Genomic DNA, 55,239 nt, shown 5'->3' with positions numbered 1-55,239 from the left:
TGGGGCGGTGGAACTGGTAACGCTGGAGGGGCTTTGCCATCGCATCGTCCCGGGCGCGATCGCCGCGCTGGCGTTGCGTGCGCCTCGGGTGAGTATCGGGGTCGATATCCTGGCGACCGAGGAAATCCCCAACGCCGTGGCCAATGGTGACGCGCATCTGGGGCTGGCTTTTGAGGTTCGGCCTCGGCCTGACCTGCGGCGCATCGCGGTGGCGCGGTATCGGCTGGGCGCGGTGGTCACGCCGGCGTCGCCGCTGGCGACGAAGGCGTGGGTGACGCTGAACGACTGCCGGGATTTCCCGGCGGTGCTGCCGAAGCGGAATTTCGCCAATCGAAACCAATTGCATCCGATCATGTTCGAGGCGGGGTTGAGCAGCAGCGGGCGGTATGAGGCTGGCTCGATCGAGCTGATGAAGGAGTTGGCGCTGCGTGGTCTTGGCGTGGCGTTCATGACCCGGGTCGGGTTGGAGACGGAGCTGGATTCGGGGCGGCTGATCCACGTGCCACTACGGCGCGGCCGGGGGCCGATTTATAGCGAGCTGGGCCTGTATGCTCGGGCGGATACCGCGCTGTCGCTCGCGGCGGAGCTGTTTGCCGAGAGTATCCGGGACACGATGATCGCGAGCAGCGACCCGGATGGTGCCGTGGCTCCGGTGTAACGTGCGGGTCGACTGCTTCGGGTTGTTGCCCGGTGCCCTCGGGTTGAAGCAAGGGACGTTAATCGCCTGCCGCCACCTTCGCGGCGGCCCAGGCGAGCCGGGAGGACCGGTGATGCGCGTGGCAGATCGCCACCGCCAGCGCGTCCGACGCGTCGGCTCGGCGCAGCGTGGCGCCGGGGAGAAGCCGGCGCACCATCATGGCGACCTGCTCCTTCTCGGCGCCGCCGGTGCCGACGACCGCCAGTTTCACCGTTTTGGCGGCATACTCGGTGACCGCGACGCCGGCGAGGGCCGGGGTCAGCAGCGCCACGCCGCGGGCATAACCGAGCTTCAGGGTCGCTGCGCCGTTGCGGTTCACGTAGGTTTCCTCAACGGCGGCCTCGGCGGGGCGGTGCAGGGTCAGCAATGCCATCAGCGCATCGTGCAGGACCTTCAGCCTGGCGGGTACGGAGCAGGTGCTGTCGGTGGCGATCACGCCGTCGGCGACGTGCTTCAGGCGGTTACCATCAACGTCGATCAGGCCCCAGCCGGTGAAGCGCAGGCCAGGATCGATGCCCAGCAGTCTGATCATTGGCGAATCGCATTCCTCAATGGGCGAATGCATGCTTATACAGGTGCGGCGGGACACGCCATGCTATCCTTGTTTATTGCCGAAAGCCGCCACGCATGAAAATCCACGTCGTAACGCCCTATTTTGAGACCGAAGAATCCTGGCTGCGGCAGGGGCACGCCAGCGTGCGCGGCCAAACCGTTGCGGCGCATCACATCATGGTCTGCGATGGGTCGGCGCCCGCCCAGATCGAGGCGTTTCAGGGCACGCACATCATCCTGCAACGCAACTACAAGGATTACGGCAACACGCCTCGGCTGATCGGCTGCTATAGCGCGATCGCCCGGGACGCCGATGCGATCGCATTCCTGGACGGCGACAACTGGTTCCAGCCCGATCACCTGGAGAACCTGGAGCGTTTCGCGCGGGATAACCGGCTTGATGCGTGTTCGTCCGCTCGTACGCTGCATCGGCCGGACGGGTCGTACATGACTAAATGCCCGACGGTGAACGGCCGGCCTTATATCGATACGAGTTCCCTGCTGGTGATGAAGTCGGCGTTCCACCATCTGCTTGCCTGGGTGCTGCTCGGCCAGGACCAGGCGGCGGTCATGGACCAGCATGTGTGGACCCACATGAAGAACGCCGGTGCTCGGCTTGGCTTCCTGGACAAGGCCACGATTTGCTACCGGACGCGGCATGCCTCGCATTACCGGCTGATCGGCGAGACGCCGCCGCCGGGTGCGATCGACCGGGTCGATCTGCACGGGGAGCATTATCAGTAGGCGGGCGCGAAGCGGTATGCGCGTTGAGATCGGCGAGTAAGGGGGGCGATGGCGGGTTGGTGTGTTCTTTGGTTTTAGCGGGTGTTGTTCAACGGGACCGCTGTTTGCCGGTTAAGGTGCATCACCTGCGTCTCCGTATTTCACGCATGGCAAAGGACGGTATCATGCATAAGAATCGCGGTGTCGGGGGGGTGCCTTCACCGACACGACTTAAGCCATTAGTGTTCCGCTCGATCACTGAGTTGAACATGATATCAGGGCCGCCGTCCCGACTCTAGCCTTGCCACCGGACAGATCTCGGCCCGCTCCGGCGTGATGCCTGCACGACGGTGAATGGTTGGTAGCGTAAACGAATGCATTCTCCTAAAGGAAGGAATTCTGCCGTGACTTATCTGCGAAATTCCACTAGGCGCTCACGACTGATCGCCATGCTGATGGTCGGTGGTTTTCTGTCTGCTTGGTCAACTGGCGCTCATGCCCAGATAAACCCCTTTCGTGGATACAAAGGGCCTACGCTTAGTAAAGAGGATTTGGCCTCCGGCCGAGCGGCGGCCGGCAAACTTTTGAACGACGATCAGGGTCAGGTCGGTAAGTCAGAGGATTGGGCCGGACCCACGTCCGGCAACACGGGCAGCATTTCTGTTCAGAAGACATTTCAACGGCAGGGAATGGACTGTCGCGGGCTGCGGTCAGAAATCCGTTATAAAAAGGATTCTACCTCTCACCCAAGGGTGCTCAATCTAAATGTTTGCCGCACTAAAACTGGCGAATGGAAGCTTATGTAATCGCACTGGGTAGACGCGATGGTTTTCGAGTAGCGAAAAGATTTGCGGCTTCAATGTGGCCTGAGGAGAAGCAAAATGTTCGTTTGCTCGCCCGATAGGAACGATATCCAAACCGCCACCGGATGCCTCTGCCATAGTCCGGCCTTTGCTCGGCTAAACGCCTTCATCACCCAAAAGATCTCCCGCCGCTCCGTTCTTACGGGCGCGGCGGCCGGATTTGGAGCCGCCGCGTTTGGCTCATCCAAGGCTTCCGCGCGCATCCCCGACGCGCCAAAATCGCCGATCGCTTTCACGAATGCCCGTGTGTTCGACGGTGTCTCGGCGAGTGCGCGTACCGGCCTGACGGTGATTGTCGACGGTAATAAGATCAAATCGATCGATACCGCCAATAATCCGCCTGGCACGGGCTTCGAGGTCATCGATTGCGGCGGCAGAACGCTGATGCCGGGACTGATCGACGCGCATGTGCATACGATGATGTCGGTGATTAGCGTCCAGGGTTTGATCACAGCAGATATTGGATACATCAACTTCGTCGCTGCCGATGAAGCGGAAAAGACCCTTATGCGTGGTTTCACGAGCGTTCGTGACATGGCCGGACCAGCTTTCGGCATGAAAAGGGCGATTGACAGCGGTGTTATTCCCGGCCCGCGCATTTGGCCATCGGGAGCCATGATTTCGCAGACATCCGGACATGGCGATTTCCGTATGCCGAGCGACGTGCCTGCCCAATCCGATGCGCCGTTAACGCATCCTGAGATTATGGGTGTTGGAATGATCGCCGACGGTGTTCCTGAAGTTCTCAAGCGTGTGCGCGAGCAACTGATGCTGGGTGCGAGCCAGGTCAAACTGGCAGCCGGCGGGGGCATCGCCTCCAATTACGATCCTCTGGACTCCTCGCAATATACCGAGGCCGAGTTCCGAGCGGCGTCCGATGCGGCTGATAATTGGGGCACCTATGTAGCGGTTCACGCCTATATGCCGCGCGCGATTCAAACGGCGGTGCGCGGCGGCGTCCGCTGTATCGAGCACGGGCAATTGATGGATGAGGACACGGCGAAACTGCTCGCTGACAAGGGCATCTGGCTTAGCTCACAGCCCTTCCTCGGCGACGAGGACGCCAATCCGTATCCCGACGGCACGCCGAACCGTGCCAAGCAATTGGAGATGTCGGCGGGCACGGACGCGGCCTACAATTTCGCGAAAAAATACAAGCTGAAGACCGCGTGGGGCACGGATACTCTGCACAGTGCGAGCTTGGCGGCGCGGCAAGGAAAACAGCTCGCGAAAATGAAACGTTGGTACTCGAATGCCGAAGTGCTCAAGATGGGCACAAGCGTCAACGCGGAACTGCTTGCGATGTCCGGGCCACGCAATCCCTACCCGGGCAAGCTCGGCGTCATCGAACCCGGTGCATACGCCGATATGATCTTGGTCGACGGTGACCCCTTAGCGAACATTGATCTTATCATCGATGCCGGGCGCAATTTTTCGATCATCATGAAAGATGGACGCATCTACAAGAACATGTTGCAGTCAATCTAATGGTCGGATCCCGACAAAAGCATCCCATTCGCCTATACAGTCTGATGACCAGACCCACTCCAAAGACTGCCGTCAGTTCGACAGTTTCTGCATAACGGCGTCGGGGATGTCGAAGTTGGCATAGACGTTCTGCACGTCGTCGTTTTCTTCCAGAGCATCCAGCAGCTTTAGCAGACCGGCGGCGCGATCTTCGTCCAGGGTAACCGATGTGGTGGGCCGCCAGTCCAGCCTGGCGCTTTCCGGGGCGCCGAAGCGGGTTTCCAGGGCATCGCGGACGGCGAAGAAATCCTCGATCGGGCAGGTGATCTCGTGCGCCTCGTCATCGCTTTCGGCGTTTTCGGCGCCGGCCTCGATCGCGGCTTCCAGCATGTCGTCGGCGCTGGCGACCGACGCAGGATAGCGGATGGCGCCCAGCCGGTTGAACAGGAAGCTGACCGAGTTCGTCTCGCCCAGCGCGCCGCCATGTTTGTTGAAGGCGGTGCGCACGTCGGAGGCGGTGCGGTTGCGGTTGTCGGTCAGGGCCTCGACGATGACGGCGACGCCGGCGGGGCCGTAGCCCTCATAGCGGACGTCCACGTAGTCGTCGCCGCTGCCGGCGCCGGCAGCCTTCTTGATGGCGCGATCGACGGTGTCCTTCGGCATGTTCGCCTGGCGCGCCGCGGTGACGGCCGCGCGCAGGCGTGGGTTGGAGGCGGGATCGGGCAGGCCGTGGCGGGCGGAGACGGTGATCTCTCGGATCAGGCGCGCGAACTGGCGGGCGCGACGGGCGTCCTGGGCACCCTTGCGGTGCATGATGTTCTTGAACTGGGAATGGCCTGCCATGGGTCGACGATCAGTTTCATGTGGATGGACGAGCGCTTCATACCGCGCAATGCGTCAACGGCAAAACGCTCAACCCAGTCAGGTCGGCGCGGTGTCGTTTTACACCGCCGGCATGGTCTGGGACAGGCGGCCGCCCACGCGGATCGGTTCGATGCGGCGTGCGAGGCCCGTGGTGTCGTCGGTTTCGACGAACACGCCGCAGACGGTTGCCTCGCCTTCCGCCGGTCCCAATTTTTCGCCGGGCATCTTGCGCCAGAAGCGCAGGGTCGCGCCGTCCTTCACCATGCCGATGACGCTGTCGTAGTCGCCGCACATCCCGGCATCGGACTGGAATGCGGTGCCACCGGGCAGGATCTGCGCGTCGGCGGTCGGGCAATGGGTGTGGGTGCCGACGACGAACGACACCTGGCCGTCAAAGATATGCCCGTAGGCCATTTTCTCGCTGGTGGCCTCCGCATGGAAATCAGCGACGATCGCCTGCACAGAGGCACCCAGCCGGTATTTCGACAGCACCTCGGCGGTGCCGCGGAACGGGCAGTCCAGCGGGTCCATATAGAGACGTCCCATCGCCTGAAGCACCAGCGCCTTGCGGCCGTCCTGCAAGGCGACCAGGACGGAGCCGTTGCCGGGTGTGCCGGGCGGGAAGTTCAGCGGGCGCAGCAGGCGGGGGGTCTCGGCGATGTAGGGGATGATTTCCTTGCGGTCCCAGGCGTGGTTGCCCAGGGTGATGACGTCGGCCCCGGCGGCGAACAGCGCGCGCGCCATGTCGGGCGCCAGGCCGAAGCCGTGCGAGGCGTTCTCCGCATTCACCACCGCGAGGTCGATCCGCAGGTCCTGGCGCAGGCCCGGTAGCCTGGCGGCGACCGCATCCCTGCCGGATCGGCCTAGAACGTCGCCCAGAAACAGTATCCTCACATCAGCCCCCGCAGCGGATGATGCCGTTCTCGGTCGCGACGGCATCGAGCCTTATGTCGTAGGGGCCAACCGGCACCGAGTCCACTTGTTGTGCGGCGAAGGCGCAGCCTAGGCGGAACCGGTTCGGCAGGGCGGCGAGGGTCCGGTCGTAGAAACCGCCACCGTAGCCGAGGCGTGCGCCCGTGGCATCGAACGCCAGCAGCGGGATCAGCAGGATATCGGGGACCAGGACCTCGCCGATCGGGCGCATCGTCCCGAAGCGTTCTGGGATCAGCACTTCACCAGGGTGCCAGCCCCGGAAAGTGAGGGCTTCGCCGCGCCTGGGCGTGACGGGAAGGGCGATGGGGTGGCCTCGGGCGTGCAGGGCGAGCAACAGTGGGCGGATGTCGATTTCCTCGCCCAGCGGCCAGAAGCCGGAGACGACGGCGGCTGGCGGCGGGGGGCAGTCACGCAGGACGTTTTGGGCGAGCGCGCTGCCGGCGGCGGTTGCGTCCAGCCCGTGCCGGCGTGCGGATGCCGCGTCGCGCGCGGAACGTTTGGTGTCGTCGAGGGTGGGAAAGGTCATTGCGGAGCCGCCCTGGCCGTTGGCGTTAGCATCCTCCCAGAGCCTGCGTATGCAGGTGGGCACCAGATATCGAGACCAGGATCCCGACAGCGCCAGCGCCCGAGGAAGTTGCTTACGGCCCAGGGGATGGCTTGCCTGACGAACCGGGCAGCCCCGCCGAATGAACTTAGTGCGCTGAGTGGAATAAGCAAGGCAAGTTCGCTGCCCTTGACCCGCAAAGGGGCATTGCCCCTTTGATCCCCCCATAACCGAGTTCCGAGGGCACGGCCCTTGGCGGGGTTGAGGGGCGGAGCGCTTGCCTTGCTTACTTTGTCTCCAACCCCTCGGCGATCTCTTCGGCGCGTTTTGCCATGCGGCTGAGTTTTCGGCCCAGCTTCGGGTCGGGTTTCTGGGGGCCGGCTACCGCTTCCAGGCGGCCGCGCATCTCAAAAATATCATCGGCCATCAGCAGCGCCGCCATCACCAGCATCCTGGCTTCACCGCTTGGTCCGGCGGCAAGGCGGACGCCGTCGATGCGACGGCTGACTTCCTCCCCCATCGCCTCCAGGTGCCGTTCCTCACCGTCCTGGCATCCGATTGTGTAGGCGTAACCGTTGATGCGAAGCGTCACCTGCGCCATCGCGCCATTCTCCCGTGGTTCATTCTGGTTTATCGAGGGCCGCCCGCAGGCGGCCGATCAGCGCGTCAAGGCGTTCGGCGATCTCGGGCACCGACAGGTCGGAGTCCGACGGCGCCGGCTGCACGGCCGCCGGCTGCACGGCCGCGAGGCGCGCGATCCGTTCTAGCGCGGCCTCCAGCCGATCTGCCGCCGCATCCGGATCCTCGGGCTCGTCCGCCATATCCGCCTCTGTTCCCCCATGCCGTGGCATACGTGCTGCTGATGCCGTGTGAACTGAACGCGGTCAACAGGTTGAACGTCACGATGGCATCCGCCATTAAGATCGATATGATTGTTCATCCGGCGGTGATCGTCCATGGGGTGGCGGACGCGAAAGCGGCACTCGCCCCTGGCCTGCCGGTCACGCTGCTGTCAGCACCCGGGGCGGCGCTGTTCGCCGGATGCCTGTGGTGGCGGGAAATCGTCGCTGCCGCTCGGATGGCGCATCCGGAAACCGAGGCGACCGACATTTTGGATTGTGCCGATGCGTCCGGCATGGCGATGGGGGCGCTGCGCAGTGGCGTGTGCCGGCTGGTGCTGTGGCCGGATGCGCCCGGATGGGCCGGCGTGGCCGCGATCGCCGAGCGGCAGGGTGGGTTTGTCCTGGGAGGGGCGCCGCCGGCGTTGGACATGGCGCAGCGCAATGCGATCCGTCGGCTGCATGCCTGGTTGTGCGCATCCGGCGGTGGGTGACAGGCATTATTCCCTGCGCTAGTGGATATCATTTGAGGGGTCGGACCATGGTACGGCTCGATCGAGTTTCGTCCAGGGAAGAGGCAGTTTCAATGCGCGTGCGCCTGATGTTCGGTATCTCCCGCGGCGGGGCGTGAGAGTCATGTCTTCGGCGAGCAGCAACGAGCCCCAGGGTTGCCGCGTCTACCTGATCACGCCGCCGGCGCTGGATCCTGTGCCGTTTGCCGGTCTGTTGGCGGCGGCGCTGGACGCGGGCAATGTGGCGGCGGTGCAGCTTCGGCTGAAAGATGTTGGCGACGATGCCTGGCGGCGGGCGATCGATGCGCTGCGGCCGGTCTGCCAGTCTCGCGGGGTGGCGTTCCTGCTGAACGACCGAGCCGATCTGGTACGGGGGACGGGTTGCGACGGTGCCCATGTCGGCCAGGATGACATGCCGGCCCGTGAGGCCAGGAAGCTGATGGGGCCAGACCTGACGCTGGGGGTGACCTGCAAGGGCAGCCGCGACCTGGCGATGCAGGCTGGCGAGGACGGGGCGGATTATGTAGCATTCGGGGCGTTTTATCCGTCGACGACCAAGGTGGTGACGGGGATGCTGGATCCCGAGATCCTTCGGTGGTGGTCGGAAATGATGGAGCTGCCGAGTTGCGCGATCGGTGGGATCACGCCGGAGAATTGTGCGCCGCTGGTGCGGGCGGGGACGGATTTCCTGGCTGTTGTGGGGTGTGTCTGGAACCATCCGGACGGGCCGGGGGCTGGGGTGAAGGCGTTGAACGAGGCGATCGGGGACGCCAACGCCGGTTTGGCGTAACGACGGCCCGAAGTGGTTCTCACCGGGCGTCGTGTCAGGGGTAGCGGTTGACAGGGGGCGGGGCGCGACCTTTACAGACGGTCATGTCTCATCGCTCGACCCCGCCGATCCCGCCGCATCCGGATGTCGTTATCGAATCCGAACGACGGGTGTGGTCCGGCCGATTTCCACTGGACGTCGTCGAATTCCGGCATCGGCGGTTCGATGGCGCAATGTCCGGCCTGCGTACGTGGGAACTTTGGCGGCGGGGACAGGCGTCCGCGCTGCTGCCGTATGATCCCGTCGCCGATGCGGTGGTGCTGATCGAGCAGTTCCGGTTCCCGGCATTGGCGGCTGGCGTCGATCCGGTGCTGGTCGAGTTGCCGGCTGGCCTGTGTGAGGACAATGAGGATCCAGCCGACACCATCCGGCGCGAGATGCGCGAGGAAATGGCGATGGACGCCGATCGTGTCGAACGGATCGGCGGGTTCATGCTGACCGCGGGCGGCGCGGACGAGTTCTGCCATTTGTATGTTGGGCGCGTGGTGGCGCCGCCGAGTGATGGTGAGGGGATCGTGGGCCTGGGCGGCGAGGTGTCTGAGAATGAGGATATCCGCGTGCGGGTCTGGGATGCCGAGGAGGCGATCGCGGCTGCTTTCGCCGGGTACTTTACCAACTCGATTACCGCGATCGGCCTGTTCTGGTTGGCTTCGAAACGTGACGGGCTTCGACAGAAGTGGATGACGATATGACCCAGCGGCTTTTCCTCGATGATCCGACCCTGGCCAGCGTGTCGGCGACGGTGATTGCCAACGGGCCGGATGGCGTCGTGCTGGATCGCACCGTGTTTTACGCGCGCGGCGGTGGGCAGCCTGGCGACAGCGGCATGCTGCGCTGGGATGGCGGGGAGACCGCGATCACTGAGGCGGTGAAGGGCGAGGGCGAGGCGATCCGGCACCTGGTTGCCGCCGATGCGCCGCTGCCGCCGGTGGGTGCAACGGTGGAGGCGGCGATCGATTGGCAGCGCCGCCATGCTCATATGCGTATGCACACCGCGATGCATTTGCTGTGCAGCCTGATCAAGGGCGCCGCGGTGACCGGCGGGGCGGTCGGCGCGGACAAGTCTCGGCTGGATTTCGACCTGCCCAATCCGCCGCCGAAGGAGGAGATCGAGGCCGGGTTGAACGCTCTGATCGCTGCCGATCACCCAGTGCGGATCGAATGGGTGGACGAGTCCGTGCTGGATACCGATCCGGGCCTGGTGCGCACCATGTCGGTGCAGCCGCCGCGTGGCACCGGGCGGTTGCGGCTGATGCGCATCGGCGAGGGCGAGACTCTGGTCGATCTGCAGCCTTGCGGCGGGACGCATGTCGCACGAACCGGGGAAATCGGGCCGATCCGGGTGGCGAAGATCGAGAACAAGGGTAAGCAGAACCGGCGGATCACCATCGTTCCGGGGTAGATGCCCGGCGACCGTCGTCGCGGAAATCTGAACAATCGTTCACCCGCTTGGGATAGACCGACGCCATGCCTATCTATGGTTCTCGGTTCGTCTCTGAAAGGGAAACTGACGATGTCCATTTCCGAAGTCCTGCATGGTAAGGGCCATCAGGTGGTGAGGGTGCGCACGACCGATAGCGTCGAGACCGCCGTTCGGATGCTGTCCGATCAACGTATCGGCGCGGTGGTGGTCGAGGACCAGTGGATGCGTCACGCCGGGGTGTTCTCGGAGCGGGATTTCGTTAACGCCGTGGCCGAACACGGTGCTGCCGCGCTGGGTCTTCCGGTGGAGAAGTTGATGAGTGCGCCGGTGGTCACCTGCCGGCTGAACGACAGTATCGACACCGCCCTGGCGGCGATGACGATGGCGCGTATCCGGCATCTGCCGGTCGTGGACAACGGTCACCTGGTCGGCATCGTCAGCATCGGCGATCTGGTGAAGCACCGACTGGACGAGAAGGCGCTGGAAGCCAACGTGCTGCTCGATATCGCTCGGTTGCACGCCTGAGTAGGTGCCAGCCCCCCCGTCATACTGGCGAATGCCAGTATCCACGCCTTTTGCCAGCCCAAGCAAAGGCGTGGATGGTGAGCCTGCGCTCACCATGACGGGAAGGAGGAGGGGCCGGTGCGTCAGTCCTTCGGCGGACTGATTAAACCGCCAGTTCCCGCATGATGGAATACAGATCGGACTTCGCCTCGAAGCCGATGCCCGGCAGATCGGGCAGGGTCACGATGCTGTCGCGCACCTGCGTGCCGTCGGGGAACCCACCGTAGGGCTGGAAGACGTCGGGGTAGCTTTCGTTGCCGCCCAGCCCTAGGCCGGCAGCGATGTTGAGCGACATCTGGTGGCCGCCGTGCGGGATGCAGCGCTTCCAGGACCAGCCATGGTCTTTCAGCATCGCCAGCGTGCGCTGATACTCGCACAGCCCGTAGGACAGAGCGCAGTCGAATTGCAGCCAGTCTCGATCCGGCCGCATGCCGCCGTGGCGGATTAGGTTGCGAGCGTCCTGGTGGCTGAACAGGTTTTCGCCTGTCGCCATCGGTGCGGGATAGAATTCCGCCAGGGCCGCTTGTAGCTGGTAGTCCAGCGGGTCGCCAGCTTCCTCGTACCAGAACAGGTCGTAATCGCGCAGCATCCGGGCGTAGTCGATCGCCGTTTGCAGGTCGAAACGTCCGTTGGCGTCCACGGCCAACCGAGCGTGCGGGGCGATTTCCTTCAGGACGGCCTCGATACGGCGGCGGTCTTCGGCGATCGATTCGCCGCCGATCTTCATTTTGACCACCGTATAGCCGCGTTCCAGATAGGTGCGCATCTCGGCGCACAGGGCGGAATCGTCCTTGCCGGGATAGTAATAGCCGCCGGCGGCGTAGACGAAGATGTTCTGATCGGCGGTGACGCCGTGGCGTTCGGCGAGCAAGCGGAACAGCGGCTTGCCGGCGATCTTGGCGACGGCGTCCCACACCGCCATGTCGATGGTGCCGACGGCGACGGACCGGTCACCGTGGCCGCCCGGTTTTTCATTGCGCATCATGGTGGCCCAGACTTTGTCGGGGTCCAGGTTGTCGCCGGTTTCATCCAGCAGGGTCGCCGGTTCGGCTTCCAGGATGCGGGGGGCGAAGCGCTCGCGGATCAGCCCGCCCTGGCCGTAGCGGCCGTTGGAGTTGAAGCCGTAGCCGACCACCGTCTTGCCGTAGCGCTTCACGTTGGTGACCACGGCGACGAGGCTGGAGGTCATCTTGGAGAAGTCGATATAGGCGTTGCGGATCGGGGAGCTGATCGGCTTGGTGACCTCGCGGACATCGACGATGCGCAGGGGCATGGCGGGGATTCCTTAGAAGGGGCGGACGATGACCATGATGACGATGACGATCACCAGCAGCGTCGGGATTTCGTTGGCGATCCGGTAGAATTTCTGGCTGCGCCGATTGGCGTCATTCAGGAAATCCCTGCGCCAGCGCGACATGGCGCCGTGGAAGCCCGACATCAGGATAACGCACAGCAGTTTCACGTGCCACCAACCGGCGGACCAGTCGATGATGCCCGGCGTCAGCACCAGGATGATGCCGAATGTCCAGGTGGCGATCATGGCCGGGTTCATGATCTGCCGGAACAGCCGGTATTCCATGACCTTGAAGCGCTCGCTTTCGACGCTGCCGGGCTTCACGTCGCAGTGATAAACGAACAGCCGGGGCATGTAGAAGGTCGCGGCCATCCACGCGATCATCGAGATCACGTGGAAAGCCTTGGTCCATGGATACAAATAGGCGAAAGCCTCGACGGTCATCTCGTCCCGGACAGCATGCGGCGCAGCAGGTCTGGTAGCGCGGACATGGCGGCGAAGGGAAGGGCACCCACCGCACGCAGGTGGGACCCGTCGGTTTCGGGACTGAAGCCGAGGCAGGTCATCCCGGCGGCGATGGCGGCCTGGACGCCGGGAACGGAGTCCTCGATGACGACGCAGGCGGCTGGGGGGATGCCTTCGGCGGTGGCCGCGGCCAGGAACAGGTCGGGGGCCGGTTTGCCCTGTTTCCCCAGGGCGATCATATCGTAGGCGCTGTGGATGCGGCCGTTCATCAGGTCGGACAGCCCGGCTCGTCTAAATTTGGCGGCCATTTCCGCGTGTGAGGAATTGGAAGCGATGCGAAACGGCAGCCCCAGCGCGGCCGTCGCCAGCAAGGCGTCACGGGCGCCGGGGATGGGTTCGGCCTCGGCGCCCATTACTTCGGTGACGCGCCGGACGACGCGTTGAACCCAGTCAGAACCGAACGAGGTGCCTAGATGCGCTTCGGCGGCGAGTTGGGTATCGGGGAAGGTCAGGCCGAGGAACAGCCGATGGCAGTCGGCCGGCGACAGATCCCACCCCACGCGGCGCAGTTCCTCCGAGACAACGCGGTCGCACAGTGCCTCGCTGTCGATCAGGACGCCATCGCAGTCGAAGATGACGAGCCTGATCGGGGTCTGGTCGCGTGGTGTGGGGTGGGCTGTCAGGCTTTCGGCCACAGCACGTCCTGGGTGGCGATCGCAGCCGGAAAGACCGGCACGGGCTTGCCGCCGCGCCATTGCACGACGCACAGCTTGGCGCCGACCCGGCGGCCTTTTTCATCGTATTTCAGGCGGCCGTCGGGGAAGAACAGGGCGGGGCCGTCGGTCATGTCGAGCGCATGGATCGCGTCGCTGACCTTGGCCCGATCGGCAACGCCGCATTTCTCCAGCGCTTCCTTGAGGATCATGACGTGAATGTAGGCGAAGATGGAGTCGTGGCCGAACCAGGGCTCGCCCGTCCGTTTCATGAAGCGCTGTTCCAGGTCGGCCTGGCGCTTGCCCGGCCAGTTGGCCAGGCCCACCAGGATGCCCTCCAGGTTTTCCGCGCCGGCGTTTTTCAACAGCTCCGGCACGGCCCAGTGGCCGCCGTTGCCGATTTTCGGCAGCCGGTCGCTTTTCAGGTTGAACTCCGCGAATTTGTCGACCAGCAGCTTGTCGTCCGGCACGTTGGTGGACCCGAACAACAGGAAGTCCGGACGGCCGGAGCGGACGTGTTGAACCATCGTGGTGGCGTCGGCCAGCGGCGGTGTGTAGACCTCATCGGCGACGGTGGTCAGGCCGAGGTCTTTCACCACGTGGTCGCGGACCGGCTTCATGAAGCTAACCGACGCGGCGGTATTGTCGCCGACGAAGGCGACTTTGGTCGGCTTCTTGCCGGTCGCCTTCTGCGCCAGTTCCATCACCATCGGCAGCGTTTCCTCCGCCTGGGCGTCGGCGGTGGGGGACGATTGGAACACGTGCTTGAAACCGCGCCCGGTGATCGCGTCGGAATAGGACAGTGTCAGCCAGGGCAGCCCGGCGCGTTCCGTGACCTCGGTGGCCGCCAGGGTGAAGGTCGACAGCCAGCAGCCGAAGCCGCCGACGAGGTCGGGTTCCTGCGCGATCATGCGCTGGGCGGCGTCCTTGGCCTTTTCCGCGCTGTCCTGCGTATCGTACTCGACCAGCTTCAGCTTGGCGCCGCCCATCGACTTGATGCCGCCGGCGGCGTTGACGTCGTCGATGGCCAGGCGGGCGCCCATCTGCTCCAGGATGCCCTGGCGCGCCCAGGGGCCGGACAGCGGCACCAGCATCGCGATCTTCACCTCGGCGGGCGTTTGGGCACGGGCTCGGCTTGAAGCCAGCGCGGCGGCGGTAGCCAGGCCGAGGCCCACGGTCGAACGACGGGATAGGTCAGTCATGGCGTTTCTCCAGTTTCTTGTGGTGTCTCATAGGACGGTCAGCTCAGGCCCAGATAGGATTTGCGGACACGGTCGTCCTGCAGCAGCGTCTCATACGGTCCGTCCAGCACCATGTGGCCGGTCTCCAGCACGTAGCCGTGGTCGGACAGTTCCAGTGCCTCCGCGACGCGCTGTTCGACCAGCAGGATGGTGACGCCGTCTTCCCGGTGGATCTGCGATACGCGTTCGAAGATCGTGTCGGCGACGGCGGGGGCGAGGCCCATCGACGGTTCGTCCAGCATCAGCAGCCGTGGCGCGCAGGCCAGGCCGCGGCCGATGGCGACCATCTGCTGCTCCCCGCCCGACAGCGTGCCGGCAAGCTGCCCGGCGCGTTCGGACAAGATGGGAAACAGCGTGTGGATGCGGTCCAGCGTGTGATGCCAGGCCTCGCGTCCGGCCTTCGGATAGGCACCCATTTCGAGGTTTTCCAGCACGGTCAGGGTTTTGAACACCTGACGGCCCTCCGGAACATGGGCGATCCCGAGATGCGCGCGCTTCGCGGGGGGCAGCCCGAAGAGGCTGGTGCCCATGAAGGTGATCTGGCCGGCCGCGGGCGGAACGATGCCCGAGATCGTCTTGAACAGCGTCGATTTGCCGGCGCCGTTCGGGCCAACGACGGTGACGAACTGGCCTTCCTTGACCGACAGCGTGACGTCGGTCAGCGCGCGCAGGCCGCCGTAGGAGACTGACAGATTAGTGACCTCAAGCATCTTGTTTCGCCGCCCATTTCTTGCCGAGGTAGGCCTCGATGACGGTGCGATCCTCCACGACGTCGCGCGGCAGGCCGCTGGCCAGAACGCGGCCATGGTCCAGCACGACGAAGCGATCGGCGATCCGCATCATTGCGTGCATGGTATGCTCGATGATGACGACGGTGGTGCCCTCGGTGCGCAGGCGTTGCAGGACATCGAGCACATCGTCGCATTCGTCGCGGCCGAGACCGGCCAGGGTCTCATCGAGCAGCAGCAGTTTCGGAGAACTCGCCAGCGCTCGGGCCAGTTCCATCAGGCGAAGCTGCTTGTTGGTCAGTTGCCCGGCGGCGATGCCGGCCTGGGCCGTCAGTCCGACGCGATCCAGTGCGCGTGCGGCGCAAGCGATGGCGTCGTGGTCGCTCAGGCCGGCGCCGTAGGCACCGACGATCACGTTGTCCAGCAGCGGCAGGCGCGGAAAGCTGCGCACGACCTGGAAGGTGCGGCCGACGCCCATGCGGCAGACCTGGTGGACTTTTCGCCCCAGCATCGATTCGCCGCTCAGGACAGCGGTGCCTTCGTCGGCCGAGAGCACGCCGCTCAGCAGGTTGAACAGCGTGGTCTTGCCGGCGCCGTTGGGGCCGATGATGCCAAGGATTTCGCCGGCATGGACCTCGAAACTGACATCACTGACCGCGCGCAGGCCGCCGAAGGCTCGGGACAGGCCCTCGACTTTCAGCAGCAGGGACCCGGCGGCGGGTGGCTTGTCGGGGGCTGGCGCGGCGGCGGCCAGGGAGACCGGCAGCGGCGCGGCGGGCTTGGGGCGGAAGAAACGGTCTCGGATGGTCCAGAACAGGCCGTCGGGCGCGGCCAGCATGATGGCGATGATCGCGACGCCGTATACCACGCCCTGGATGCCCGGCAGGATATTCCCCAGCTCCACATTCAGGGATTCGGCCAGCGGGACCAGGATCGCGGCGCCGATCACCGGACCCCAGACCGAGGCGACGCCGCCGAACAGTGTCAGCACGACGGGCTGGGCGGACACCAGCATGCCGAACACGGAATCAGGCGTCACCACCAGCAGCACGCAGGCATAGAAGCCGCCGGCCGCGGCGGCGATCATGCCGGACACCACCAGCGCCCGCATTTTCCATAGGCGGGTGTTGATGCCGGCCGCCTCGGCTGCCAGTTCGTTCTGGCGGATCGCCAGCAGGGCCAGGCCGAACCGGGAATTTTCCACCAGCATGCAGATGAAGATGCCGATGATCAGCAAGCCGACCGAGACGACGGTGTAAAGCCGGGGATCGGTGAATTCCAGGAATGCGGCCGGGTGTTCCCGGTGCATCGGCAGCGACATTTCCTGGAAACCGAGATATTGCAGGAAGTAGAGGATCGCCAGCGGGTAGGCGAGCATCGACAGCGCGAAATAGTGGCCTCGCAGGCGGAATGTCGGCAATCCGATCAGCACCGCGGCGAAGCCTGCCACGATCATGCCGAGCGGAATGCCCAGCCAGGGCGTCAGGTTCCAGAAAACCAACGCCAGGGTCACGACGTAGGCGCCGATGCCGAAGAACGATGCGTGTCCGAACGACAATTGCCCGCCATAGCCGGACAGGATGTTCCAGGACAGACTGAAGAGTGCCCAGATCGGCACCAGGGCCATGATCAACTGATAGTAGCTGTTGGTGACGAACGTGGCGGCCGCGAGATAGGCGACCGATACGATCGCCAGGGTCACAAGGTCCTTTTTCAGCCTTGGGGCAGAGCCATACCTCATTACGCGCGCTCCGCCGAACGGCCGAACAGGCCTTGCGGGCGCAGCAGGATGATCAGCAGGAAGACGACGAAGATCGCGGCGTTCTGCAGCTGCGGTGGCAGCACCAGGGCCGAACACTGCTGGACGAAACCGACGGTCAGGCCGCCCCAGAAGGCGCCGAGGATACTGCCCATGCCGCCCAGCACCACGCCGGAATACATGATGATGACGTAATCGAGACCGATGAACGGCCCGAACGACAGGTAGGTCGCCATCAGGCCGCCGGCGATGGCGGTGATGCCGCAGCCGAGTGCGAAGGCAAGGCGATAGGTCTTGTCGGTGTCGATGCCCATGTAGGTGGCGGCGGTGGGATTATCGGCCGCGGCGCGCAGCGCTTTGCCCATCCGCGTGTATTCCAGCACCAGATACAGCGACACGGCGATGATGATGGCGACCGCACACGCGATCAGCCTCGCCTTGTTCAGGAAGACGGTGGCGTCGCCATAGATGGGACCGATCTCGATCGCGCTGGAGGCGAGCGGGGTGCGCACTGTGGCCGGGCTGGATCCAAACAGGATCAGGCCGCCGTTTTGCAGGATCAGCGAGATCCCCAGGGTGACGACCAATTGGCCGAAATGGCCGTCGTCAATGGAGCCGGCGGTGCGCAGGCCGGATACGCGGGCGATGAGAAATTTGTGCAGCAGCGCACCGAAGGCGAATACGATCGGGCCGGCGAGCAGGGCCCCCACGAACGGGCCGATATAGGGGCCGAGGAACGCCAGCGCGCCGGCGCCGGTGACGAGGTAGAGGCTGGAGAACATCCCCAGCATCAGCAATTCACCTTGAGCAAAATTGACGATGCGCATAATACCGAAAATCAGCCCGAGGCCGATGCACATCAGTCCGTAGATACAGCCGATGGTGATGCCCGCGGCGAGCGCGTTCAGCACGTTCTCGATCAGAATCTCGAGGTCCACTTGGTTTCCGCTGCCTCCGGGCCGGCCGCCCGTTGGGGGCTGCTTGTGTTTCGGGGGGTGTCATACCGGGTACCCATCGCATGCTCAAGCGACCGTGAGGAATTAGGCATCATGCATCATGATGATTACGACATTTGGTGGTGCCCGTGGCCCGGGCAGGGGCTGGTGGCCTCCGGCGGCAGTAGCCATTTGGACGGTTTGGCGACATAAAGCAGGTTGAGGAGACCGTTTATGCCGACAACATCGCCCGCTGCAGCCGCATCCCCGCGTCCGTGGAACCCGGATTCCTGGCGCGATTGCCCCATTCGCCAGGTTCCGACCTATCCTGACGTGGCGAAGCTGCGGGACATGGAAGCCCGTTTGGGCAAGTATCCGCCGCTGGTTTTCGCCGGCGAGGCTCGCCGGCTGAAGGCGCATCTGGCGCTGGCCGCCGAGGGCAAGGCGTTCGTGCTGCAAGGCGGCGACTGCGCCGAGAGTTTTTCCGACTTCACCGCCAACATCATCCGCGACACGTTCCGCGTGTTGTTGCAGATGGCGGTGGTGCTGACGTTCGGCGCGTCCTTGCCGGTGGTGAAGATCGGCCGCATGGCGGGGCAATTCGCCAAGCCGCGTTCGTCCGACACCGAGACTCAGGGGGATGTGACGCTGCCAAGCTATCGGGGCGATATCATCAATGGGCCGGAATTTTCCGAGGTTTCCCGAATTCCCGACCCGGCGCGGATGGAATTCGGCTATTTCCAGTCGGCCAGCACGTTGAACCTGCTCCGTGCGTTCTCGTCGGGTGGCTATGCCGATTTGCACGAGGTGCATCGGTGGAACCTGGATTTCGTCGAGCGCTCGCCGCTGGTGGAGCGATACCAGGACCTGGCGTCGCGGATCGATGAGACGCTGTCGTTCATGGCGGCGTGCGGCATGACCAGCACCACCACGCGCGACCTGCGGGAGACCGATTTCTACATCAGCCACGAAGCGCTGCTGCTGCCCTATGAGCAGGCGTTGGCTCGGGTCGATTCCACGACCGGCGACTGGTATGGCTGTTCGGCGCATTTCCTGTGGATCGGCGACCGCACGCGCCAGGCGGAGGGCGCGCATGTCGAATTCCTGCGTGGCCTGCAGAACCCGCTGGGGATGAAGGTCGGGCCGACGCAGGAACCCGACGACCTGCTGCGGCTGCTGGATATTCTCAATCCGGCAAATGAGGCCGGCCGGATCACGCTGATCAGCCGCATGGGTGCCGACAAGGTGGGGTCGAAGCTGACCCCGCTGGTGCGGGCGGTGCAACGGTCCGGCCACAAGGTGGTCTGGCTGTCCGATCCGATGCACGGCAACACGATCAGCACCTCGTCCAAGGTAAAGACGCGGAACTTCGATTCCATCCTGCAGGAGGTGCGTGGTTTCTTCGACATCCATGCGGCGGAGGGCACCTGGGCTGGTGGCGTGCATGTGGAGATGACGGGTCAGGACGTGACCGAGTGCATCGGCGGGGCGCACCGGTTGTCCGAGGCCGATCTGGGTTCGCGGTATGAGACGTTCTGCGATCCCAGGCTGAATGCGGAACAGTCGCTGGAACTGGCCTTCCTGGTGGCCGAGGAATTGAAGCGGCGCCGCCTGCCGCCCTCGGCGCCGGCGCTCGCGGCCCAGTGACGTGAGCAAGCGGGATGAGGACCTGGGGGCGGATATAACCGCCAGGACCGACAGTTACTTCAACCGCACCAAAGAAATCGTTGCGCGTTTCGGCGACAAGCGGGTTACCTATGCGCTGTTCCTGCGCCGGCCGGTGATCTGCGCGCCAAGGCTGATGCTGGACTGGCTGAAGACGGCGGCCGACCGGCGCGGCACCGAGATTGATGTCGATCTGATCTACCAGGAAGGCGACTGGGTCGGTGCCGGTGAGCCGATCGTGTATCTGACCGGCAGCCTGGTGCAACTGTCTGATCTCGAAACCATCTTGTTGCAGAAGATCGGACCGGTCTGCGTCGCTGCGCACAATGCCTACCAGATGGCGCTGTCGTTGCCCGGGGTTGCCTTCATGGCGATGGAGGCCAGGCACTGCGCGGGGGCCGAGATGCAGGACATGATGGCGTATGCCGCGTCCGTCGGCAGCGCGGCGGCCAGGCAGGAGGGGGCGAAGGGCTTCATCGGCAACGCCAACGATGGCACCGCGCATTGGTTCGGCGCGTCCAAGGGATTCGGGACGATGCCGCATTCGTTGATCGGCTATGCCGGCTCGACGGTGCGGGCGGCCGAGATGTTCCGGGAGACGTATCCGAATGAGCCGATGACGGTGCTGGTGGATTATTTTGGACGCGAAATCACCGACGCATTGGCGGTCTGCGCCCGGTTCCCGGACGTGTCGGCGGCCGGGGACATGGCGTTCCGGCTGGACACGCATGGCGGGCGGTTCCTGGAGGGGCTGGATCCGGCGGAAAGCTACGCGGTGCTGGAACGTTACGCACCAGGGGCGATCCGGCGGTACCGCAGTGATTCGGAATTGCGCGCGCTGGTGGGAACCGGGGTCTCCGCCGCGGCGATCTGGCGGATGCGGGAGGCGCTGGACCAGGCTGGGTATCCGAAGGTTCGGATTGTCGCCTCGTCGGGGTTTGGCGTGGAGAAGTGCCGAGTGATGGCGGATGCGAAGGCGCCGATCGATGTTGTGGGGACGGGGAGTTTTATTCCGGACTCGTGGCATGAAACGTACGCCACGGCGGATATCGTGGAATATGACGGGGTACCGATGGTGAAGATCGGGCGGGAGTTTCTGTTGCGGAAGAATGGGGCACGGAAACGCAACGGACATTGAATTGTACAGGTGGTTGTTGATGTTGACACATCAGCCTGGTCTTGGGCCATCTGGTTCAGTTCGTTACTGGGGCGGATGGCCCGGACTTCGCCGGGCCATGACGAATTAAGGGGGCTGGCGAATTAGGTGGCGAAGCAAGAATCGGCCTCAACGCGGGTTCGTATTACTGTTCCTGTACTTCGACATCAGCGCTGGCAGGTCGCCCAGGCCGTCGCGGTAGCCAGCGGCCTTCAGTGCCGTGTCCGCCATCGCCGCCAGCGTGCTGGGGGATGTCCGCGGTAGCAACCGTGAGGCCGCCGCTACCCGCGCATCGGGTACCGGCTCCGCTCCCGCCGCGGCCAGCGTTGCCAGCGCCTGCCGCGTGTCCACCAGCGCCAGAGTTTTCTGCTCTACCGGTAGCGGTTTCATTCCGGTGACAGTCGCCTCCACCCGAGCGGTCATCGTTCGCGCGGTTGGCAGTCCCGCCGCGAGCGCTCGAGCCGCGTCACCGCGCGGCGTGCAGAAATACCCGTCCAGATTCGGCGCACATTCCAGCGCCCGTCGAACACCGCCGTCCAATTGGATCCATGCCCCCACCGTCCCCATCGCCGAGGCCATCATTACGGCCTGGGCCGGCAGTCCACGCAGCGCCAGTACCGGCACCAGCGCTGTCCTATCCGACAGCACGTCCAGCTCCACAGTGACCCCGTCCTTGTCGACAAACCGCTTTTCGGCCCGCAACCGGCAGATGGACGTGGCTGAACAGGTCAGTACCCAACTACCGATATGCGGTGGCGGCGCGGCTCGTGCGGTTCCGATGCAGACCAGCAATCCAAGCAGCAAAGCGGATGTTGTCCTCATTTTGTCCTTGCGCGCCTCTTTCGTGATGCTCGTTTATCTGCGAGCGTGTGGGTATGAACGACGCCATACAGCCTGACGCACTCTCGATCCACCGGACCATCGTGACGCTGGATACGCATATCGATATTCCCTGGCCGACGGGTCCGGACCCGTTCCAGGATGGTCCACGGCGGGTCGATTTGCCAAAGATGATTCGCGGTGGCCTGAGTGCTGCCTGTTTTGTGGCGTATGTGCCGCAAGTTGTCCGCTCCCCGGCGTCCGAAGACGCGGCCTATCTGCGCGCGGCGGCGATGCTGGACCAAATCGGCGGGATGGAGCGTATGCCGTCCCAGATCCCGATGCGGGTCACGACCCGAGCCGATGCGATCGTGGCGGCGAAGCGGGACGGGGTGCTGGCCATCGTGCCCTGTGTCGAGAACGGGTTTGCGGTGGGGGCGGATTTGTCGCGCATCGCCGAATTTCGCGCGCGCGGGGCAGTTTACATGACCATGACGCATAATGGCCATAACGCGCTGGCGGATTCCTGCAACCCTCGGCGTGACCTGGGGGATCGGGAAACCGAGCACGGGGGGCTGTCGGCGTTGGGGCGGGCGGCGGTGGCGGCGATGAACCGGGTCGGCATGCTGGTGGATGTGGCGCATACGTCTCGCGACACGATGGTGCAGGCGGCGGAGGAGTCCCGGTCGCCGATCGTTTCGACACATTCTTGTGTCAGTGCGTTGTGCGATCATTCCCGCAACATGACGGACTGGCAGTTGGATGTGATCCGGGACGTGCGCGGGGTGATCCAGATCACCGCCGTGGCCGCGTTCGTGAAGCCGAACGCCAAGCCGGAGGAAGTAACCGTTTCCGACTTTGCCGATCATATCGACTACGCGGTGAAGCGGATTGGAATCGACCATGTCGGGATTTCATCGGATTTCGACGGCGGCGGTGGGTTCTCCGACTGGCATGATGCCAGTCAGTGTCCGAACATCACGATCGAACTGGTGCGGCGCGGCTATGACCGTGGGGCGCTGGAGAAGTTGTGGGGGGGTAATTTCCTCCGGGTGATGCGGGTGGCGGAGGGGTTGGCACAGTGATGCGAACGGTTGCACTGCCAGGGGGTGAGACGGTTCCCGCGCTTGGGCAGGGGACCTGGTATATGGGTGAGCGGCGTGGCGAGGCAGCTAAGGAAGCCGATGCGCTGCGGCTGGGTGTCGACCTGGGGATGACGCTGCTCGACACGGCGGAGATGTATGCGTCCGGCGGGGCGGAGCAGGTTGTCGCGCAGGCGGTTCGGGGCATTCGGGATCGCGTGTTCATCGTCAGCAAGGTGCTGCCGCAGAATGCTTCGCTTGCGGGGACCGTAGCGGCCTGCGAGCGGAGCTTGAAGCGGCTGGCGACGGATCGGATCGATCTGTATCTGCTGCACTGGCGGGGCGGACATCCGTTGGCGGAGACGGTCGGGGCGTTCCAGGCTTTGAAGGCGGCCGGGAAGATCCGGTATTGGGGCGTGTCGAACCTGGACACCGCCGACATGGAAGAACTGGTCGCGGTGCCTGGCGGATCAGCGTGCGCGGCCAACCAGGTGCTGTATCATCCGGATAGCCGGGGTATCGAGTTCGATCTGCTGCCCTGGTGTGCTGCCCACGCCATTCCGGTGATGGCGTATTCGCCGCTGGGGCATCATGTGCGGCGGTTGCTGGGATCGTCGGCGTTGCAGGCGGTGGCCGCGCGGCATGGTGCGACGCCGGCGCAGATCGCGATTGCCTGGGGCATGCGGGCTGGCCAAGTCATTTCTATTCCGAAAGCGGCTGACCTGGCGCATGTGCGGGAGAATGCCGCGGCCGGGGAGATTACGCTGACAGCAGAGGATTTGACGGCGATCGATGCGGCGCATCGGCCGCCGTCACGGAAAGTCGGGTTGGATCTGCTTTAGGCGGGACGCAACAATAACCAAATCGTTTGACGACCGCCGCAGCCTCTCATCGTCATGGGGAGCCTTCGCACGCCATGACGGGATTGGGCGGCGGTGCCTCCCGTGCAGCGGTTGTTTCTCCTCGAACGGTCAGGACGCGATGCCCAGCAGTTTGGCCGCGGTGCCGCCGAGCATGGCGACGCGCTGATCGTCGGTCAGTCCGGGCGTGTTGAGTATCAGGTCGACTTCGGTGCTGGTCCACGGGAACGGATAGTCGGTGCCCAGCATGATCTGGCCGGGGCCGGTTTCGGCGATGAGGTGACGCAGCGCTTCGGGCGTGAAGACGATCGTGTCGAAGTAGAGTTGACCGTCCTTGAGATAGGCGGTCGGGTTTTTCTTGGGGAATGGGCCGACCCGGTCGGGGAAGGTGCGCATGACCGCGTCCGAGCGGTTGGCATAGGATGCCAGGAAGCCGCCGCCGTGTGCGGCACAAATCTTGAGGCCGGGAAAGCGGTCGAGCGTGCCTTCGAAAATCAGGTGCGACAGCGCAATGGTGGTTTCGAGCGGGTTGCCGATCGTGTTGGTCAACAGGCCATTGCCGGCGAGTCGGCCGCTGGGTTCCAGTTCGCGGGTGCCGAGCGGATGCATGAAGACGAGGACGCCGAGTTCCTCGCATTTCGCCCAGAACGGATGGAAGCGGGGGTTGGCGAGTTCCTCGCCGGCGACGCTGCCGGCGACACCGACACCGCGAAAACCGAGCTTTTTGACGGCGTGTTCGACTTGTTCGGCGGCCAGGTCGGGATGTTGCAGCGACGCGGTTGCGAAGGCAACGAACCGGTCGGGGCTGGCGGTGCAGAATTCCACCAGTGCTTCGTTCTGGGTCTTGATCAGTTGGGCGGCGACGTCACGTTCGGCTCGGTACCAGTAGGGATTGATGCTGAGGGCTTCGACATCGATGCCTTGCGCATCCATCGCGGCGATGCGGGTGCTGGTGTCGGTCATCAGCAAGCCGGGCGCTTCCAGCGGATGGTTGATCAGCGCGGCGGCGGCCGGGACGATGCAATGGGCGTGGATGTCGATGGTCTTGACTCGTTTGCCGTTGATCACGGTTTCACGGCGGCGCGGTTGTGCGGTGGGTGGCTGGGTCACGCTGGATATCGCGCAGCCGACGAATGCGAGGCCGGCCAGGGCGCTGGTGATGATGGGCATTTTGGTTTCTCCCCTTAATGGTTTCTTGGGTTGTTGGCGGGCTTACTCGAACCGTCCCAGCCGCACCGCGGTATGTCCTCGGCTTGGGCGCAGGCTGGGCATCACCAGAAGGCAGTTGTCGTGCGGTGTACGGATTTCGGTGTCCCCGTCCATCGCGATCAGGGTATTGCGGCGGGGGATGATGTCGCCCCCCCGGTAGGTCTGCACGAAGGCGAAGCTGGAGGTCATCGCCGTCACCGCGGTCGTTACCGTTGCGGTGCGTGCCACCGCCGGGGCGGGTGCGGGTGGCAGCGGCGCGTCCGAACCGACGATGCCCAGGTGCCGCAGCAGGCAGGCCACGCACGCCGCTATGGTGTCGATGGTGATTTGTTCCCAATGCTGGCCGGCTTCGACCAGGCAGGCGGCGTAGGGGGTCTCGGGGCTGGAAAACCGGGGGAAATCGATCAGGCGCCGGCCGTTGACGTGACCATGATCGGCCACCACCAACGGGGGGGTGCCGATCGCCTGTGCGAGGGACCGGCCCTTGGCGGGCGCGCCGCTGAGGATCAGCGCTTCGGACGGCCACAGCATGGAGTGCAAATCCAGCAGCACATCGATGGTATCGACAAATGAACGGATTTCCCTGGCACGGTCGAGTTCGATGGAGTGGCGGGGGCCTTGCAGGATTGTTTCGTCCCAGACTCGATTCATGTCTTCATCGATGAAGCGTGACGCGGTGGGCCGCTGGGGATCGAAGCGATCGAACGCGGTCAGGTTCAGGAAGCCGAACGACAATTTTCCCTTTGTCGGTGTCAGGCCGGCGCGCAGCAGTCGATCCAGCACGATCGCACCGGCGAGTTCGTTGCCGTGCATCAGCGAGAACAGGGCCACGTGCGGGCCCGGACAGCCGGACTCCAGCGTCGTGACGCCGGTGATGCCCGTATTACCCGCCACCCACGGGGAAATATCAGGCCGGCAGATGCGAACCTTGAATTCCGGCAGCGCGGCAGGGGTGTTGAGAGAACCCATTTGCTTATCTTGGATCAGACTAGCAGCCGATCCGCAAGACGGCGGATGAATTTGTCACAGGCTTCCAACTCGGATTCGGCGATCCACTCGTCCGGCTGATGCGCCTGGGCGATGTCGCCGGGTCCGCAGATGATCGTTGGGATGCCGGCATTTTCGTAGAAACCGCCCTCGGTGCCATAGGCGACCTTGCCCGCACTGTTGGACCCGACGACGTGCTTTACCTCGGTGGCGAGCGCGTGGTCCGCCGGCAACGCCATGCCCGGCATTTCCAGTCCGATTTCGTAGGTGAAACCGCAGTCGGGATGCACGGCCTTCATTGCCGGCTCGATCGTTTCGGCGATCTGCGCTTTCATCCGGTCGAGGTGACGATACGGCGAATCCCCCGGGATCGGCCGCCATTCCATGGTGAACGCCGCCCGTTCCGGAATGATGTTCAGGATGGTGCCGCCTTCGACCGTGCCAACATGGATGGTGGTGTAGGCCGGATCGAAACCATCCTCGAACGGACCTTCGGCGGCCAGGCGGCGGGCTTCGCGGGCGACCCAGGCGATCGCCTCGCCGGCGGCCTGGACGGCGTTGACGCCCTTCGCCGGCTCACTGGAATGGCCGGGCAGGCCGCGCACCGTCACGTTGAGGTTGAGTTTGCCCTTGTGCGCCAGGATCGGCTTCATGCTGGAGGGTTCGCCGACCACGCACAGATCGGGACGCAGGCCGGACTCGGCCAGATCCTGGATCAGGCGCTTGGCACCGCCGCAGCCGACTTCCTCGTCATAGCTGATGAACAGATGCAGCGGACGCACCAGCTCGCGGGCCTGGAAATCCGGCACGGCGGACAGGCAGGCGGCGACGAAGCCCTTCATGTCGCAACTGCCGCGGGCGAACAGTTTGCCGTCGCGGCGGCGCAGGGCAAACGGATCGCCGGTCCAGGCTTGGCCGTCGACCGGCACCGTATCGACGTGGCCGCTGAGCGCCAGGCCGCCGGCTGTCTGTGGGCCGATGATGGCGTGGATATTGGCTTTCTGCCCCGCCGCGTCGGTGCTGACGCGATAGGCCACGCCAAGGCCGTCGAGATATTCGCGGATAAAGCTGATCAGCTTCAGGTTCGAATTGCGGCTCGTCGTGTCGAAGGCCACCAGCCGTTCCAGCAGTTCAGCGGTGGTCATTCGGGGCGCGGCGGTTTGGGCGGTATCCATAACTGCACTTTATACGGGTCCGCGCGGGCGGCAACCGAGGGTGGGGTCGAGTGGGGCACAAAGGACGGGAAAACGACGATCCCGGCGGCGAAAGCCGGAGGAAGCGGCGCTCCTCACATTCCGGTGAGGCCGTGCGGGCGGGTGCGGCGTGCCGATAGTCCTTGCTTCGGGCGGTGCCCGAATGACATCGTCATGAGAATAACGGGCGGGAGGAGGCGATCATGGACGCACCCGAGGTCTCGGCTTTGGAACGAGCAACACTTCGCAAAGTCTATCTGCGCGTGGTGCCGTTCTGCTTTTTGCTTTACATTCTTTGCTATGTCGATCGCATCAACGTCAGCTTCGCGGCGCTGACGATGAACCGCGATCTGGGCCTGAGTGCCTATGTTTATGGCCTGGCGGCCGGCGCGTTCTTCTGGGGTTACTGCCTGCTGGAGGTGCCCTCAAACATCATACTGGAAAAAGTCGGAGCGCGACTCTGGATCGCGCGCATCATGATTTCCTGGGGGTTGCTGTCGGCCGCGACCGCGCTGGTGACCGGTCCGAAGAGCTTCTTTGTCGTCCGCGTGCTGTTGGGTGTGGCGGAGGCGGGATTGTTTCCGGGGCTGTTGCTGTATTTCCATCGGTGGTTCCCGCAGCAACATCGCGGCCGCGTCGTCGGCTGGTTCCTGACCGGCCTGCCGTTGGCGACGGCTATCGGTGCGCCGCTCTCGACTGCGTTCCTACAGATGGATGGTGTCTGGGGCCTGCATGGCTGGCAGTGGATGTTCGTGGGCGAAGGCATACCCACCACGCTGGTCGGCGTCGCTGTCCTGTTTTGCCTGACTGAGCGGCCGTCGGAGGCCAAATGGCTGGCGCCTGAACAGCGAGCCTGGCTGGACGACGCGCTGCGGCGGGAAGTGCATGCGATCGAAAAGGTGCGCAGCCACTCGGTTTTCTCGGCGATGACCAACCCGAGGGTGCTGGTTCTGACGGTGATCTTCGCGGGCATTGGTATGGCTGGCGTAGGCACCGTGCTGTTCCTGCCGCAGATTTTGAAGTCGATCGGCGTGTCGAACACGCAGGCCGGATTGCTGACGGGAGTGCCGTATGTGTTCGGAACCATCGCGATCGTGGTGTGCGGCCATCTGTCGGACAAAGCCACGGACCGGTACTGGACGCTGGTGGTGACCTGCGGGCTTTCGACGATCGGCATGGTGCTGGCGGCGATGCTGCACGACAGCTTGTGGGTGCTGGCGGCGTTCGCGATGGCGACGACCGGATTCTACGGAATGAAGTCGCCGTTCTGGCCGCTGCCCTCGACGTTCCTGACTGGAACGGCGTTGGCGGCTGGGTTGGCGCTGATCAACTCGCTGGGCAACTTCGCCGGGTATCTGGGGCCGATCGCCGTGGGCTATGCGAAGGATGCGACCGGCAGCTTCCAGGCTGGGCTTTATGTTCTGGCCGGGGCGGCATTCGTTTCGACGCTGACCGCGTTGGGGTGCGCGTTGTGGATGCCGCGAGGGGCGGTGTCGGCGGGCGCGTTGGCGCCGGTTCGGCGATGAACCGTGCGCCGCGTCACAGGCCCAATTCGGTTAGCCCCGGATGATCCGTCGGCCGGGGCGCGCTGGAATCCCAGTGGAACAACCGAGCGTCGGGGTTGATCGGCAGGTCGTTGATGCTGGCATGGCGGGTGCGCATCAGTCCGTGGTCATCGAACTTCCAGTTCTCATTGCCGTACGCTCTGAACCAGTTGCCTGAATCGTCGTGGTATTCGTAGGCGAAGCGTACGGCGATGCGATTATCGGTAAATGCCCAGAGTTCCTTGATCAGACGGTAGTCCAGTTCCCGGTTCCACTTGCGGGTCAGGAAGGTGACGATGGCCGGACGGCCCCGCACGAATTCGCTGCGGTTCCGCCAGACGCTGTCCTCCGTGTAGGCCAGGGACACGCGTTCGGGATTGCGGGTGTTCCAGCCATCCTCGGCGCCGCGGACTTTCTGACGTGCGGTCTCAAGGGTGAACGGCGGGAAAGGCGGGCGGTCTGTGGACATCGGTGGCTCCTGCCTGACGTTACTTTGTGGTACCGGCGTTGCCGATGATGGAATGTCCCGTCATTTCTTTTGGCTGGGGCAGGCCCATCAGGGCCAGCAGCGTCGGGGCCAGATCGGCGAGGCGACCATCATGGATCGCAGTCGCACCGCCGCCCATCAGCACGACCGGGACCAGGTTGGTGGTGTGGGCGGTGTGTGGACCGCCGGTTTCGGGGTCTTTCATCAGCTCGCAATTGCCATGGTCGGCGGTGACCAGCAGCGCGCCGCCCTGGCGTTTGACCGCGTCGGCGATGCGGCCGAGGCCGGTGTCCACGGTTTCCACCGCCTTGATCGCGGCGGACAGGACGCCGGTGTGGCCGACCATGTCGGGATTGGCGAAATTCAGCACGATCAGGTCGTATTTCTTGCTGTCGATCGCCTCAACCGCCTTGTCGGTCAGTTCGGGGGCGGACATTTCCGGTTGCAGATCGTAGGTGGCGACCTTGGGGGAGGGGACCATGATGCGGTCCTCGCCGTCGTAGAGAGTTTCCCGGCCGCCATTCAGGAAGTAGGTGACGTGGGGGAATTTTTCGGTTTCCGCCATGCGGAGTTGGGCTTTGCCGGCGTTGGCGACGACCTCACCCAGGATGTTGGACAGATGATCCGGGGCGAACAGTACGCCGAGGAATGGTGCCAGTGCGTCGGAATAGCGGGTCATGCCGACGGCGGCGGTCAATTTCCGCACATGCTTGCGGGGGAAGCCGTCGAACGCCGGATCCAGCAGGGCGGCCAGGATTTCCCGCACCCGGTCGGCTCGGAAATTGAAGCACAGGATGGCGTCGCCGTCCTTCATCCCGGCGTAGTCGCCGATGACTGAGGCCGGCACGAATTCGTCGAATTTCCCGGCGGCATAGGCGGCCTGAATGGCCGCTTCGGGGGATGCGGCATGGACACCCTTGGCGTCGGCTATGGCGGCGTAGGCCTGGGACACCCGGTCCCAGCGCTTGTCGCGGTCCATGGCGAAGTAGCGGCCGATGACGGTGGCGATGGGCACGTCTTTCGGCAGCGCGGCTTGCAGGCGTTTCAGGTCCTCATCGGCGGATTGTGGCGGCGTGTCGCGCCCGTCGGTGATGGCGTGGACCACGGTCTTACACCCGGCCTTGTGCAGATATCCAGCAAGCGCGGCGCCGTGGTCTTGGTGCGAATGCACGCCGCCGGGCGACACCAGGCCGATCAGGTGGCAGGTGCCGCCGGTCTTCTTCAGCGCCTCGGTCAGCGCGATGAATGCCGGCGCCTTGGCGATGCTGCCGTCGCCCACCGCATCGCCGATGCGCACCAGTTCTTGTTTCACGACCCGGCCGGCGCCGATGTTCAGGTGGCCGACCTCGGAGTTGCCCATCTGGCCGTCAGGCAATCCGACATCGCGGCCGGAGGTGCGCAGGAAGGCGTGCGGGCCGGATTCCCACAGACCGGTGAAGGTCGGCGTTTTCGCCTGGCGGACGGCGTTGTCAGCGCTATCCTCACGCCAGCCGAAGCCGTCGAGGATCATCAGCATCACCGGTCGGATCGTCATGGTCTGTCCCTATCGTCTGCCTGATACCTTAAAGTGTTGCGTAGCGCCCAAGGTTGCGGCGGACAAGCGGGCTGACTATTTCACCCCGAGTTCCGCAAGCCCGCCTTTGCAGGTCGCGGCGTCTTGGGTGAAGATCCCGCCGCTGCAACCGATCGCGCCCACGAGCTTGCCGTCCACAACGATCGGGAATCCGCCCTCGCTGGCGACGCCGCCGCTGAGCGCCAGCAGGCTGAGGCCGTTCGCCCCGCCGCCGTTAACCGCGGTCTGGAACACGCCGGAGGGCCGGCGGAACAGCGCGGCGGTGCGCGCCTTGCCCTGGGCGATGGCGATCGACGCATACTGGGTGCCGTCCATCGTGGCCTCGGCGACCATGTTGCCGGCCGGATCGAGAATGGCGATCGCCATTTTCCAGTTGTGCTTCTTGGCTTCGGCCTGCGCCGCTGCGATCGCTTTCTGCGCCGTGTCCAGGTTGATCGGCGTGCCGTATGGAATGTCGAACGGCATGACCTCCGGCACCGCGGCAGGCGCGGGGGCCTGGGCATGGGCCAAAGGCACGGCGAGAAGTGTCGTGGCGATGATTGCGGCGGCGATACGCATTGGTGGAAGCCTCCCGTTTGTTTCGTCCGTTTCGATGACGGTGACGGCGTCGTACGTCCGAAACGGTTCCCCGGCAATACACCCCGTTTGGCGCCGAAACCTTGACCAGTGGGCCGCGGCGGTCTCCCATATTAACCTGGAAGAGCAAAATCGGGAGTGAACCATGCATGAAACGGTGATCCGAGGCGGCACCATCGTCGATGGGACCGGGAAAGCAGCCTACACGGGCGATGTCGCGCTGGATGGCGGAAAGATCGCCCAGGTTGGTGGCAAGGCTGGACCGGGTAAGCGGGAAATCGACGCCGCTGGCCTGCTGGTTACGCCCGGCTGGGTCGATGTTCATACGCATTATGACGGCCAGGCGACCTGGGATTCGGAATTGGCGCCGTCGTCCTGGCATGGCGTCACGACGATCCTGTTTGGCAATTGCGGTGTCGGTTTTGCGCCGGTGCGGAACGAGGACCATTCCGCCCTGATCGGCATGATGGAATCGATCGAGGAAATTCCCGGCATCACGCTGGCCGATGGTCTGAAATGGAACTGGGAGACGTTCCCGCAATACCTTGATGCGCTGGACCAGATGCCGCGAGCGATCGATATCGCCGCGCAGATCCCGCATCATCCGTTGCGCGTCTATGTGATGGGCGAACGAGCGATCAATCGTGAGGCGGCGACGGCGGATGATATCACGGCGATGCGCGATGCGGTCCGGGCCGGACTACAAGCGGGCGCGTTCGGTTTCACGACGTCGCGCACCAATTCGCACAAGACCCCCAGCGGCGACATGGTGCCGGGGCGCTATTCGGAAGTTGAGGAACTGCTGGGGATCGGTTCGGCCTTCAAGGGGTTGAACTATGGCGCGTTCGGCGTGAACAGCGACTTCGACAACGAAGCCGAGGAACTGAAATGGATGACCAAGCTGGGGCAGGATACCGGCCGCCCGGTGTGGTTCCTGCTGACCGACCGGCCTACCGATCTGGTGCGGTGGCGGCGGCTGATGGATGGGGTGCATAAGGCCCGTTCCGAGGGCGCGATGGTCACCGCGCAGATCGCCGGCCGGCCGGTCGGGGTGATGCTTGGGATCGATACCGCACTGAACCCGTTTTCCATCCGGCCCAGCTATCAGGCCTTGCTGAAATTGCCGGTGGCGGAGCGGATCAGGCGGATGCAGGATCCGGTGCTGCGGGCACAGATCTTGTCGGAGGCGCCGTCGCAGGCGCTGTTGAACCGGTTATCGCAGTTCCGCCAGCATATCGTTACCCGCTGGAACCGCATGTTCCCGATGGGCAATCCGCCGAATTACGAGCCCGAGGAAAAGGACAGCATCGCGGCGATGGCGGCGCGGTCGAACCATACGCCGGATGAGGTCGCATATGACTACCTCGCGGGCGGGGCGGAACGGTTCCTGTTCTTCCCGATCGTCGGCTACAACGAGGACAATCTGGATGTCATCCATTCGATGCTGACGGATGACGCTACGATCCTTGGGCTGTCGGATGGCGGGGCACATTGTTCCTCCATCGTCGATGCCAGCGTGCCAAGCTGGATGCTGATCCACTGGGCTCGGGATCGCTCCCGCGGGCCGAAGTTGCCGCTGGAGCTGATGGTGAAACGGCAGACCAGCGAGACGGCGGATTTCTTCGGCTTCCACGATCGCGGCCGGCTGGCGGTTGGGAAGAAGGCGGATGTCAACGTGATCGACTATGAAGCGCTGCGCCTGCACATTCCGGAAGTCCGTTACGATCTGCCGATGAATGGGCGGCGGCTGGTGCAGCGGGTAGATGGGTATCGGAACACATTCGTGTCGGGACTTTCGACATTCGAGAACGGCGTCTATACCGGCGCGACGCCGGGGCGGCTGGTACGCGCGTCCGGGCGATAGGTTAAAGTCGATCGATGGGATGGGCGGTGCTGCCGGTGCCGCCCGTTCCGTTGCGTAAAGCAGGGGACGGAATATGGAAAAGCGCAGATTGGGTCAGTCATCACTGAACGTCCCGCCGATCACTTTCGGGTGTAACGTGTTCGGTTGGACCGCTGATGAGAAAGCGTCCTTCGCCCTGCTGGATGCGTGGCTGGATGCCGGGTTCAACTTCCTGGACACGGCCGACGTCTATGCGCGCTGGGCCAAGGGCAACAGCGGCGGCGAATCGGAAACGATCATCGGCAAGTGGATGAAGGCCCGAGGTAATCGCGACAAAATCGTGCTGGCGACCAAGCTGGGAATCGAGATGGTGCCGGGGAAAAAGGGACTATCCCGGGCCTATATGCAGACGGCGGTGGCGGATTCGCTGCGCCGGTTGCAGACTGATTATATCGATCTGTACCAATCGCACCGCGACGATCCGGAAACCCCGATCGAGGAAACGTTGTCGTCTTATGCCGACCTGATCAAGCAGGGCAAGGTGCGGGAGATCGGGGCGTCGAATTTCTCGGCTGACCGGCTGGCTGAGTCGTTGAAGATCAGTACCGACAAGGGGTTGCCGCGTTACCAGAGCCTGCAGCCGCAATACAGCCTGGTGGAGCGCACCGGTTTCGAGGGCGCGCTGGAAGATTTGTGCCTGGCGGAGAACGTGGGCGTGATCGGGTTTTACTCGCTGGCGAGTGGATTCCTGACGGGTAAATATCGTTCTCGAGCGGATACGGAAGGGCGGGCCAGAGGGCCGGGTGTGGCGAAATACCTGAACGACCATGGCTTCGGTGTGTTGAGGGCACTGGATGAGGTGGCGGCACGATACGAGGCGAAGCCGGGGCAGATCGCGCTGGCGTGGCTGATCGCTCGACCGAGCGTTACGGCACCGATCGCGAGTGCTACGACGTTGGAGCAGGTCGCGGAATTGGTCGAAGCGGCGGAGATCGAGCTGGATGCGGAGTCGATTCAGAAGATCGAAGCAGCGAGCAAGGCTGCATAGGATACGATCGGATAACGCCGTATCGCCGCCTGATGCCTTAGATTTTTCGGGCAGGAGGATATCATGAAGACCTACGGCCATTTTATTGATGGCGCCTATGTCGAACCGCTTAAGGGCAAGTGGATCGACAGCTTCAATCCCTACACGGGGGAGGTCTGGGCGCGTATTCCCCAAGGGTGCGCCGATGACGTCGACCGTGCGGTGGCGGCCGCGTCGCGTGCCATGCGGGAAGGTCCATGGGCGACGATGAACGCATCCGCACGGGGCAAGCTGATGCTGCGCCTTGCCGACCTGGTGGCCGCGAACGCGGAACGTCTTGCCGAGGTCGAGGTGCGTGACAATGGCAAGCTGATGGCGGAGATGCTTGGGCAGCTTCGCTATCATCCGGAGTGGTGGCGGTATTTCGGGGGCCTGGCCGACAAGGTCGAGGGCGCCGTGATGCCGATCGACAAGCCCGAGATGTTCGCCTTCACCCGGCATGAACCGGTGGGCGTGGTGGGGGCGTTGACCGCCTGGAATTCGCCGTTGATATTCGTCGCGTGGAAGTGCGCACCGGCGATCGCGGCCGGTTGCAGCGTGGTGGTGAAGCCGTCTGAATTCGCGTCCGCCTCGACGCTGGAATTTGCCGCGCTCACCAAGGAGGCGGGCTTCCCCGACGGCGTGTTCAATGTCGTGAGCGGCTATGGACCGGAGGCGGGGTCAGCGTTGGTCGATCACCGCGACGTGGCGAAGATCACATTTACCGGATCGGACACGACAGGCGCCCGCATCTACGCCCAGGCGGCGCAGAGCCTGAAGCGCGTGTCGCTTGAGCTCGGCGGCAAGTCCCCGAATATCGTGTTTGACGACTGCGACATCGACGCCGCGCTGGCCGGGGTGATTTCCGGGATCTTCGCGGCCACTGGCCAAACCTGCATTGCCGGTTCCCGTGTGCTTGTGCAGAACTCGATCAGGGAAGCGTTCAGCCAGCGTCTTGCCGAACTTGGACGCAGCGCACGCAAAGGCGACCCGATGTTGCCTGACACCAATATCGGACCGGTAACCACGGCGCCGCAGTACCGGAAAATCCTTGAATACATCGAGATCGCGAAGGCAGAAGGCGCGCGCTGCATCCTGGGTGGAGGACCGGCCACGTCGCCGGACCTTCCGGGTGGTCAGTTCGTTGAGCCAACGATATTCGTCGATGTAACGCCTGGGATGCGTATTGCCCGCGAGGAGGTTTTCGGACCCGTGCTGTCGATCCTCGGGTTTGAGGATGAGGCTGAGGCCGTCAGGCTTGCGAACGATACGCTGTACGGCCTGGCCGCGGGTGTCTGGACGACGGATATCGGCAGGGCGCTTCGGATGTCGTCCGCGTTGAAGGCCGGGACCGTGTGGGTCAATACCTACCGGGCGGTCAGCTATATGATGCCGTTTGGTGGCATGAAGCGGTCGGGACTTGGACGCGAGAGTGGGGTCGAGGCGATCCGCGAATATTTGGAAACGAAGAGCGTTTGGATCTCCACCACCAAGGACGTGCCGGCGAATCCCTTTATCATGCGGTAGCCCGGAGCCGATCGGCACCCTGGCAACGATTTGCCGGCGCGCCGATCGACAGGGTTGGTGGCGACCCGTCAGGCGACGGCGGGATAGTTTGATGGGAACAACGCCCGCATCGCCTCTTCGTCCCGTTCCTGTTTGAAAGCGTGGTCCGTGCCGACGGCGCGTGCGCGGGCAACCGCCGGGCGTGCCTCGACCGCGTCGAACCACGTCTTGATGTTGGGATATGCGGCGAGCGGATCGTCATCGCCCTTCAGGACCCGAGAGGCACGGTCGATCCAGCCCCACAGCGACATGTCGGCGATCGTGTAGCTGTTGCCCACGAGGAATTTGCGGCCGGAAAGATGGTCTTCCACTACTTGGTAGTGCCGCTCTGCTTCCCGCCGGTAGCGGTTGCGCGCGTAGTCCAGGCCCTGGGGTGCGGCGAACTGGAAATGCACCGCCTGGCCTGAGAAAGGGCCAAGTCCGGATGCGATGAAGAACAGCCAGGACAGCAGTTCCGGCCGGTCTTCCGGCGCGCCAAGGAATTTCCCGGTCTTATCGGCCAGATAGAGCAGGATCGCGCTGGAATCGAACACGCGCGCTTCCTTGCCGCCGGGGCCTTCCGTGTCGACGATCGCCGGCACCTTGCCGTTCGGATTGATTTTCCTGAAGGCGGCGTCGTGCTGCTGACCCTTGCTGGTGTCGATCGGTATCACCTCATAGGGCAGGCCGGCTTCCTCGAGAAACAGCGAAATCTTTGCCGGGTTTGGCGTCGGATGGAAATAGAAGCGGATCATCTTGGTTTTTCTCCGTTATGTGCGGGTGGATGGATTTGGTTTGCGTCTGGGCTTGCCGAGCACGCTGAGTGCCTGGCGAACGGCGCCTTCGAGCACTGCCCGTTTTGGATAACCGCGGGCGAGAACGCGCAGCCCCATCACGGTGGTAAGGAACAGTTGCGCGGCATCAGCCGGGTCGGCATCAGGCGATATGCTACCGTCCTTCCGACCCGCGATCACGCATCGGCGAAAGAATGACTCCAGTTCAGCCATGCGTTCGGCGACCACGTCGGCGATGTCCGTATCGTGCGGTGCCACTTCCAGCGCCGCATTGGCCAGGAGGCAACCGAGGCGGCTTTCCATCGAGCGTTCCACGATTTCGGACAGAAAGGCCTCGATGGCCTGACGCGGTGGCAATGTGCTTTCGACCCGGGCGATCCGAGACCGCATATTGGCGTCCAGGTACCGATCGAGGCATTGCGTGAACAGCGTCCGTTTGTCGCCGAAAGCATTGTAGACGCTGGCCTGGCCAAGCCCCATGGCGTCGCCAAGGTCGCGCACGGACGTGGAGGCATAGCCGTCCGCCCAAAACCGCTGCATCGCGGCTTCCAGGGCGACGCCTTCATCAAATTCACGAGGCCGGGCCAAATCCTGATCCATCCGGTTTGCGTTGTATTGAAGCGGACGCTATAAAACATCGGGCCGGTTGGCAAGAGGCTGTGCATGGGCCGCCACCGGCACGACGCGCCTTAGGCACAAATATTGTTTTAACGGAATGGTATGCCATCCATGACAAACTTCATAAATCGCTGCAGTCAACTTGTTCCGGCGAACTGGCACGCGGCCTATGCGATCCCGCTGCGGCTTATCGTGGGATATGGGTTCATGGAGCACGGCTACGCAAAAATCCTGCATGGCCCTAATGCATTCATCAATATCCTTCACGTTTTACAGGTCCCGGCACCCTTTATCCTCGGGTGGGCCACGATCCTCGTCGAGTTATTCTGTGGCGCTGCCGTGCTCCTGGGCCTTTTTATTCCGCTTGCAAGCATACCGATGGCCATCGTTCTGCTAGTGGCGATATTTTCCGTTCACATCCCCAACGGCTTCAGTTCGATCAAGCTGTTGTCCGTCGACGGTGCCGGTGCCCATTTCGGGCAACCGGGGTATGAGACGGATCTTCTGTATCTTGCGGGTTTAGCGGCATTGGTGCTGGGCGGATCGGGTCCGTTGGCGTTGGACCGGTTTCTTGTCAACCGCCTATCAGACTGAGGGCGGCAACGTATCGCAGATCCATTCTGATGGCGCAGCTATCGTGACATTTCTTTCACTTGCTTTTAGAGCGCGCTATTCCCACAAAAAACACGTCGAAATTCGCGATGGGCGACGATTCGCCGTCATTGGTATGGACGATTTGCATGGTCACGACATGCCTTACCGCATGAACGACTTCGCCCCGACGATCCCTGGGCGTTGGCCAATGGGTTCGCCGCGGCCTGGGACCGTGGTTATCGCCGCTGTCATCGTGATCGGATTGGGTCTCGACACCGGGTTCCTCACCCAGGTGTCGGCAGCCAGCACGACGTCGCTGGAACAAGGCCTGCTGGAGCGGCTTCATCCCGCAGCGGATGCGCGGCAGCATAAGCCGGTTGTGGCTATGTCGGATGCCCCGGTTCCGTCGGGCGGCACTGTGATGACGGCGGCCCCGAAGCCTCTCGTCTTGCCGTTGAGGACGATATACCGCCTTTGGATGGGGCGACGACCTGGCCGAACTCGCCGCCGCTGACGGGCAAGGTCGTGCTTGTCGATTTTTGGACGTATTCCTGCATCAACTGTCTGCGGGCGATCCCTTATCTCCGAAATCCGGTTCCTTGACCCCGGTGTGCAGGCGTTTGCATTTACGTTTGGCTGAGTGCCGGGTGTGATCGCTGTTCCCTGTCGGCTATAACAACCAAAGACCACGAGAGAGTTGTTGCCTGATGTCTTCGTCCCGACGTACCGCCGTTGCCATCCGTCACGTGGCGTTTGAGGATCTGGGGTTGTTGTCGACCATTCTGGATCGGGCGGGCTGGACGGTGTCGTATTGCGATGCGTCGGTTAACGATTTGGCACATCGTTCCATCGCCGATGCCGATCTTTTAGTGGTTCTCGGCGGTCCGATCGGTGCTTACGATGGCGTCGCCTATCCGTTTCTGGAGGCGGAAACACGGGTTTTGGAGCGGCGCCTGGGCCGGGATCGGCCGACACTGGGGATTTGCCTGGGTAGTCAGTTGATGGCGCGTGCCTTGGGGGCGCGGGTGTTTCCCGGCGTGGTCAAGGAGATTGGTTGGGCGCCGATCGAACTGACGACCGATGGCAAGGCATCCTGTCTGGCGGCGTTGGGGGCGGGCGGTCCGGTGCTGCACTGGCATGGCGATACGTTCGATCTGCCGGACAACGCCGTGCGGCTGGCATCGACGGCGAACTATGAAAACCAGGCGTTTGCCTATGGCAGATATGGTCTTGGCCTGCAGTTCCACCTTGAGGCCGATCCGAGCTGGGTGGAGGAATGGTATGTTGGGCATGCCGTCGAATTGGCGGCCGCGAAGGTGTCGGTACCGGCGCTCCGGCGTGACACCGCCAAGGTGGCTGAAGGTCTGCGTCAGCAGGCCGAGACGGTGTTCGGCCGGTGGTTGGCGGATACGGGCTGATATGGTTTCCGGTGTGACGATCACGTCATGCCGTGGGGACCAGCAACCGTTCGTAGAAGCCGCCGAAGGTCTGATCGCGGTCGACCAGGTGGACCTCGATGATCCAGTGTTTGGTTTGTCCGGTGGCGTCCGGATCACGCATGCGGGTGGGGTTGGCCGGGCTGATTCGGTAATGATCCTTCTCGCCGGGGATGTGGGCGTGGGGGAACTCGCCGACGATGTGGCCGGCGATGGCGCCGCCGAACAGCCAACCGGCGGCGTCGGCCGCGCGCTGGGCGTGGGCGTAGAGTTCGGCACCGGTGATATCGGGATGGTCGTCGAAGTGCCGCTTGATGTCCTCGAAAATTGGTTCGAGGTCGGCGCACAGGCGATGCTTCCGCGGGTCCGTTCCCAGGGCGTAGGTGCGGCCGACATCGGCCTCCCACTCATCGAAGACCGGGCCCAGATCGAGGAACACGGTGTCATCCTCGGCGATTTCCAGGATTGGCGGATTGTCTCCCGCGGTGCGTAGCGTGTTGATGCCGGAACGGACGATACGCTTGTGCCAATGTTTGGTGACGCCGAACGATTGTTCCGCCAGCGCGTATATGTCCTGTTCCACCGCGCGTTCGGTTCGGCCGGGCGCGATGAAGCCGGCGGCTTCGATGGCGTCGAACAAAGCCTCGGCTTTCTTTTCGGCGGCGAGAAGTGAAGCTATGCGGTGATCGTGTGGCAAAATCGTTTTCCTCTCTAATCGACGTCCGCGGATTTGCGGAACACGTCGCGCACTGCCTTGACGACCCCGGAATCCTTGATTGCGTAGCCGGGCAAGCCGGCGACGGCGGCGTGAAATTCGGGATCGCGCATCACCCCGAGCAGACGTTTCATTGGTGCGGTGTCCAGCGTCGGCTTGATGCAAACAAACACGTAATCCTCTGTCAACAAGCGGACGAAATCGAGGTCGAACTGACGGGCGGCGGCTTCGACACCGAAGCAGGCGTCGGCCATGTCGCTGGCGACGTAGGCGGCGACCGCGGCATGGGTGAACTCAATCTGGGAATAGCCGTTGATGCGCGCGCCATCGATTCGGTGCTGTGCCAGCAACTGGTCGAACAAAAGACCGGTGCCCGAATTGGGATCGCGATTGACGAAGCGGACCGACGGGTCGAGCAGACGTTGCAGCGAATCGATGCCCAGCGGGTTGCCGCGCTTGACCATGAGGCCCATTTCGCGCGTAACGAAACCGATCACGCGGTGGACATTCGGCTGCAGCCACGCCTTGCAGGCCGCGAGGCTTTGCTGGCGCAAGGCACCTTGTGGCAGATGCATGCCGGCCAGGTCGCATTCGTTGCGGGTCAGCGATGCCAATGCTGTCTGGTTGCTGACGTATCGCAGCTCGACGCCCATTTCGCCGTGCCTTGTCAGCAGTTCGCGCAGTTTTGCCACGGCAAATCCGTGGCTGGCATGGACTCGAATGATCCACGGGTCGTGCGGCAGGAAGGGCCTGATTTCGGTTTCCAGTTCCTGCGACAGATTTTCAAGCTGTGGCTTCAAACGAGCGCGGAGGCGCTGCGCGGCCCAGACAAGTTTGTCTCCGAACGGGGTGAGCGTGGTGCCGTGGCCTTGCCGGCGTTCCACCAGCGGGGTTTCGAAGAATGCAGACCATTTCTCGATTGAATTCCAGGCGTGGCGATAGGACATGTGTGCCCGATCGGCTGCCTGGGTTATTTTGCCGGTCACCCTAATTTCGTTCAGGAAATCCAGCATCGCCTGCATCGACTGTGAGTCGGTGCCGTTGGTGAAGCGCCAGACAGGCTCGATTTCAATTCGAATCATGATGCCGCGTCCCTGTCATTCCGCTGACCGCCCGGAACCCGGAATAGGCACCACATATCATATTCACACCGGGGAACTTAGCACTATCTATCATGCTGAACTGCTATCCTGGGGCTACCGATGGTCCATAGGATATGATGTTTTGTGCATATATGGTAGAGACAAATGCCCTTCGATCTCTTGGACGGCCAGCAAAATCTGCTGATTGACGGACAGCGCGTCGCGCCGGCTTCCGGGCGCTATTTCGACACGGTCAATCCGGCGACCGAACAGGTTGTCGCGCGCGTTGCCGAGGCGGATGCGGAAGACGTGGATCGCGCCGTCCGGTCATCCCGAGCGGCGCTGGAAGGCGCGTGGGGACAGATGCGGGCGGCCGATCGCGGTCGTCTGCTACTGAAGTTCGCTGATGCGATCCGCGGGGCGCAGGACGAACTGGTAGAATTGGAGAGTCTCGATTCCGGCAAGCCGGTGTCGGCGATCCGGCGCCAGGATATGCCGGCGGTGCTGGACACGCTGGCCTACTACGCGGGGCTGGCGGACAAAATCAACGGCCAGGTCATTCCCGTGCGTGGCGACGCACTGACTTACACCGTGCGGGAGCCGCTTGGGGTCGTCGGAGCCATCGTGCCGTGGAATTTCCCACTGATGATCGGCATGTGGAAGATCGCGCCGGCCTTGGCTTGCGGCTGCACCGTCGTTCTGAAGCCGGCCGAGATCACGCCGATGACCGCTCTCCGGCTGGGAGAACTGGCGTTGCAGGCTGGGTTGCCGCCGGGGGTTCTTAATGTCGTTCCCGGGTTCGGCAAGGTTGCTGGTGCCGCGTTGGTCGATCATCCGGATGTGGACAAGGTGACGTTCACCGGTTCACCTGCCGTTGGACGGCAGATCCTGCGGGGCGCGGCTGGGAACCTGAAGCGCGTGACGTTGGAACTGGGTGGCAAGTCAGCCAACATCATCTTCCCTGACGCCGATCTGGATGCGGCGGTGAAGGCGGCCGGGTCCGGAATCTTCTTCAACAGCGGGCAGGTTTGTTCCGCCGGGTCTCGCATCCTGGTGCATGAAGCGGTCTACGATGAGGTCGTGGAGCGGCTGGCGGCGCGCGCGGCAGCCATCCGTATCGGCGATCCCAGGCAGCCTGGAACAGCCATGGGGCCGCTGGTGTCGGAGGTGCAGATGAACCGCGTCCTCGACTATATCGATGTCGGACGACAGGAAGGCGCGTCCCTGGTGACCGGCGGTGGCCGCATCGGGGAGGAGGGGTATTTCGTCAGTCCGACCGTGTTCGCCAATGTCGGCCATGACATGCGCATCTCGCAGGAGGAGATTTTTGGGCCGGTCGCGGCGGTGATTAAATTCAGCGACGATGCCGATGCGATCCGGATCGCCAACGGGACGCGCTATAGCCTCGCCGCCGGGGTTTGGAGCGGGGATATGGTTCGGGTGCATCGTTTCGTGCGCAAGCTGAAGGCGGGAACGGTGTGGGTGAATACGTTCGGTCCGACGGATGTGCGGTTGCCGTGGGGCGGGTCGCGCGATTCAGGGTTCGGCCGGGAGCACGGCGATATGGCCATCGAGAATTTCACCGAACCGAAGGTGGTGTGGATCAACACCGGCCTTTGACAAGCCTGGCCGATGCCTGACGCCGAGGCGGGGTTGCTCGATCGGTGGCGAGTGTTGCTGTTCGCTGTGACGACCGGCATCCTGGTCGCCAATCTCTACTACGTTCAGCCGCTGCTGGCCGCGGTGGCGTCGTCGTTTGGCCGCAGCGTCACCAGCGCGGGCTATCTGGTCACGTTCACCCAGCTTGGGTACGCACTGGGCCTGCTTCTGGTGGTGCCGCTGGGTGACGTGCTGGATCGCCGCCGGCTGCTGTCGGGGATGCTGGTGATTAATGTCGTTGGCCTGGTGGCCGCCGCCGTCAGTCCCGGTTTTGGCAGCTTCGCGGCGGCAAGTCTAGTGACGGGTTGCACGTCCAGCGCTGCCATGGTGGTCATTCCCTATGCGGCGTCCAAGGCGCCGGAGGCGACGCGCGGCCGCACCATCGGGCAGATCATGACCGGGCTGCTGCTGGGGATTCTGCTGGCGCGCACGGTGTCGGGCTTCGTGGCGGTCTGGGCCGGCTGGCGGTCGATGTATCTGATCGCCGCGGTGGCCGTCGCCGTGTTGCTGGTGGCGTTGCACGTGGCCATCCCGCCGGAAGGCGCACGGGGCCGCCTGGTCTATCGCAGGCTGTTATGGTCACTGCTGGACCTTGCCAGAAGCGAACCGGAACTCCGGCGCCGATCGGTCTACACGGCGCTCGGACTGGGCAGTTTCAGCACGCTGTGGACGGGCCTGACGTTCCTGCTGAGCGGCGCGCCCTACCACTATTCCGAGGCGAGGATTGGCCTGTTCGGTCTGCTAGGGGCCGCCGGTGCGGTGGCGGCGAATGAGGCTGGACGGCTGAGCGACCGCGGCCATGTCAACAAGTCCACCGGTGCGTTCGCGGCCGTGCTGCTGCTGTCCTGGGGGGTGTTGGCGGCGGGCGGTCTTTCGATCTGGGCGGTTGGGGTTGGCGTCTTTTTGCTCGACGTCGGCGCACAGGGGCTTCAGGTGACGCACCAGTCGGTGATCTACCGGCTGGCGCCGCACGCGCGTTCGCGCATAACGGCGGTTTACATGACCTCGGCGTTCATTGGCGCGGCGGCCGGTTCGGCGATCGCCAGCGGCAGCTTCGCGGTCGCCGGCTGGACCGGGCTTTGTCTGATGGGTGCGGTGATGCCGCTGGTTATTCTGCTGATGTGGGGTTTTGGCCAGTCAAGGGGTTCGGTTCAGAACGGGTAGTGTTGGGGGCCTTCGATGGTGATCCATCGCAGTTCGGTGAACTCATCGATGACCGCCTTGCCGCCGAACCGGCCGTAGCCGCTGGCTTTCATGCCGCCGAATGGGATTTGTGCCTCGTCGGCGACTGTGGGTCCGTTGATGTGGCAGATGCCGGATTCGATCCGCTTGGCGACCGAGAGCGCGCGCTGGATATCCTTGCCGAACACCGCGGCGGATAAACCGTATTCCGTGTCGTTGGCGACTTGGACGGCTTCGTCCACGCCTTTGACGCGGACGATCGGCTTCACGGGGCCGAATGATTCCTCCTGATAGATCCGCATGGCCGGAGTGACGTGATCCAGCAGCGTGGCCTCGACGATGGTGCCCTGCCGGTGGCCGCCGCAGACCAGAACCGCGCCTTTCGCCAGGGCGTCGGCGATCAATGCGTCCATTTTCTCGGCTGGTTGGAGGTCGATCATGGAACCGAGGACAACGTGGCCGCGGGGATCGCCGGCGGGCAGTTTGGAGGCTTTCGCGGCAAGCTTGGCGACGAACGCGTCGGCGACGGTTTCGTCGACCACCAGGCGTTCGGTGGACATGCAGATCTGGCCCTGGTTCACGAACGCGCCGAATGCGGCGGCATCGACCGCCTGGTCCAGATCGGCGTCGTCCAGCACGATCAGTGGCGCCTTGCCACCGAGTTCCAACAGCACCGGTTTCAAATGTTCGGCGGCCAGTTTCGCGATGATCTTGCCGACCTTGGTCGAGCCGGTGAAATTGATCCGCTTGATCGCTTTGTGGGCGATCAGGGCCTCGACGATCGCTGGTGCGTCGGCCGGAGCGTTGGAGATGACGTTGACGACGCCGGGCGGGAAGCCAGCATCGTTCAGGGTTTGGCCGATCAGGTGATGCGTGGCGGGACATGTCTCCGACGAGCGCAGTATTACGGTGTTGCCGCAGGCCAGCGCTGCCGCCACGGCGCGTGTGCCGAGGATGACCGGGGCGTTCCAGGGCGCCATACCGAGCACCACGCCGACCGGCTGGCGGATGGCCATGGAGAGGATGCCGGGTTTGTCGGAGGGGATGACCTCGCCGGTGATTTGCGTCGTCAGGGCGGCGGCTTCGCGCAGGATGCCGGCGGCGAGATGGACGTTGAAGCCGGCCCAGGGGACGGTGGCGCCGGTTTCCGCCAGCATCAGCCGGATGAAGTCGGCGGTGCGGCTTTCCATCAGGTCGGCCGCTTTCAGCAGCAGTGTTCGGCGGGTGGTTGGACCGGTTTCCGACCAGGTGGTGAAGGCTTTTGCCGCGGAGGCGACGACTGTTTCGATATCTGTGAGGCTGGCGGCGGCGCCCCTGGTGGCCAATTCGCCCGTTACCGGATCAAAACGCTCAAATGTGCGGTCGTCGCTGGAGCGGGCCGCTTTGCCGTCGATGATGAAATCGATTTCCATGATCCCCTCCCAAGGCGTTTCGGTTTATTGGCCGGTGGTTCGATCGGCACGTGTTTTTTGAGCACGGCTCCGAAACGGAGAGAGCCCGGGATCTTTTTCTCGGCGTTTGACGGGGTGCTAGACCGCCTCGGCTGACAGGCGCCGGGGCATGCAGCAGGCACAGCCGCCCGCGTGGGCCGGGGCCGATGAGCCTGCTGTTGTTTCCTGTGCGCTGCCAGCCAGCGCCGGTGCCGTCAACAGGCGGGGGGCGGGCTGCTCGCAATCCGGGCAGGGCTGCGGTTGGTCGAATTCCGCCATCGGACGGACGTCGCTGAACGGGCCGCAATCGGGGCATTCGTATTCATAGGTTGGCATCCAAATCCTCCGTCATCCGTTGTTCCCATACTGCCATTTCCCGCGGCGACAGGCCAGAGACCGGGTTGCCGGTCCGGGAAACCGGCGCCATGTTGCACAGCACAATGACATCAAGGACCGCTGCATGAACGTACACGTCGACCTGAGCCAGTTCGCCGAGGAGAGATACGCCGTCGGTCAGCCCGTGCCTCGCAAGGAAGATCCGACGCTGCTGCGGGGTGAGGGGCGCTACTCCGATGACCTCAATTTGCCCGGTCAGGCGTACGCGGTGATGGTGCGTTCGAACGCCGCACATGGTGTTATCCGGTCGATCGACACCAGCGCGGCGAAGGGGATGGCGGGCGTTCTGGCTGTTCTGACCGGTCAGGACCTGATCGACGCTGGATTGGGCAACATGCCGTCGGGGATGGCGTTCAAGATGCGCGACGGCAGCGATATGCCGAAACCCACGCAGCCGATCCTGACCACCGACAAGGTCCGTTTCGTTGGCGATCCGGTGGCCGTGGTGGTCGCGGAGACAGTCAAGCAGGCGAAGGACGGCGCCGAGGCTGTGTTCGTCGATATCGACACCCTGCCGGCGGTGACCGATGCCGCATCGGCTGCCGTTCCAGGTGCTCCGCTGGTGCATGAGGGAACACCGGGCAATGTGATCCTGGATTTCCATCATGGCGATGGGGCGGCGGTGGAGGCCGCGTTTGCCAAGGCCGCGCATGTGACCCGGCTGAAAATCCGCAACAGCCGCGTTGTCGTCTGTCCGATGGAGCCGCGGTCCGCGATCGGCGCCTATGACCCGGAAACCCAGCGCTGGACGCTGCGTGTCGGGTCGCAGGGCGTGTTCAACATGCGGCAACTGCTGACTGGGCCGTTGAAGGCCGCGGTCGACAAGATCCGCGTGCTGACGGGCAATGTCGGCGGGTCGTTTGGCATGAAATCGTCGTGCTATCCGGAATATCCCGCCATCCTGCATGCGTCGCGCGTGCTGGGGCGCCCGGTGAAATGGACGGATGAGCGCGGCGAAAGCTTCCTGTCCGACAGCCATGGGCGCGACCATGACATGGAACAGGAACTCGCGCTGAATGCCGACGGCCGCATCCTGGCGCTGCGGGTCACCGGCTACGGCAACATTGGGGCCTATTTGTCCAATGGGACCGTGTTGCAGCCCACGGGCAACATCGTCCGCAACACGATCGGCGTGTATGCGACGCCGCTGCAGGAGGTGACCGCCAAGGCGATGTTCACCAATACCAGCCCTGTCGGCCCGTACCGGGGCGCCGGGCGGCCGGAGGGCAACTATTATATCGAGCGTTTGCTGGATACGGCGGCGCGGGAGATGAAAATCGATCCCGCCGACATCCGCCGGCGCAATCACATCCAGCCTGATGCTTTTCCGTACAAGACCCCCGCTGGTACCACGTATGACAGCGGTGATTTTCCGACGATCCTGGACAAGGCACTGGCCGCGGCGGACTGGGACGGGTTTCCCGCTCGTAAGAAGGATAGCGCCGAACGCGGCAAGCTGCGTGGACGCGGCATCGGCCAGTATCTGGAGGTCACCGGCCCGCCGTCACAGGAGATGGGCGGCATCCGGTTCGAGGCCGATGGCACGGTTACCATCATCACCGGCACGCTGGATTACGGGCAGGGGCATGCATCACCGTTCGCGCAGGTGCTGGCGTCTCGGCTGGGTATCCCGTTTGAGAAGATCAACCTGCTGCAGGGCGATTCCGATGAACTGCTGGCCGGGGGGGGCACCGGCGGGTCGAAATCGCTGATGGCCAGCGGCACCGCGATCGTGGAGGGGGCTGAGAAGGTGCGCGAGGCGGGGGTGAAAATCGCCGCCCACGTGCTGGAGGCGGCCGAGGCCGATATCGAGTTCGAGATCGTCCGTGGCGGCGGCCGGTTCCGCATCGCCGGGACCGATCGGGCGATCGGGATCATGGCGTTGGCGGATCAGATCCGGTCGGGCACGGTGTCGTTGCCGGAAGGGGTGCCGCAGACCCTGTCGGTTTCGCATGTCGCCGAGGGTCCGCCGTTCGCCTACCCCAACGGATGCCATATCGCCGAGGTCGAGGTCGATCCGGAGACCGGCGTCAGCGAGGTGGTTCGCTATCACATGGTTAACGATTTTGGTGTGATCGTGAACCCCATGCTGGTCGAGGGGCAGGCGCATGGCGGCATCGTGCAGGGTATCGGCCAGGCCTTCCTGGAGCATGTGGTCTATGACGAGAGTGGTCAGCCGATGACCGGGTCGTATATGGATTACGCGCTGCCTCGGGCGAACGATGCGCCGATGTTCAATTTTGCTTCGCATCCGGTGCCGGCGAAGACCAACTTGCTGGGGTCCAAGGGTTGCGGCGAGGCCGGGTGTGCGGGTGCGCTGCCGGCGGTGATGAACGCGCTGGTGGATGCGCTTTCGGCGTATGGCATTACGCATATCGATATGCCGGCTACACCGCTTCGGGTTTGGCAGGCGATCAGGGCCAGCGTTTAGGGAGGGGCGGGCTCTGCCCGCACCCGCGAAGGGGCCGGTGGCCCCTTCGATCCCATGAATTAGATCGCGGCTTCCAATTCTGGCTGTCTGGCGGACGCACGCATTGTCAGTGAATTTTTGACGCGGTGCAGCAATTCAGAATGATCTGACTCCGATACTTTGTCGCTGCGCATCACCATCTGGATCAACGGGTCCTGTAGCAATCCCGCCAAGGTCAGTGTGCTGATCGTCGCCGTGCACATCGCTGTCACCATTCCCATTAAGCACAAGGGCAGCTTAGCCCTTGCTCTTCAACACTGTGGAAATGAATTGTGTCTTAACATTGCCCTCGACCGGGCAATTTTTTGCGAGAGCCAGGTGTTTTTGGGTAGAGGCGTGGCGGATCGGCACCATTCTTGCCCGTAAGGCCGCGTTTGGGGGTCGAATGGTGCGATTTCCACCTGTAAGCCGATGCAGTTAAAAATCGTTAATGAAACAAATCCAACCGCCGAGCTATTCGGCTGCCTTTGCTTTGCGTGCCGGCCATTCGTCGACGGGGATACGCGGCAACTCGAAGCGGTCGGTGACCCTGGCATACCAGCCGCCGCCGTGCAGGCGTCCGATCAGATCCAGCTTCGGTGTGTCGATGTAGCAGCGGTCCTTGTCCAGCACGCAGTCGTCCCGCACGTAGATCGCCAGCACCTTGCCCAGCACCACCGCCCGGTCGATGCCGACATCGACGATGACGAGGCGTTCGCACTCGAACGATACCGGCGCTTCGGCGATCCGGGGCGGCTTGACGTGCAGCGACGGTGCGGTGGTCAGGCCGGCTTCCTTCAGTTCATCGACATTCTTGGGGAAGTCGATGGCGGTGACGTTCATCGGTTCGGCGAGCTCGTAGCTGACCAGGTTGATGACGAACTGGCCAGTGCGGCGGATGTTACCACCGGTGTCCTTGACGTCGCCGGGGCCTCTTCCGCCGATGCCGAACGCCAGCACCGGCGGATTGCCGGACATCGCGTTGAAGAAGGAGAACGGGGCGGCGTTGATGGTCCCGTCGGTGTCCTGTGTCGTCACCCAGGCGATGGGACGGGGGCCGATGGTGGAGGTCAGCAGCTTGTAGATGTTCTCGTTCTTGATATCGACGAAATCGAACAGCATGGTTTGCCTCGTTTTGATTGTTGGGGCGCAGGGTTACGCGGCGGACTGGCCGCTGTCCAGGTTGCGGTAGGCTGACGACGCTGTATGGTCCGGCCTGAACCCATCCCGAGGATCAAGATCCATGCGCCCTTCCGGCCGCGCCGCCGACGAGTTACGGAAAGTCTCCATCACCACCGGGTTTGCCCGGCATGCCGAGGGGTCCGCGCTGATCCGGATGGGCAATACCGAGGTGCTGTGCGTCGCCAGCGTCGAAACCCGGGTGCCGCCGTTCCTGCGCAACACCGGGCTGGGCTGGGTCACTGCCGAGTACGGCATGCTGCCTCGGGCGACCCATACGCGCGGCGATCGCGAGGCCGCCAGGGGTAAGCAGTCTGGGCGCACACAGGAAATCCAGCGGCTGATCGGCCGCAGCCTGCGGGCGGTGGTGGATCGTGCCGCGATGGGGGAGATGTCGATCACCTTGGACTGTGACGTGCTGAACGCTGACGGCGGCACGCGCTGCGCGTCGATCACCGGCGCCTGGGTCGCGCTGTCGCTGGCGTTCCGGCACCTGGTGAAGATGAACGTGCTGAAGACCGTCCCGCTGACAGGGCAGGTGGCCGCTGTGTCCTGCGGTATCGTCGGAGGCACGCCGGTTTTGGACCTGGACTATGATGAGGATTCCGGCGCGGACGCCGACTCCAACTTTGTGCTGACCAGTGGCGGGGGCATCGTTGAAATCCAGGCCACGGCGGAGAAGACCGCCTTCGACGAGGCGCATTTCCATGCGCTGCTGGGGTTGGCCCGAGCGGGGACGGAAGCGCTGTTCGTGCAGCAGCTTAAGGCGCTGGGGGACTGATGCCACGGAAGCTTACTCCGGCGCGGAAGCTGGTCCTGGCCAGCCATAACAAGGGCAAGTTGCGCGAGATCGAGGCGCTGTTGCGGCCGTTGGGGATCGAGGTTGTCTCAGCCGGGGCGCTGGGCTTGCCGGAACCGGAGGAAGATGCGCCGGATTTTGCCGGCAATGCCAGGATCAAGGCGTTGGCGGCGGCGATCGCGACGGGGTTGCCGGCTTTGTCCGATGATTCCGGGTTTTGCGTCGCGGCGCTGGATGGTGCGCCGGGGGTGTATTCGGCGCGTTGGGCGGGGCCGGCCAAGGATTTCGGCCAGGCGATGACCTCGGTGCATGAACGCATCGGCGACAACCCCGACCGGCGGGCGTGGTTCGTTGCAGCGCTGTGCCTGGCGTGGCCGGACGGACATACTGAGACATTCCTTGGCCGTATTGACGGGGCGGTTGTCTGGCCGCCTCGGGGGGATAAGGGGTTTGGATACGATCCGATGTTTGTCCCTGCTGGTTCGGGGCAGACGTTCGGCGAGATCGAGCCGGACCAGAAACATGCTGTCAGTCATCGGGCGCGAGCGTTTGCTCAGTTGCTGATGGCTTGCTTTGGGTGAGTTATTTGAAACGGGACAATGCGATGCCGGATGCGATCACGAAAGAGACTTGGCCCAGTGCACTGTACGACTTGCTGCGGGCGAATAACGTCACCCAGTTCTGCTATGTGCCGGATGCCGGGCACAAGGTGCTGATCGACCGGTCGCTGGCCGATCCGGATGTGCACTCAGTACCGCTGACCACCGAGGAGGAAGGCGTGGCGATGGTCGCCGGGGCGGACCTGGGCGGCAATCGGGCGGTGCTGCTGATGCAGTCTTCCGGCGTCGGCAATACCATCAACATGCTGTCGTTGACCCAGGGCTGCCGGTTTCCATTCCTGACCCTGGTGTCGATGCGTGGGGAGTATGGCGAAGGCAATCCCTGGCAGTTCGCCATGGGCCAGGCGGTGGAACCGGTGCTGAAGGCGATGGGCGTCATCGTATTGCGGGCGGAACAGCCGTCGGAGGTGATCACCGCCGTTACCGCCGCCATCACCATGGCTTTCCAGTCCGGCCAGCAGGTCGCCGTGTTGCTGACCCAGCGCCTGATCGGCGCCAAGAAGTTTTGAGGGGCGCTGTATCATGGCCAAATTGAACAAGCTGCAGACAGCGACTTTGCCGGACGCGGTGCTGGATCGCCGCCAGGCGGTTCCGGCGTTGATCGAGCGGCCCGGCGATTTCCTGATGGTGGCCGGCCTAGCCGGAACCGCGTGGGAACTGTCCGCGCTGACCCATGAATCCCCCAGCCTGTTCGGTCTGGGGGGCGCCATGGGGGCGGCGCCGATGATCGGCCTGGGTCTGGCGCTGGCACAGCCGAAACGGCGCGTCCTGGTGGCCACCGGTGACGGCGAACTGCTGATGAATGTCGGCGCGCTGGCAACGATCGCGTTACAGAACCCGCCCAACCTGACCATCATCTGTGTGGACAATGGTCACTACGGCGAAACCGGCAACCAGGATTCTCATACCGGTCTTGGCGTGCGGCTGGATGTCGTTGCCGCCGGTTGCGGATTTCCCGTCGTGCATGTGATCAACACCGAGGCTGACATGGCCGAGGGCCGCCGGCTGGTGCGCGAGGGCGGCAGCCTGTCCTTCATCCTGTTGCGCGTCACCGAAGGCCCGGCGACGCATGACGGCAAAAAGAACCTCGTTCCTCATATAGAACGGGATCGTTTCCGGGCCGCCTTGCTTGGATGACGATTTCACATTGTTGCGCCTACAGGTCGAATGGGGCGCGGACGAGGCGATCGACCTCGACCCCATCGATCGCTTGCGGCCGGTCGAGTCCAAACCGGTTCCACTGTTGCGACCCGCGCCCGTTACGAAAGACACGCCCCTCGCCGCCCCCCCGAAGGGCACGCCGGGGGAGCGGGCGGTCGGCCTGGCGGGGCAGGCGGCGTCGTTGGACGATCTCCGCGCGGCCCTTGCCGACTTCGACGGCTGTGCCCTGCGGGATACCGCCAGCAACCTCGTGTTCGCCGAGGGCGATCCCGCCAGCACCACCCTGATCGTCGGCGAGCCTCCGGGGCGGGAGGAAGATCGCAGCGGTCACCCGTTCGCCGGACCCGAGGGTCAGTTGCTCGACCAGATGCTTGCCAGTATCGGCCTGACGCGTGCGGAATTGATGCTGACGCCGCTGCTGCCGTGGCGTCCGCCCGGCGGCCGCCCGGCGTCCGTCGCGGAAATCGCCATCTGCCTGCCGTTCCTGCACCGGCTGATCGTGTTGCTCAAACCGCACCGTATCGTGGTGTTCGGGGGCACCACGGCACGCGTTTTGCTGCCTCAGACCCCAAATCGGCGGCGGAATCCGCGTGGGTGGGTTGAAGTTAGCATACCAGGATTGCACCAGACGCTGCCCATCCTGGCGCTTCCGGGCCTTACCGAGATGCTGAAAACCCCGCTGCTGAGGCGGGATGCGTGGGCTGGATTGCGCATGCTGCGCCGCACTCTGGACGGTCATCAAACGTAAACGTGAAGCTGATTTACACGCGGATAAGTCGCGTATTTTCATATTTTGTCTCAAATATCGATGATCGTCACGCTACTGGTGGTTGCGTCTCATCGTCGGAGCGGCTAGCGAGACGGCATGCGAGGGATCGGTCACACGTTCTCCCGCCTTCCTACGGCTCGGGCATTGTTCGCCGGGGCCGCGATTCTTGCGGGGGCTCTTACGTCCGCCGCGTATGGACAAACGTCCGGATCGAAGGATGGCAACGGGACACAAGCTGCGGATAGCGCGCGAACCGATGAGGTTGCGTTTGCCGTTCCGCGCGTCCCGCATGACGGGGCGCCCGGGGTGGCGTTTCCGCAACCGTTACGGCCCAGTGACGTTGCGTTGATGAAGCGCGTTTTCGCGTTTCAGGATCGCGGCGATATTCCGGATGCGATCAAGGCCTCGGCCGACCTTGATGACAAGTTGCTGATGGGGGCCGCGCTCGCCGATCGTTATCTGGGCCGCTATCACCGTTCTTCCGCTAGCGAACTGACCGACTGGTTGGCACGGTATGGCGATGAGGCCGATGCGTCGGCCATTCACGCGTTGTTGCTGACCAGGCTGCCCAAGGGTGCCACGGCGCCGCCGGCGCCTGAAGCCGTTACGCTGGTTCGTCCGACCGACCCTGAGCCGGTGCCGGAAGATATCGATCCGCCGCGTAACGACCTGACGCGAAACCCGGTTCTGGATCGAACCGTTCTCGATCGTGCCGAAAGCGGGAGGACGGCGTCGGCGTTGCGGCTGATCACGACGACGCGCGGAATTTCCCGAGCCTATGGGGCGCAACTGCGGGCCGAAGTGGCTCGTGTGTTGTTTACCCGGAATGAAGATGCCGAGGCCCTGCGTGTTGCCCGCGTGGCGCTGAGCGACACGCCGACAGCCGAGCAGCCCGCGCTTGGGTTCTATATCGGCGGCCTTGCCGCCTGGCGCCTGGGCAATATCGATGTCGCGCGTTCGCTGTTTCAGGATGGCGCGGAAGCGACCAGCACGTCGCCGCGCCTGCATGCGGCTTCGGCGTTCTGGGCGTCTCGGGCGAGCCGGGCGATGCATGACGCGGTCAGCACGGTGAGGTGGCTGCATGTCGCGGCGCAGGAGCGTCTGACCCTGCATGGCCTGTTGGCGCGCCGCATCCTACGGATGGACACCGGTATCGTGCGAAGCGGCGACCTGGTCAGCCAGGCGGATGTCGATGCTGTCGCCGCGACGCCGCGCGGATGGCGTGCTTTTGCCCTGCTGCAGATCGGCCAACGGGATCGGGCCGAGGCAGAACTGCGGATGCTGTGGCCGCAGGTGGATGCCGATCCGGTTTTCGCGCGGTCGCTGATGATGGTCGCCTCTGCCGCCGGGTTGCCGGACTGTGCCGCCGAAATGGCGACCGCGCTGCAATCGCGGGATGGCCTCAGTCATGAGGAACTGCGCTTCCCGATGCCGCGGCTGCGGCCGGCCGGTGGGTTCAGTATCGATCCGCCGCTGGTGTATGCGCTGGCTCGGTCGGAATCCAATTTCGATAGTGCGGCGACGTCGCCCGTGGGGGCGCGCGGGCTGATGCAGATTATGCCGGCGACGGCACGCTATATCTCGGGCGATCTGTCGCAGGCGCCGGATCGGCTGGACGAGCCTTCGGTCAACCTGGAGATCGGCCAGCGCTACGTGGCCTATCTGGCGCGGCAGGACGGAATCGGCGGCGATCTGCTGCGGGTGCTTGCCAGCTATAACTCCGGGCCGGGCAGTTTCGGCCGCTGGGGTGCCGACCTGCACGACCATGACGACCCGCTGCTGTTCATGGAGGCGATTCCGGTACCGGAGACACGCGCTTTCGTGCGCCATGTGCTGGTGTATTCGTGGCTTTATGCGGCCCGGATGCACTTGCCGTCCACTAGCCTGGACGCGTTGTCGGCGGGTGAATTCCCCCGCTTCACGCCCCATGTGCCACGGCGCAGAATGGCGTCGCTGATGCCGGGGCTCGACTAGTCCCGGCGCGATCATCCGCCGGAGGACAAGCCATGGCCCGTATCGACGAAAGCCGCCCGTTCATCGCGGTCAACATCGCCGTGCTGACGGTGTCGGACACGCGCACCGCCGCCAATGACACATCGGGCGACACCTTGGCTGAACGCATCGTCAAGGCGGGGCATCGGGTCGCCGTTCGCGCGATCGAGAAGGACGAGACCGCCGCGATCGAGACGCTGCTGCGCCGCTGGATCGTCGATCCGGAGATCGACGTGGTGATCACCACCGGGGGCACCGGGATCACTGGCCGCGACGTGACGCCGGAAGCGTTCGAGCACGTGATGGAAAAGCGCATCGAGGGGTTCGGCGAGCTGTTCCGGATGCTGAGCTACCAGAAGATCGGGACCTCGACGATGCAGTCCCGGGCGATTGGCGGCGTGGCCGGGGGGACGTATCTGTTTGCGTTGCCGGGCAGCACCGGCGCGGTGAAGGATGGTTGGGACGATATCCTGGTGTCGCAGTTGGACAACCGCCATCGGCCTTGCAACCTGGTCGAACTGATGCCGCGTTTACAGGAACACCTGGCCACGGCGGCGGGATAGGCGCCAAGGACCCGGCGAGTCCGGGGTATTCCATCCGGCTTCTGAATCGCTGTAGGTTGCCGCGCGATGCTGAACCGCCGGTTCCACCTGTCCGGGCTGTTCGCGGTGCTGCTGGCGCTGATGGCGCAGCTTGGCGCCGGTGCCACCGTGCCGCGGATCGATCCGATCGCGGGCGTCGGCATGCTGTGCCACACCGACGATGGCGGTGCGCCGTCGAAGGCGCCGGGCCATCCGGCCGACTGCCCTGTGTG

57 protein-coding genes and 1 other RNA gene (1 of these 58 cut by a window edge) are annotated in these 55,239 nt (G+C 63.9%); 30 read left to right on the top strand and 28 right to left on the bottom strand.

Features of this window, described 5'->3' with window-relative positions:
• On the top strand, window positions 1-658 hold the 3' portion of the coding sequence (locus GSQ89_RS35770) for a LysR family transcriptional regulator (protein WP_158932877.1). Its footprint begins 290 nt before the window's first position; the window shows 658 of its 948 coding nt (coding positions 291-948); its start codon lies beyond the left edge, outside the window; its stop codon occupies window positions 656-658.
• A gap of 58 nt (window positions 659-716) precedes the next feature.
• Here GSQ89_RS35770 and ruvC read toward each other — a convergent pair whose 3' ends face one another.
• Window positions 717-1,229, bottom strand: coding sequence for a crossover junction endodeoxyribonuclease RuvC (ruvC, locus tag GSQ89_RS35765; protein ID WP_158932876.1), 513 nt, complete (start codon window positions 1,227-1,229; stop codon window positions 717-719).
• Window positions 1,230-1,324: 95 nt separating this feature from the next.
• On the opposite strand from ruvC, the gene GSQ89_RS35760 reads away from it, so the two are divergent.
• Both GSQ89_RS35760 and GSQ89_RS35755 read left to right on the top strand, forming a co-directional pair.
• Window positions 1,325-1,993 carry a glycosyltransferase gene (locus GSQ89_RS35760; protein WP_158932875.1) on the top strand — a complete coding sequence of 223 codons (669 nt, stop codon included), beginning with the start codon at window positions 1,325-1,327 and terminating at the stop codon, window positions 1,991-1,993.
• An 860-nt stretch (window positions 1,994-2,853) separates the two neighbouring features.
• Window positions 2,854-4,323 (top strand): amidohydrolase family protein, encoded by a 1,470-nt coding sequence (locus GSQ89_RS35755; RefSeq protein WP_158932874.1) that lies wholly within the window; start codon window positions 2,854-2,856, stop codon window positions 4,321-4,323.
• A gap of 72 nt (window positions 4,324-4,395) precedes the next feature.
• Here the strand turns inward: GSQ89_RS35755 and GSQ89_RS35750 are convergent, their stop codons facing one another.
• The 6 genes from GSQ89_RS35750 to GSQ89_RS35725 form a co-directional block, all read right to left on the bottom strand.
• Window positions 4,396-5,145, bottom strand: coding sequence for a YebC/PmpR family DNA-binding transcriptional regulator (locus GSQ89_RS35750; protein WP_158932873.1), 750 nt, complete (start codon window positions 5,143-5,145; stop codon window positions 4,396-4,398).
• A 99-nt stretch (window positions 5,146-5,244) separates the two neighbouring features.
• On the bottom strand, window positions 5,245-6,060 hold the full coding sequence (locus GSQ89_RS35745; RefSeq protein ID WP_158932872.1) for a TIGR00282 family metallophosphoesterase: 816 nt from the start codon (window positions 6,058-6,060) through the stop codon (window positions 5,245-5,247).
• 1 nt (window position 6,061) lies between these two features.
• On the bottom strand, window positions 6,062-6,625 hold the full coding sequence (locus GSQ89_RS35740) for a 5-formyltetrahydrofolate cyclo-ligase (RefSeq protein WP_158932871.1): 564 nt from the start codon (window positions 6,623-6,625) through the stop codon (window positions 6,062-6,064).
• Window positions 6,626-6,782, bottom strand: a non-coding RNA gene (ssrS, locus tag GSQ89_RS35735) — 6S RNA.
• Between the two features lie 147 nt (window positions 6,783-6,929).
• On the bottom strand, window positions 6,930-7,244 hold the full coding sequence (locus GSQ89_RS35730; protein WP_158932870.1) for a cell division protein ZapA: 315 nt from the start codon (window positions 7,242-7,244) through the stop codon (window positions 6,930-6,932).
• A gap of 19 nt (window positions 7,245-7,263) precedes the next feature.
• Window positions 7,264-7,464 carry a hypothetical protein gene (locus tag GSQ89_RS35725; RefSeq protein ID WP_158932869.1) on the bottom strand — a complete coding sequence of 67 codons (201 nt, stop codon included), beginning with the start codon at window positions 7,462-7,464 and terminating at the stop codon, window positions 7,264-7,266.
• An 83-nt stretch (window positions 7,465-7,547) separates the two neighbouring features.
• On the opposite strand from GSQ89_RS35725, the gene GSQ89_RS35720 reads away from it, so the two are divergent.
• The 5 genes from GSQ89_RS35720 to GSQ89_RS35700 all read left to right on the top strand — a co-directional run bounded on the left by GSQ89_RS35720 (window position 7,548) and on the right by GSQ89_RS35700 (window position 10,771).
• Window positions 7,548-7,976 (top strand): hypothetical protein, encoded by a 429-nt coding sequence (locus GSQ89_RS35720; protein WP_158932868.1) that lies wholly within the window; start codon window positions 7,548-7,550, stop codon window positions 7,974-7,976.
• Between the two features lie 142 nt (window positions 7,977-8,118).
• Entirely contained in the window at window positions 8,119-8,784 is a 666-nt protein-coding gene (gene thiE, locus GSQ89_RS35715) for a thiamine phosphate synthase (protein WP_158932867.1), read from the top strand.
• Window positions 8,785-8,867: 83 nt separating this feature from the next.
• On the top strand, window positions 8,868-9,515 hold the full coding sequence (locus GSQ89_RS35710) for an NUDIX domain-containing protein (protein ID WP_158932866.1): 648 nt from the start codon (window positions 8,868-8,870) through the stop codon (window positions 9,513-9,515).
• Entirely contained in the window at window positions 9,512-10,225 is a 714-nt protein-coding gene (locus GSQ89_RS35705) for an alanyl-tRNA editing protein (RefSeq protein WP_158932865.1), read from the top strand. Before GSQ89_RS35710 ends, GSQ89_RS35705 begins: the two co-directional genes overlap by 4 nt.
• 111 nt (window positions 10,226-10,336) lie before the next feature.
• Window positions 10,337-10,771: a CBS domain-containing protein gene (locus tag GSQ89_RS35700; RefSeq protein ID WP_158932864.1), complete on the top strand. Its 435-nt coding sequence runs from the start codon at window positions 10,337-10,339 to the stop codon at window positions 10,769-10,771.
• A gap of 142 nt (window positions 10,772-10,913) precedes the next feature.
• Here the strand turns inward: GSQ89_RS35700 and GSQ89_RS35695 are convergent, their stop codons facing one another.
• The 7 genes from GSQ89_RS35695 to GSQ89_RS35665 are packed head-to-tail and all read right to left on the bottom strand — an operon-like array spanning window position 10,914 to window position 17,948.
• Window positions 10,914-12,077: a mandelate racemase/muconate lactonizing enzyme family protein gene (locus tag GSQ89_RS35695; RefSeq protein WP_305782270.1), complete on the bottom strand. Its 1,164-nt coding sequence runs from the start codon at window positions 12,075-12,077 to the stop codon at window positions 10,914-10,916.
• Between the two features lie 18 nt (window positions 12,078-12,095).
• Window positions 12,096-12,548, bottom strand: a complete 453-nt coding sequence (hemJ, locus tag GSQ89_RS35690) for a protoporphyrinogen oxidase HemJ (RefSeq protein ID WP_158932862.1) — start codon at window positions 12,546-12,548, stop codon at window positions 12,096-12,098.
• Window positions 12,545-13,264: an HAD family phosphatase gene (locus GSQ89_RS35685; protein ID WP_158932861.1), complete on the bottom strand. Its 720-nt coding sequence runs from the start codon at window positions 13,262-13,264 to the stop codon at window positions 12,545-12,547. The genes hemJ and GSQ89_RS35685 overlap by 4 nt, the downstream gene beginning before the upstream one ends.
• Complete coding sequence (locus GSQ89_RS35680) at window positions 13,249-14,484, bottom strand: ABC transporter substrate-binding protein (RefSeq protein WP_158932860.1); 1,236 nt, start codon at window positions 14,482-14,484, stop codon at window positions 13,249-13,251. The genes GSQ89_RS35685 and GSQ89_RS35680 overlap by 16 nt, the downstream gene beginning before the upstream one ends.
• Window positions 14,485-14,522: 38 nt before the next feature.
• Window positions 14,523-15,233: an ABC transporter ATP-binding protein gene (locus GSQ89_RS35675; RefSeq protein ID WP_158932859.1), complete on the bottom strand. Its 711-nt coding sequence runs from the start codon at window positions 15,231-15,233 to the stop codon at window positions 14,523-14,525.
• On the bottom strand, window positions 15,226-16,992 hold the full coding sequence (locus GSQ89_RS35670; RefSeq protein ID WP_158932858.1) for an ABC transporter permease subunit: 1,767 nt from the start codon (window positions 16,990-16,992) through the stop codon (window positions 15,226-15,228). The genes GSQ89_RS35675 and GSQ89_RS35670 overlap by 8 nt, the downstream gene beginning before the upstream one ends.
• A complete protein-coding gene (locus GSQ89_RS35665; RefSeq protein WP_254073539.1) occupies window positions 16,992-17,948 on the bottom strand; it encodes a branched-chain amino acid ABC transporter permease in 957 nt (318 codons plus the stop codon). Before GSQ89_RS35665 ends, GSQ89_RS35670 begins: the two co-directional genes overlap by 1 nt.
• A 231-nt stretch (window positions 17,949-18,179) precedes the next feature.
• Between GSQ89_RS35665 and GSQ89_RS35660 the strand changes: the two genes are divergently transcribed.
• Together GSQ89_RS35660 and GSQ89_RS35655 are read left to right on the top strand one after the other, a co-directional pair.
• Entirely contained in the window at window positions 18,180-19,592 is a 1,413-nt protein-coding gene (locus GSQ89_RS35660; RefSeq protein WP_158932857.1) for a class II 3-deoxy-7-phosphoheptulonate synthase, read from the top strand.
• A gap of 1 nt (window position 19,593) precedes the next feature.
• On the top strand, window positions 19,594-20,748 hold the full coding sequence (locus GSQ89_RS35655) for a nicotinate phosphoribosyltransferase (protein ID WP_158932856.1): 1,155 nt from the start codon (window positions 19,594-19,596) through the stop codon (window positions 20,746-20,748).
• Window positions 20,749-20,895: 147 nt separating this feature from the next.
• On the opposite strand, the gene GSQ89_RS35650 is transcribed toward GSQ89_RS35655, so the two are convergent.
• Window positions 20,896-21,588 (bottom strand): hypothetical protein, encoded by a 693-nt coding sequence (locus GSQ89_RS35650; RefSeq protein ID WP_158932855.1) that lies wholly within the window; start codon window positions 21,586-21,588, stop codon window positions 20,896-20,898.
• A 53-nt stretch (window positions 21,589-21,641) separates the two neighbouring features.
• Here GSQ89_RS35650 and GSQ89_RS35645 point away from each other — a divergent pair, with 53 nt between their 5' ends.
• Window positions 21,642-22,670 (top strand): dipeptidase, encoded by a 1,029-nt coding sequence (locus tag GSQ89_RS35645; RefSeq protein ID WP_158932854.1) that lies wholly within the window; start codon window positions 21,642-21,644, stop codon window positions 22,668-22,670.
• Window positions 22,670-23,509: an aldo/keto reductase gene (locus GSQ89_RS35640; RefSeq protein WP_158932853.1), complete on the top strand. Its 840-nt coding sequence runs from the start codon at window positions 22,670-22,672 to the stop codon at window positions 23,507-23,509. The genes GSQ89_RS35645 and GSQ89_RS35640 overlap by 1 nt, the downstream gene beginning before the upstream one ends.
• Before the next feature lie 129 nt (window positions 23,510-23,638).
• Here GSQ89_RS35640 and GSQ89_RS35635 read toward each other — a convergent pair whose 3' ends face one another.
• The 3 genes from GSQ89_RS35635 to argE are packed head-to-tail and all read right to left on the bottom strand — an operon-like array spanning window position 23,639 to window position 26,868.
• Window positions 23,639-24,697 carry an amidohydrolase family protein gene (locus GSQ89_RS35635; protein ID WP_158932852.1) on the bottom strand — a complete coding sequence of 353 codons (1,059 nt, stop codon included), beginning with the start codon at window positions 24,695-24,697 and terminating at the stop codon, window positions 23,639-23,641.
• A 42-nt stretch (window positions 24,698-24,739) separates the two neighbouring features.
• Window positions 24,740-25,705 (bottom strand): succinylglutamate desuccinylase/aspartoacylase family protein, encoded by a 966-nt coding sequence (locus tag GSQ89_RS35630; protein WP_158932851.1) that lies wholly within the window; start codon window positions 25,703-25,705, stop codon window positions 24,740-24,742.
• Between the two features lie 14 nt (window positions 25,706-25,719).
• Window positions 25,720-26,868, bottom strand: coding sequence for an acetylornithine deacetylase (gene argE / locus GSQ89_RS35625; protein WP_254073538.1), 1,149 nt, complete (start codon window positions 26,866-26,868; stop codon window positions 25,720-25,722).
• A 251-nt stretch (window positions 26,869-27,119) separates the two neighbouring features.
• Between argE and GSQ89_RS35620 the strand changes: the two genes are divergently transcribed.
• The gene (locus GSQ89_RS35620) at window positions 27,120-28,442 is read left to right on the top strand and encodes an MFS transporter (protein WP_158932849.1); all 1,323 of its coding nucleotides are present in this window, start codon (window positions 27,120-27,122) and stop codon (window positions 28,440-28,442) included.
• A 13-nt stretch (window positions 28,443-28,455) separates the two neighbouring features.
• Here GSQ89_RS35620 and GSQ89_RS35615 read toward each other — a convergent pair whose 3' ends face one another.
• From GSQ89_RS35615 to GSQ89_RS35605, 3 genes are all read right to left on the bottom strand, one after another.
• Entirely contained in the window at window positions 28,456-28,929 is a 474-nt protein-coding gene (locus GSQ89_RS35615) for a nuclear transport factor 2 family protein (protein ID WP_158932848.1), read from the bottom strand.
• Between the two features lie 19 nt (window positions 28,930-28,948).
• Window positions 28,949-30,481: a 2,3-bisphosphoglycerate-independent phosphoglycerate mutase gene (gene gpmI / locus GSQ89_RS35610; protein WP_158932847.1), complete on the bottom strand. Its 1,533-nt coding sequence runs from the start codon at window positions 30,479-30,481 to the stop codon at window positions 28,949-28,951.
• Between the two features lie 75 nt (window positions 30,482-30,556).
• On the bottom strand, window positions 30,557-31,078 hold the full coding sequence (locus tag GSQ89_RS35605) for a heme-binding protein (RefSeq protein ID WP_158932846.1): 522 nt from the start codon (window positions 31,076-31,078) through the stop codon (window positions 30,557-30,559).
• Window positions 31,079-31,241: 163 nt separating this feature from the next.
• On the opposite strand from GSQ89_RS35605, the gene GSQ89_RS35600 reads away from it, so the two are divergent.
• From GSQ89_RS35600 to GSQ89_RS35590, 3 genes are all read left to right on the top strand, one after another.
• Entirely contained in the window at window positions 31,242-32,960 is a 1,719-nt protein-coding gene (locus GSQ89_RS35600; RefSeq protein ID WP_158932845.1) for an amidohydrolase family protein, read from the top strand.
• A 73-nt stretch (window positions 32,961-33,033) separates the two neighbouring features.
• On the top strand, window positions 33,034-33,987 hold the full coding sequence (locus GSQ89_RS35595) for an aldo/keto reductase (RefSeq protein ID WP_158932844.1): 954 nt from the start codon (window positions 33,034-33,036) through the stop codon (window positions 33,985-33,987).
• Window positions 33,988-34,050: 63 nt separating this feature from the next.
• Complete coding sequence (locus GSQ89_RS35590; RefSeq protein WP_158932843.1) at window positions 34,051-35,532, top strand: aldehyde dehydrogenase; 1,482 nt, start codon at window positions 34,051-34,053, stop codon at window positions 35,530-35,532.
• Window positions 35,533-35,600: 68 nt separating this feature from the next.
• Here the strand turns inward: GSQ89_RS35590 and GSQ89_RS35585 are convergent, their stop codons facing one another.
• Window positions 35,601-36,305, bottom strand: a complete 705-nt coding sequence (locus GSQ89_RS35585; protein WP_158932842.1) for a glutathione S-transferase family protein — start codon at window positions 36,303-36,305, stop codon at window positions 35,601-35,603.
• Between the two features lie 15 nt (window positions 36,306-36,320).
• Window positions 36,321-36,932, bottom strand: a complete 612-nt coding sequence (locus GSQ89_RS35580) for a TetR/AcrR family transcriptional regulator (RefSeq protein ID WP_158932841.1) — start codon at window positions 36,930-36,932, stop codon at window positions 36,321-36,323.
• A gap of 132 nt (window positions 36,933-37,064) precedes the next feature.
• Between GSQ89_RS35580 and GSQ89_RS35575 the strand changes: the two genes are divergently transcribed.
• The 3 genes from GSQ89_RS35575 to GSQ89_RS35565 all read left to right on the top strand — a co-directional run bounded on the left by GSQ89_RS35575 (window position 37,065) and on the right by GSQ89_RS35565 (window position 38,974).
• Window positions 37,065-37,556 carry a DoxX family protein gene (locus GSQ89_RS35575; protein WP_371734332.1) on the top strand — a complete coding sequence of 164 codons (492 nt, stop codon included), beginning with the start codon at window positions 37,065-37,067 and terminating at the stop codon, window positions 37,554-37,556.
• The gene (locus tag GSQ89_RS35570) at window positions 37,534-38,070 is read left to right on the top strand and encodes a hypothetical protein (protein ID WP_158932840.1); all 537 of its coding nucleotides are present in this window, start codon (window positions 37,534-37,536) and stop codon (window positions 38,068-38,070) included. Before GSQ89_RS35575 ends, GSQ89_RS35570 begins: the two co-directional genes overlap by 23 nt.
• Before the next feature lie 193 nt (window positions 38,071-38,263).
• Window positions 38,264-38,974, top strand: coding sequence for a glutamine amidotransferase (locus GSQ89_RS35565; protein ID WP_158932839.1), 711 nt, complete (start codon window positions 38,264-38,266; stop codon window positions 38,972-38,974).
• Window positions 38,975-38,999: 25 nt separating this feature from the next.
• On the opposite strand, the gene GSQ89_RS35560 is transcribed toward GSQ89_RS35565, so the two are convergent.
• Complete coding sequence (locus GSQ89_RS35560) at window positions 39,000-39,689, bottom strand: M24 family metallopeptidase (RefSeq protein WP_216856584.1); 690 nt, start codon at window positions 39,687-39,689, stop codon at window positions 39,000-39,002.
• A 14-nt stretch (window positions 39,690-39,703) separates the two neighbouring features.
• Window positions 39,704-40,789 carry a substrate-binding domain-containing protein gene (locus GSQ89_RS35555; protein ID WP_158932838.1) on the bottom strand — a complete coding sequence of 362 codons (1,086 nt, stop codon included), beginning with the start codon at window positions 40,787-40,789 and terminating at the stop codon, window positions 39,704-39,706.
• 165 nt (window positions 40,790-40,954) lie between these two features.
• Here GSQ89_RS35555 and GSQ89_RS35550 point away from each other — a divergent pair, with 165 nt between their 5' ends.
• A complete protein-coding gene (locus GSQ89_RS35550; protein WP_158932837.1) occupies window positions 40,955-42,409 on the top strand; it encodes an aldehyde dehydrogenase family protein in 1,455 nt (484 codons plus the stop codon).
• Window positions 42,410-42,421: 12 nt separating this feature from the next.
• A complete protein-coding gene (locus GSQ89_RS35545; protein ID WP_158932836.1) occupies window positions 42,422-43,612 on the top strand; it encodes an MFS transporter in 1,191 nt (396 codons plus the stop codon).
• Here the strand turns inward: GSQ89_RS35545 and GSQ89_RS35540 are convergent.
• The gene (locus tag GSQ89_RS35540; RefSeq protein WP_371734334.1) at window positions 43,600-45,045 is read right to left on the bottom strand and encodes an aldehyde dehydrogenase; all 1,446 of its coding nucleotides are present in this window, start codon (window positions 45,043-45,045) and stop codon (window positions 43,600-43,602) included. The two genes, GSQ89_RS35545 and GSQ89_RS35540, sit on opposite strands and share 13 nt — an antisense overlap.
• 114 nt (window positions 45,046-45,159) lie before the next feature.
• Window positions 45,160-45,396 (bottom strand): FmdB family zinc ribbon protein, encoded by a 237-nt coding sequence (locus GSQ89_RS35535; RefSeq protein ID WP_158932834.1) that lies wholly within the window; start codon window positions 45,394-45,396, stop codon window positions 45,160-45,162.
• A 124-nt stretch (window positions 45,397-45,520) separates the two neighbouring features.
• Between GSQ89_RS35535 and GSQ89_RS35530 the strand changes: the two genes are divergently transcribed.
• Window positions 45,521-47,887 carry a xanthine dehydrogenase family protein molybdopterin-binding subunit gene (locus GSQ89_RS35530; protein WP_158932833.1) on the top strand — a complete coding sequence of 789 codons (2,367 nt, stop codon included), beginning with the start codon at window positions 45,521-45,523 and terminating at the stop codon, window positions 47,885-47,887.
• Window positions 47,888-48,379: 492 nt separating this feature from the next.
• Here the strand turns inward: GSQ89_RS35530 and GSQ89_RS35525 are convergent, their stop codons facing one another.
• Window positions 48,380-49,027: a flavin reductase family protein gene (locus GSQ89_RS35525; RefSeq protein ID WP_158932832.1), complete on the bottom strand. Its 648-nt coding sequence runs from the start codon at window positions 49,025-49,027 to the stop codon at window positions 48,380-48,382.
• 121 nt (window positions 49,028-49,148) lie between these two features.
• On the opposite strand from GSQ89_RS35525, the gene rph reads away from it, so the two are divergent.
• From rph to GSQ89_RS35485, 8 genes are all read left to right on the top strand, one after another.
• Complete coding sequence (gene rph / locus GSQ89_RS35520; protein WP_158932831.1) at window positions 49,149-49,865, top strand: ribonuclease PH; 717 nt, start codon at window positions 49,149-49,151, stop codon at window positions 49,863-49,865.
• Window positions 49,865-50,464: an RdgB/HAM1 family non-canonical purine NTP pyrophosphatase gene (gene rdgB, locus GSQ89_RS35515; RefSeq protein ID WP_158932830.1), complete on the top strand. Its 600-nt coding sequence runs from the start codon at window positions 49,865-49,867 to the stop codon at window positions 50,462-50,464. Before rph ends, rdgB begins: the two co-directional genes overlap by 1 nt.
• Window positions 50,465-50,487: 23 nt before the next feature.
• On the top strand, window positions 50,488-51,012 hold the full coding sequence (locus GSQ89_RS35510) for a thiamine pyrophosphate-binding protein (RefSeq protein WP_158932829.1): 525 nt from the start codon (window positions 50,488-50,490) through the stop codon (window positions 51,010-51,012).
• A gap of 13 nt (window positions 51,013-51,025) precedes the next feature.
• Complete coding sequence (locus GSQ89_RS35505) at window positions 51,026-51,640, top strand: thiamine pyrophosphate-dependent enzyme (protein ID WP_158932828.1); 615 nt, start codon at window positions 51,026-51,028, stop codon at window positions 51,638-51,640.
• Window positions 51,633-52,412, top strand: a complete 780-nt coding sequence (locus GSQ89_RS35500) for a uracil-DNA glycosylase family protein (protein ID WP_158932827.1) — start codon at window positions 51,633-51,635, stop codon at window positions 52,410-52,412. The genes GSQ89_RS35505 and GSQ89_RS35500 overlap by 8 nt, the downstream gene beginning before the upstream one ends.
• Window positions 52,413-52,781: 369 nt before the next feature.
• Window positions 52,782-54,407, top strand: a complete 1,626-nt coding sequence (locus GSQ89_RS35495; RefSeq protein ID WP_158932826.1) for a lytic transglycosylase domain-containing protein — start codon at window positions 52,782-52,784, stop codon at window positions 54,405-54,407.
• A gap of 32 nt (window positions 54,408-54,439) precedes the next feature.
• The gene (gene moaB, locus GSQ89_RS35490) at window positions 54,440-54,988 is read left to right on the top strand and encodes a molybdenum cofactor biosynthesis protein B (RefSeq protein WP_158932825.1); all 549 of its coding nucleotides are present in this window, start codon (window positions 54,440-54,442) and stop codon (window positions 54,986-54,988) included.
• A gap of 66 nt (window positions 54,989-55,054) precedes the next feature.
• Window positions 55,055-55,239 (top strand): hypothetical protein (locus GSQ89_RS35485; protein WP_158932824.1); only part of this gene is annotated, 185 nt, incomplete at its 3' end.

Origin of the sequence: Acidisphaera sp. S103, assembly GCF_009765975.1 — a bacterium.
Taxonomy (GTDB): Bacteria; Pseudomonadota; Alphaproteobacteria; order Acetobacterales; family Acetobacteraceae; genus Rhodopila.
The sequence above is the reverse complement of the archived record's forward strand: the minus strand, read 5'-3'. Positions and strand labels throughout refer to the sequence as shown.

Excerpts from the sequence above, each read along its gene's own strand:
- GSQ89_RS35730 (WP_158932870.1), bottom strand. The coding sequence starts at position 7,244 with ATGGCGCAGGTGACGCTTCGCATCAACGGTTACGCCTACACAATCGGA.
- GSQ89_RS35640 (WP_158932853.1), top strand. The coding sequence starts at position 22,670 with ATGCGAACGGTTGCACTGCCAGGGGGTGAGACGGTTCCCGCGCTTGGG.
- GSQ89_RS35565 (WP_158932839.1), top strand. The coding sequence starts at position 38,264 with ATGTCTTCGTCCCGACGTACCGCCGTTGCCATCCGTCACGTGGCGTTT.
- thiE (WP_158932867.1), top strand. The coding sequence starts at position 8,119 with ATGTCTTCGGCGAGCAGCAACGAGCCCCAGGGTTGCCGCGTCTACCTG.
- GSQ89_RS35525 (WP_158932832.1), bottom strand. The coding sequence starts at position 49,027 with ATGCTGTTCGATTTCGTCGATATCAAGAACGAGAACATCTACAAGCTG.
- GSQ89_RS35750 (WP_158932873.1), bottom strand. The coding sequence starts at position 5,145 with ATGGCAGGCCATTCCCAGTTCAAGAACATCATGCACCGCAAGGGTGCC.
- GSQ89_RS35660 (WP_158932857.1), top strand. The coding sequence starts at position 18,180 with ATGCCGACAACATCGCCCGCTGCAGCCGCATCCCCGCGTCCGTGGAAC.
- GSQ89_RS35710 (WP_158932866.1), top strand. The coding sequence starts at position 8,868 with ATGTCTCATCGCTCGACCCCGCCGATCCCGCCGCATCCGGATGTCGTT.
- GSQ89_RS35545 (WP_158932836.1), top strand. The coding sequence starts at position 42,422 with ATGCCTGACGCCGAGGCGGGGTTGCTCGATCGGTGGCGAGTGTTGCTG.
- GSQ89_RS35585 (WP_158932842.1), bottom strand. The coding sequence starts at position 36,305 with ATGATCCGCTTCTATTTCCATCCGACGCCAAACCCGGCAAAGATTTCG.
- GSQ89_RS35575 (WP_371734332.1), top strand. The coding sequence starts at position 37,065 with ATGCCATCCATGACAAACTTCATAAATCGCTGCAGTCAACTTGTTCCG.
- GSQ89_RS35740 (WP_158932871.1), bottom strand. The coding sequence starts at position 6,625 with ATGACCTTTCCCACCCTCGACGACACCAAACGTTCCGCGCGCGACGCG.
- GSQ89_RS35720 (WP_158932868.1), top strand. The coding sequence starts at position 7,548 with ATGGCATCCGCCATTAAGATCGATATGATTGTTCATCCGGCGGTGATC.
- GSQ89_RS35590 (WP_158932843.1), top strand. The coding sequence starts at position 34,051 with ATGAAGACCTACGGCCATTTTATTGATGGCGCCTATGTCGAACCGCTT.
- GSQ89_RS35760 (WP_158932875.1), top strand. The coding sequence starts at position 1,325 with ATGAAAATCCACGTCGTAACGCCCTATTTTGAGACCGAAGAATCCTGG.
- GSQ89_RS35550 (WP_158932837.1), top strand. The coding sequence starts at position 40,955 with ATGCCCTTCGATCTCTTGGACGGCCAGCAAAATCTGCTGATTGACGGA.
- GSQ89_RS35645 (WP_158932854.1), top strand. The coding sequence starts at position 21,642 with ATGAACGACGCCATACAGCCTGACGCACTCTCGATCCACCGGACCATC.
- GSQ89_RS35725 (WP_158932869.1), bottom strand. The coding sequence starts at position 7,464 with ATGGCGGACGAGCCCGAGGATCCGGATGCGGCGGCAGATCGGCTGGAG.
- GSQ89_RS35495 (WP_158932826.1), top strand. The coding sequence starts at position 52,782 with ATGAAGCGCGTTTTCGCGTTTCAGGATCGCGGCGATATTCCGGATGCG.
- moaB (WP_158932825.1), top strand. The coding sequence starts at position 54,440 with ATGGCCCGTATCGACGAAAGCCGCCCGTTCATCGCGGTCAACATCGCC.
- GSQ89_RS35505 (WP_158932828.1), top strand. The coding sequence starts at position 51,026 with ATGGCCAAATTGAACAAGCTGCAGACAGCGACTTTGCCGGACGCGGTG.
- rph (WP_158932831.1), top strand. The coding sequence starts at position 49,149 with ATGCGCCCTTCCGGCCGCGCCGCCGACGAGTTACGGAAAGTCTCCATC.
- GSQ89_RS35595 (WP_158932844.1), top strand. The coding sequence starts at position 33,034 with ATGGAAAAGCGCAGATTGGGTCAGTCATCACTGAACGTCCCGCCGATC.
- gpmI (WP_158932847.1), bottom strand. The coding sequence starts at position 30,481 with ATGACGATCCGACCGGTGATGCTGATGATCCTCGACGGCTTCGGCTGG.
- hemJ (WP_158932862.1), bottom strand. The coding sequence starts at position 12,548 with ATGACCGTCGAGGCTTTCGCCTATTTGTATCCATGGACCAAGGCTTTC.
- GSQ89_RS35535 (WP_158932834.1), bottom strand. The coding sequence starts at position 45,396 with ATGCCAACCTATGAATACGAATGCCCCGATTGCGGCCCGTTCAGCGAC.
- GSQ89_RS35670 (WP_158932858.1), bottom strand. The coding sequence starts at position 16,992 with ATGAGGTATGGCTCTGCCCCAAGGCTGAAAAAGGACCTTGTGACCCTG.
- GSQ89_RS35615 (WP_158932848.1), bottom strand. The coding sequence starts at position 28,929 with ATGTCCACAGACCGCCCGCCTTTCCCGCCGTTCACCCTTGAGACCGCA.
- GSQ89_RS35680 (WP_158932860.1), bottom strand. The coding sequence starts at position 14,484 with ATGACTGACCTATCCCGTCGTTCGACCGTGGGCCTCGGCCTGGCTACC.
- GSQ89_RS35530 (WP_158932833.1), top strand. The coding sequence starts at position 45,521 with ATGAACGTACACGTCGACCTGAGCCAGTTCGCCGAGGAGAGATACGCC.
- GSQ89_RS35650 (WP_158932855.1), bottom strand. The coding sequence starts at position 21,588 with ATGAGGACAACATCCGCTTTGCTGCTTGGATTGCTGGTCTGCATCGGA.
- GSQ89_RS35635 (WP_158932852.1), bottom strand. The coding sequence starts at position 24,697 with ATGCCCATCATCACCAGCGCCCTGGCCGGCCTCGCATTCGTCGGCTGC.
- GSQ89_RS35600 (WP_158932845.1), top strand. The coding sequence starts at position 31,242 with ATGCATGAAACGGTGATCCGAGGCGGCACCATCGTCGATGGGACCGGG.
- ruvC (WP_158932876.1), bottom strand. The coding sequence starts at position 1,229 with ATGATCAGACTGCTGGGCATCGATCCTGGCCTGCGCTTCACCGGCTGG.
- argE (WP_254073538.1), bottom strand. The coding sequence starts at position 26,868 with ATGACCACCGCTGAACTGCTGGAACGGCTGGTGGCCTTCGACACGACG.
- GSQ89_RS35510 (WP_158932829.1), top strand. The coding sequence starts at position 50,488 with ATGCCGGATGCGATCACGAAAGAGACTTGGCCCAGTGCACTGTACGAC.
- GSQ89_RS35700 (WP_158932864.1), top strand. The coding sequence starts at position 10,337 with ATGTCCATTTCCGAAGTCCTGCATGGTAAGGGCCATCAGGTGGTGAGG.
- GSQ89_RS35555 (WP_158932838.1), bottom strand. The coding sequence starts at position 40,789 with ATGATTCGAATTGAAATCGAGCCTGTCTGGCGCTTCACCAACGGCACC.
- GSQ89_RS35620 (WP_158932849.1), top strand. The coding sequence starts at position 27,120 with ATGGACGCACCCGAGGTCTCGGCTTTGGAACGAGCAACACTTCGCAAA.
- GSQ89_RS35630 (WP_158932851.1), bottom strand. The coding sequence starts at position 25,705 with ATGGGTTCTCTCAACACCCCTGCCGCGCTGCCGGAATTCAAGGTTCGC.
- rdgB (WP_158932830.1), top strand. The coding sequence starts at position 49,865 with ATGCCACGGAAGCTTACTCCGGCGCGGAAGCTGGTCCTGGCCAGCCAT.
- GSQ89_RS35705 (WP_158932865.1), top strand. The coding sequence starts at position 9,512 with ATGACCCAGCGGCTTTTCCTCGATGATCCGACCCTGGCCAGCGTGTCG.
- GSQ89_RS35675 (WP_158932859.1), bottom strand. The coding sequence starts at position 15,233 with ATGCTTGAGGTCACTAATCTGTCAGTCTCCTACGGCGGCCTGCGCGCG.
- GSQ89_RS35605 (WP_158932846.1), bottom strand. The coding sequence starts at position 31,078 with ATGCGTATCGCCGCCGCAATCATCGCCACGACACTTCTCGCCGTGCCT.
- GSQ89_RS35755 (WP_158932874.1), top strand. The coding sequence starts at position 2,854 with ATGTTCGTTTGCTCGCCCGATAGGAACGATATCCAAACCGCCACCGGA.